Annotated in this window: 48 protein-coding genes and 1 rRNA gene (1 of these 49 running past the window's edge); 9 read left to right on the forward strand and 40 right to left on the reverse strand. The window is 60.2% G+C overall.

Translation table 11 applies throughout. From position 1 onward, the window contains the following. Positions 1–90 (forward strand): 5S ribosomal RNA (gene rrf, locus A7P95_RS12455); the annotation flags it as partial. A gap of 177 nt (positions 91–267) precedes the next feature. Beyond that, entirely contained in the window at positions 268–645 is a 378-nt protein-coding gene (locus tag A7P95_RS03365; RefSeq protein WP_067591174.1) for a ComEA family DNA-binding protein, read from the forward strand. Positions 646–849: 204 nt separating this feature from the next. Here A7P95_RS03365 and A7P95_RS03370 read toward each other — a convergent pair whose 3' ends face one another. The 7 genes from A7P95_RS03370 to A7P95_RS11485 all read right to left on the reverse strand — a co-directional run bounded on the left by A7P95_RS03370 (position 850) and on the right by A7P95_RS11485 (position 7179). Beyond that, positions 850–1434 (reverse strand): 5-formyltetrahydrofolate cyclo-ligase, encoded by a 585-nt coding sequence (locus A7P95_RS03370; protein WP_067591576.1) that lies wholly within the window; start codon positions 1432–1434, stop codon positions 850–852. Then, the gene (locus A7P95_RS03375) at positions 1421–3361 is read right to left on the reverse strand and encodes a monovalent cation:proton antiporter-2 (CPA2) family protein (protein WP_082890709.1); all 1941 of its coding nucleotides are present in this window, start codon (positions 3359–3361) and stop codon (positions 1421–1423) included. The genes A7P95_RS03370 and A7P95_RS03375 overlap by 14 nt, the downstream gene beginning before the upstream one ends. Before the next feature lie 103 nt (positions 3362–3464). Next, on the reverse strand, positions 3465–4154 hold the full coding sequence (locus tag A7P95_RS03380; RefSeq protein ID WP_067591177.1) for an SIR2 family NAD-dependent protein deacylase: 690 nt from the start codon (positions 4152–4154) through the stop codon (positions 3465–3467). Positions 4155–4263: 109 nt separating this feature from the next. Then, the gene (locus A7P95_RS03385; protein WP_067591180.1) at positions 4264–5070 is read right to left on the reverse strand and encodes a carbon-nitrogen hydrolase family protein; all 807 of its coding nucleotides are present in this window, start codon (positions 5068–5070) and stop codon (positions 4264–4266) included. A 94-nt stretch (positions 5071–5164) separates the two neighbouring features. Further along, positions 5165–6139, reverse strand: coding sequence for a class 1 fructose-bisphosphatase (locus tag A7P95_RS03390; protein ID WP_067591183.1), 975 nt, complete (start codon positions 6137–6139; stop codon positions 5165–5167). 203 nt (positions 6140–6342) lie between these two features. Further along, complete coding sequence (locus A7P95_RS03395) at positions 6343–6921, reverse strand: DUF2059 domain-containing protein (protein WP_067591186.1); 579 nt, start codon at positions 6919–6921, stop codon at positions 6343–6345. A gap of 99 nt (positions 6922–7020) precedes the next feature. Continuing rightward, the gene (locus A7P95_RS11485) at positions 7021–7179 is read right to left on the reverse strand and encodes a hypothetical protein (RefSeq protein WP_156503479.1); all 159 of its coding nucleotides are present in this window, start codon (positions 7177–7179) and stop codon (positions 7021–7023) included. A 330-nt stretch (positions 7180–7509) separates the two neighbouring features. Between A7P95_RS11485 and A7P95_RS03400 the strand changes: the two genes are divergently transcribed. Beyond that, positions 7510–9294 carry a 2-isopropylmalate synthase gene (locus tag A7P95_RS03400; RefSeq protein ID WP_067591189.1) on the forward strand — a complete coding sequence of 595 codons (1785 nt, stop codon included), beginning with the start codon at positions 7510–7512 and terminating at the stop codon, positions 9292–9294. Between the two features lie 164 nt (positions 9295–9458). Here A7P95_RS03400 and A7P95_RS03405 read toward each other — a convergent pair whose 3' ends face one another. Beyond that, a complete protein-coding gene (locus A7P95_RS03405) occupies positions 9459–11105 on the reverse strand; it encodes a SulP family inorganic anion transporter (protein WP_067591192.1) in 1647 nt (548 codons plus the stop codon). Between the two features lie 720 nt (positions 11106–11825). Further along, entirely contained in the window at positions 11826–13664 is a 1839-nt protein-coding gene (gene recQ / locus A7P95_RS03410) for a DNA helicase RecQ (RefSeq protein ID WP_067591195.1), read from the reverse strand. An 82-nt stretch (positions 13665–13746) separates the two neighbouring features. Here recQ and A7P95_RS03415 point away from each other — a divergent pair, with 82 nt between their 5' ends. Continuing rightward, positions 13747–14175, forward strand: coding sequence for a surface-adhesin E family protein (locus tag A7P95_RS03415; RefSeq protein WP_067591198.1), 429 nt, complete (start codon positions 13747–13749; stop codon positions 14173–14175). A 14-nt stretch (positions 14176–14189) separates the two neighbouring features. Continuing rightward, positions 14190–14525: a hypothetical protein gene (locus A7P95_RS03420; protein WP_225748381.1), complete on the forward strand. Its 336-nt coding sequence runs from the start codon at positions 14190–14192 to the stop codon at positions 14523–14525. A gap of 376 nt (positions 14526–14901) precedes the next feature. Here A7P95_RS03420 and A7P95_RS03425 read toward each other — a convergent pair whose 3' ends face one another. The 15 genes from A7P95_RS03425 to A7P95_RS03495 form a co-directional block, all read right to left on the reverse strand. Beyond that, positions 14902–15357: a hypothetical protein gene (locus A7P95_RS03425; protein ID WP_067591201.1), complete on the reverse strand. Its 456-nt coding sequence runs from the start codon at positions 15355–15357 to the stop codon at positions 14902–14904. Positions 15358–15541: 184 nt separating this feature from the next. Next, complete coding sequence (locus tag A7P95_RS11905) at positions 15542–16348, reverse strand: hypothetical protein (protein ID WP_067591204.1); 807 nt, start codon at positions 16346–16348, stop codon at positions 15542–15544. A 265-nt stretch (positions 16349–16613) separates the two neighbouring features. Further along, positions 16614–18641 carry an OPT family oligopeptide transporter gene (locus A7P95_RS03435; protein ID WP_067591207.1) on the reverse strand — a complete coding sequence of 676 codons (2028 nt, stop codon included), beginning with the start codon at positions 18639–18641 and terminating at the stop codon, positions 16614–16616. A 453-nt stretch (positions 18642–19094) separates the two neighbouring features. Next, positions 19095–21077, reverse strand: coding sequence for a transketolase (gene tkt, locus A7P95_RS03440; RefSeq protein ID WP_067591210.1), 1983 nt, complete (start codon positions 21075–21077; stop codon positions 19095–19097). A gap of 60 nt (positions 21078–21137) precedes the next feature. Then, positions 21138–21539, reverse strand: coding sequence for a hypothetical protein (locus tag A7P95_RS03445; protein WP_067591213.1), 402 nt, complete (start codon positions 21537–21539; stop codon positions 21138–21140). 92 nt (positions 21540–21631) lie between these two features. Then, positions 21632–22249, reverse strand: coding sequence for a dTMP kinase (tmk, locus tag A7P95_RS03450; RefSeq protein ID WP_067591216.1), 618 nt, complete (start codon positions 22247–22249; stop codon positions 21632–21634). 146 nt (positions 22250–22395) lie between these two features. Continuing rightward, complete coding sequence (locus A7P95_RS03455; RefSeq protein WP_067591219.1) at positions 22396–23286, reverse strand: DKNYY domain-containing protein; 891 nt, start codon at positions 23284–23286, stop codon at positions 22396–22398. A 142-nt stretch (positions 23287–23428) separates the two neighbouring features. Beyond that, positions 23429–24025: an inner membrane-spanning protein YciB gene (locus A7P95_RS03460; protein ID WP_067591222.1), complete on the reverse strand. Its 597-nt coding sequence runs from the start codon at positions 24023–24025 to the stop codon at positions 23429–23431. Between the two features lies 1 nt (position 24026). Continuing rightward, positions 24027–25022 carry an endolytic transglycosylase MltG gene (mltG, locus tag A7P95_RS03465; protein ID WP_067591225.1) on the reverse strand — a complete coding sequence of 332 codons (996 nt, stop codon included), beginning with the start codon at positions 25020–25022 and terminating at the stop codon, positions 24027–24029. A gap of 196 nt (positions 25023–25218) precedes the next feature. Further along, positions 25219–26184 carry a uracil-DNA glycosylase gene (locus A7P95_RS12320; RefSeq protein WP_281179401.1) on the reverse strand — a complete coding sequence of 322 codons (966 nt, stop codon included), beginning with the start codon at positions 26182–26184 and terminating at the stop codon, positions 25219–25221. Positions 26185–26228: 44 nt separating this feature from the next. After that, positions 26229–26672, reverse strand: a complete 444-nt coding sequence (rimI, locus tag A7P95_RS03475) for a ribosomal protein S18-alanine N-acetyltransferase (RefSeq protein ID WP_067591231.1) — start codon at positions 26670–26672, stop codon at positions 26229–26231. Next, complete coding sequence (gene tsaB, locus A7P95_RS03480) at positions 26669–27421, reverse strand: tRNA (adenosine(37)-N6)-threonylcarbamoyltransferase complex dimerization subunit type 1 TsaB (RefSeq protein WP_067591234.1); 753 nt, start codon at positions 27419–27421, stop codon at positions 26669–26671. The genes rimI and tsaB overlap by 4 nt, the downstream gene beginning before the upstream one ends. Further along, positions 27418–32238 (reverse strand): NAD-glutamate dehydrogenase, encoded by a 4821-nt coding sequence (locus A7P95_RS03485; protein WP_067591238.1) that lies wholly within the window; start codon positions 32236–32238, stop codon positions 27418–27420. Before A7P95_RS03485 ends, tsaB begins: the two co-directional genes overlap by 4 nt. A 346-nt stretch (positions 32239–32584) precedes the next feature. After that, positions 32585–33064 carry an FKBP-type peptidyl-prolyl cis-trans isomerase gene (locus A7P95_RS03490; protein WP_067591241.1) on the reverse strand — a complete coding sequence of 160 codons (480 nt, stop codon included), beginning with the start codon at positions 33062–33064 and terminating at the stop codon, positions 32585–32587. Positions 33065–33596: 532 nt separating this feature from the next. Then, complete coding sequence (locus tag A7P95_RS03495) at positions 33597–34820, reverse strand: aspartate kinase (protein WP_067591244.1); 1224 nt, start codon at positions 34818–34820, stop codon at positions 33597–33599. Between the two features lie 354 nt (positions 34821–35174). Between A7P95_RS03495 and A7P95_RS11490 the strand changes: the two genes are divergently transcribed. After that, a complete protein-coding gene (locus A7P95_RS11490; RefSeq protein WP_156503480.1) occupies positions 35175–35318 on the forward strand; it encodes a hypothetical protein in 144 nt (47 codons plus the stop codon). Positions 35319–35328: 10 nt separating this feature from the next. Next, complete coding sequence (locus tag A7P95_RS03500) at positions 35329–36231, forward strand: LysR family transcriptional regulator (protein ID WP_067591247.1); 903 nt, start codon at positions 35329–35331, stop codon at positions 36229–36231. 87 nt (positions 36232–36318) lie between these two features. Here the strand turns inward: A7P95_RS03500 and A7P95_RS03505 are convergent, their stop codons facing one another. The 14 genes from A7P95_RS03505 to def all read right to left on the reverse strand — a co-directional run bounded on the left by A7P95_RS03505 (position 36319) and on the right by def (position 51974). Next, entirely contained in the window at positions 36319–36762 is a 444-nt protein-coding gene (locus A7P95_RS03505; RefSeq protein ID WP_067591250.1) for a PNPOx family protein, read from the reverse strand. A gap of 440 nt (positions 36763–37202) precedes the next feature. Then, the gene (locus tag A7P95_RS03510; RefSeq protein ID WP_067591253.1) at positions 37203–37925 is read right to left on the reverse strand and encodes a DUF554 domain-containing protein; all 723 of its coding nucleotides are present in this window, start codon (positions 37923–37925) and stop codon (positions 37203–37205) included. Positions 37926–37948: 23 nt separating this feature from the next. Then, entirely contained in the window at positions 37949–38524 is a 576-nt protein-coding gene (locus tag A7P95_RS03515) for a UbiX family flavin prenyltransferase (RefSeq protein WP_067591256.1), read from the reverse strand. Between the two features lie 121 nt (positions 38525–38645). Beyond that, a complete protein-coding gene (locus A7P95_RS03520) occupies positions 38646–40133 on the reverse strand; it encodes a UbiD family decarboxylase (protein ID WP_067591259.1) in 1488 nt (495 codons plus the stop codon). A 232-nt stretch (positions 40134–40365) separates the two neighbouring features. After that, the gene (gene rlmB / locus A7P95_RS03525) at positions 40366–41112 is read right to left on the reverse strand and encodes a 23S rRNA (guanosine(2251)-2'-O)-methyltransferase RlmB (protein WP_067591582.1); all 747 of its coding nucleotides are present in this window, start codon (positions 41110–41112) and stop codon (positions 40366–40368) included. A 520-nt stretch (positions 41113–41632) separates the two neighbouring features. Beyond that, a complete protein-coding gene (gene thiE / locus A7P95_RS03530; RefSeq protein ID WP_067591262.1) occupies positions 41633–42253 on the reverse strand; it encodes a thiamine phosphate synthase in 621 nt (206 codons plus the stop codon). A gap of 424 nt (positions 42254–42677) precedes the next feature. Then, positions 42678–43979, reverse strand: coding sequence for a tRNA lysidine(34) synthetase TilS (tilS, locus tag A7P95_RS03535; protein WP_245636552.1), 1302 nt, complete (start codon positions 43977–43979; stop codon positions 42678–42680). 4 nt (positions 43980–43983) lie between these two features. After that, positions 43984–44943: an acetyl-CoA carboxylase carboxyltransferase subunit alpha gene (locus A7P95_RS03540; RefSeq protein ID WP_067591585.1), complete on the reverse strand. Its 960-nt coding sequence runs from the start codon at positions 44941–44943 to the stop codon at positions 43984–43986. Positions 44944–45309: 366 nt separating this feature from the next. Then, complete coding sequence (locus A7P95_RS03545) at positions 45310–46584, reverse strand: sigma-54-dependent transcriptional regulator (protein ID WP_067591269.1); 1275 nt, start codon at positions 46582–46584, stop codon at positions 45310–45312. After that, positions 46571–48685, reverse strand: coding sequence for a sensor histidine kinase (locus A7P95_RS03550; protein WP_067591271.1), 2115 nt, complete (start codon positions 48683–48685; stop codon positions 46571–46573). The genes A7P95_RS03545 and A7P95_RS03550 overlap by 14 nt, the downstream gene beginning before the upstream one ends. 11 nt (positions 48686–48696) lie before the next feature. After that, positions 48697–49290, reverse strand: a complete 594-nt coding sequence (locus A7P95_RS03555; protein ID WP_067591274.1) for a DUF4390 domain-containing protein — start codon at positions 49288–49290, stop codon at positions 48697–48699. Next, a complete protein-coding gene (gene rsmB / locus A7P95_RS03560) occupies positions 49253–50512 on the reverse strand; it encodes a 16S rRNA (cytosine(967)-C(5))-methyltransferase RsmB (protein ID WP_067591277.1) in 1260 nt (419 codons plus the stop codon). Before rsmB ends, A7P95_RS03555 begins: the two co-directional genes overlap by 38 nt. Next, on the reverse strand, positions 50509–51444 hold the full coding sequence (gene fmt, locus A7P95_RS03565; protein WP_067591280.1) for a methionyl-tRNA formyltransferase: 936 nt from the start codon (positions 51442–51444) through the stop codon (positions 50509–50511). Before fmt ends, rsmB begins: the two co-directional genes overlap by 4 nt. Positions 51445–51470: 26 nt before the next feature. Further along, positions 51471–51974, reverse strand: coding sequence for a peptide deformylase (gene def, locus A7P95_RS03570; RefSeq protein WP_067591283.1), 504 nt, complete (start codon positions 51972–51974; stop codon positions 51471–51473). 174 nt (positions 51975–52148) lie between these two features. Here def and A7P95_RS03575 point away from each other — a divergent pair, with 174 nt between their 5' ends. Then, positions 52149–53408: a LysM peptidoglycan-binding domain-containing protein gene (locus tag A7P95_RS03575; protein ID WP_067591286.1), complete on the forward strand. Its 1260-nt coding sequence runs from the start codon at positions 52149–52151 to the stop codon at positions 53406–53408. Positions 53409–53568: 160 nt separating this feature from the next. Next, positions 53569–53697, forward strand: coding sequence for a hypothetical protein (locus tag A7P95_RS12325; RefSeq protein WP_255593129.1), 129 nt, complete (start codon positions 53569–53571; stop codon positions 53695–53697). A 165-nt stretch (positions 53698–53862) separates the two neighbouring features. On the opposite strand, the gene A7P95_RS03580 is transcribed toward A7P95_RS12325, so the two are convergent. Next, a complete protein-coding gene (locus A7P95_RS03580) occupies positions 53863–56919 on the reverse strand; it encodes a DNA translocase FtsK (RefSeq protein WP_067591289.1) in 3057 nt (1018 codons plus the stop codon). Between the two features lie 97 nt (positions 56920–57016). Further along, positions 57017–57671: the 3' portion of a pantoate--beta-alanine ligase gene (panC, locus tag A7P95_RS03585; RefSeq protein ID WP_067591588.1), read on the reverse strand. Its footprint extends 179 nt past the window's final position; 655 of the gene's 834 nt are visible here — the last part of the coding sequence; the start codon falls outside the window, past its right edge — the gene reads right to left on this strand; its stop codon occupies positions 57017–57019.

Raw genomic sequence — 57671 nt, forward strand, 5'->3', positions numbered from 1 at the left:
CCCACGCCTTCCCATCCCGAACAGGACCGTGAAACGAACCAGCGCCGATGATAGTACGGATACCCGTGCGAAAGTAGGACACTGCCAAACACCTATTCCGACACCCCGGCTTAATCAGCCGGGGTGTCAGCCATTCCTAGAGAATGGAAAAATATGGAATTTTGTTGTTTGTAGGTAAAGAACTTGTACAGAAAAGAATGATAATGTATAGTGGCATCACCTGTTTTGATTAAACATCATCCCATTAATCCCCATAAGGAGTCAGGAATGAAAAAGTTTCTCTTTGTTGTTTTTACTTTGCTGAGTTTTTCTTGGGCATTGGCACAAGTTAATATTAATACGGCTACTGCACAAGAGTTGCAGACTTTGAACGGCATTGGCCCAGCTAAAGCTGCAGCAATTGTTGAATACCGTACGGCAAACGGTCCGTTTAAATCAACTGAAGATATCAAAAACGTTCGCGGTATCGGTAATGGGATTTATCAGAAGATTTCTGAAGAGATTACTGTGGGTAACGGCCAAGCTGCCCGTGCTCCTGCTGCAAACCGTCAGGCTGCTCCTCAGCAGCAACAGCCGGCTGCTGCCAAACCAGCTACTCCTGCCGCCAAACCGGCTGCCAACAAACCGTCTGCAGCTAAACCGTAATGTTTTAGCCATTTAAGACACAATCCGCAGAAAGAATAAAAAATCGCTGTATGCTTAATATTTAGGCATACAGCGATTTTTTATTGTGGCTAAGTAGTTTTCAGGTGGCCTGAATAGGTTTTAGGAATGCTTGATTTATTCAGTCAAGTTAGCTGTATCTTGGCTGGGCAGTTGCTTGGGCTACCTGAAAAATCATCACCCTATTCAGTGCTTGCCGAAATGCCGGATACCGGTTTCGCAAACCCAGATATCGAGCCGCATATCGTGGGATTCAGTGGGCAGGCTATCGGTTTGCTGGCAGGCGAAACCGGCGCCGATTTTGAGCGGGCAGAGGCGGTGGCGGGTGGCGGCGAGGGTAACGTCGTAGAAGCCGCCGCCTTGGCCCATGCGGTAGCCGCGGCTGTCGATGCCGATAAGGGGGATGATGATGCCGTGCAGGTTGTGGATGCGGATTTTTTGACCGGCGAACTGAGGGATACGCAGTTTGCCTTTGCGCAGGCGTTCGGGGCGGCCAGAGGCGGGGTAAGGGGTGAACCAGAGGCGTTGTTTGCCGGGCTGGATGTAGGGCAGGTAGAGCTGGGTGCCGCGGGCTCGGGCGGCGGCAACGAGGCCGTTTAACCGCAGCTCGCTGCCGATGGGCCAATACACGGCGAGGCGTTTGCCGCGTTTCAGGTAGCCTTTGAGCAGGCGGTTGATGCGTTGTTCGGCGCGTTGCCGCTTGATTGGTGGAATGGCTTGCCGGGCGCGGCGCAGGCGGCGGCGGACTTCGTGTTTTTCACTTGGCTGGATCATGGTTTTTCGGTTGGAGTTGGGCTGGGGGGATATGATGGCTGGCAGCCTTAAGCCAGCCCTTTTTCATGCGCGTCCAGCTCTCGGGGTCTTCCTGCCAATCCACGGTTTCGCCACGCAGCAGGGATTGCATCATTTTGCCGGTTTCGGCGTCGATTTCCTGGGCGGTTTTGAGCAGGGTGTCGTTGGCAAAGGGCGGGATGTCGGGGTTGTACACTTCGGCCATTTTGTCCATTTGGTAGCGGTCGCGGGCGGCGTAGAATTCGCTCAGTTCTTGCGCTTTGTCGGCATTGACGCCGAGTTTTTCCAGTGCGAGCTTGCCGCTGCGGATGGCGGAATCGGCAGTTTCGCGGATGATGTAGTCGGCGCCGGCATGGTGCAGGTGGTAGGCGTGGATACGGTCGTAGGCGCGGGCGATCACGGGCAGGTTGGGGTAGTGGCGGTGCACGAATTCAACGATGGCGGTGGCCTGCTCACGGTTGCTGATGCAGACGATGAGGAGCTTGGCGTGCGCCAGGCCGATGGAATTGAGCAACTCGGGTCGGGACGCGTCGCCGTAGTAGGTTTTGCTGCCGTATTTGGTGAGGCCTTCCACGGTGTCGGCATGGAAGTCGATAACCGTGGTGTGGAAGCCGCAGGCGGTAAGCATGCTGTTGATTTGCTGGCCGAACCGGCCGTGTCCGAGCAGGATGACCGGGTTTTCTTCTTCGATTATGTCTTGCGGGCGGTCTTGGTTTTCTTCGGCGATGCCGCGCGGCACCACGAGTTTATCGTACACGATAAACAGCAGCGGCGTGAGCAGCATAGAGAGCGCCACCACCAGCGAAATGCGGTCGGACATGGCGCGCGGCAGAACGTGGCTTTGGCGCGCGATGGAGAGCAGCACGAAGCCGAATTCACCGGCCTGCGCCAAGCTCAGCGCCAGCAGCTTGCTGCCCATGCGCGGCAGGCGGAACAGCAGGCCGAGGATGAACAAAATGCTGCCCTTCACCGCCAGCGTGGCCAATGTGATGGCGGCCACCACCCAAAATTCTTTAAACAACAGCGGGAAATTCATGCCCGCGCCCACGGTGATGAAAAACAGCCCCAAAAGCAGCCCTTTAAACGGTTCCAGATGGCTTTCCATTTCGTGCCGGTAGGAGCTGTTGGCCAGCGCCACGCCCGCCACGAAAGCGCCCAAGGCGGGCGAAAGGCCGATGAGCGACATCAGCGTGGCGATGCCCACCACCAGCGCCAGCGTGAACATGGTAAACATTTCGTTTAGCCGGATTTTGCTGATGAAGCGGAACAGGCGCGGCACCAGAAAGCGTACGCCCACCACAATCAGCAGGATGGCGGCAATGCTCACGGCAGCGTGCACCCAGCCCGGCTGGTCGGTGAGCAGGGTTTCGGCGTGCTGGCTGCGGTGGCGCGAGGAAGTGGCCAGCAGCGGCAGCAGCGCCAGCATCGGGATGGCAGCCACGTCTTGAAACAGCAGGATGGCAAAACCGGCCTGCCCGCCCGGTGTGTGCATCAGGTTTTTCTCATTGAAGGTTTGCAGCACGATGGCGGTGGAGGAGAGCGCCAAAATGCAGCCCACCGCCACGCCCATCTGCCAGCTTTTGCCGATGGCCACGGTGATGCCCGCAATCGCCGCCACCGACAAGCCCACCTGCAATCCGCCCAGCCCCAAGAGCTTGTGCCGCAGCTGCCACAGCTTCTGCGGCGCCAGCTCCAGCCCCACCAAAAACAGCATCATCACCACGCCGAATTCGGCAACGTGTTGGATGGATTCGGTTTCCTTGCCGGCCAGGCCCAACACCGGGCCGATGGCGATGCCGGCCATCAGGTAGCCCAGCACCGAGCCCAAGCCCAGTTTTTTGGAGATGAGCACCGCGGCCACGGCGAAGGCGAGGTAGATGAAAGTGTAGAGCAGGATTTGGGTCATGGCGGGAGGAGTGGGCGGTTAATCAAAGTTTTCAGGTAGCCTTTGGGTCGGAAGAGGCTACCTGAAAAATGGCGGAGGCAATATTTTCAGGTAGCCTAAGGGACTAAGCCTGCCGGGCTTCGGCAATGAGCTTGTCCACCAGCTGCGGCACGCCGTCTTTGGCTTTGGCGGCGGTAATGCTGATGTTGGCCAGGCCGGCGGGCGGGCGCGGATCGACCAGGTAGCACTCGGCTTCGTAGGGCGCGTATTGCAGCAGGCCGGCGGCGGGATACACCTGCATGGAGGTGCCGACCACCAGCACTTTGTCGGCCTGCGACACCCATTGTGCGGCGGTTTCGATCAGCGGCACGGCTTCGCCGAACCACACGATGTGCGGGCGCATGGGGTGGCCTTCCGGGTCTTTGTCGGCGAGGGATTGGTCGCCAGTCCAATCGATTACGTATTGCTCGTTTACGCTGCTGCGGGCTTTGTTTAATTCGCCGTGCAGGTGCAGCACGGTGCGGCTGCCGGCGCGCTCGTGCAGGTCGTCTACGTTTTGGGTGATAATTTGCACTTTGTAGTATTTTTCCAGCTCGGCGAGGGCGAGGTGAGCGGCGTTGGGTTGGGCGGCTTGCGCTTGGCGGCGGCGTTCGTTGTAGAAGTCGATCACGAGCTTGGGATTGCGGGCGAAGGCTTCGGGCGTGCACACTTCTTCCACTTTGTAGCCTTCCCACAGGCCGTCGGTGTCGCGGAAGGTGCGCAGGCCGCTGTCGGCACTGATGCCGGCGCCGGTGAGGACGACGATGGTTTGCATGATGGTTTGCTTTCTGGTGAACGGAACAGCTGCTGTTTGCAGCTAGCCTGGGTGATACGGAAGAGGCTACCTGAAAAATCGGCGTTTGCTTTTTCAGGTAGCCTCATGGTTAAAACCGGCGGTGTTGCAGGGCGGGGAGCTGGCTGCGCACGGTGTGCAGGCGCTGGGGGGAGAGCTCGGCCATGATGCGGCCTTCGCCTTCTGGCAGCTCGGCGAGGATTTCGCCCCAGGGGTCGATGATCATGCTGTGGCCGTAGGTGCGGCGGCCGCTGTCGTGCAGGCCGCCTTGGGCGGCGGCGATGACGTAGCATTGGTTTTCGATGGCGCGGGCTTGTAGGAGGGTTTGCCAGTGGGCTTTGCCGGTGGTGTAGGTGAAGGCGGCGGGCAGGAGCAGCACGTCGAAGGGCTGCTGGGCGCGGAAGATTTCGGGGAAGCGTAGGTCGTAGCATACGCCTTGGCCGTAGCGCCAGCCGTCGATTTCGGCGGAGGGGGGGATGCTGTTGCCGGCTTCGATGGTGTCGGCTTCGCGGTAGCTTTCGCCGATGCCGGTGTAGCTGAAGAGGTGGGTTTTGTCGTAGCGGCTGAGGCATTGGCCGTCGCGGCCGTATACGAGCAGGCTGTTGATGATTTTGCCGCTTTGGCTGGCGAGCAGGGGGATGCTGCCGCCGAATAAGACGATGCGGTGGCGGGCGGCGAGTTCGGCCATGAAGATTTGCAGGGGGCCGCGGCCGAATTGTTCGGCTAGGGCGAGCTTGTCGGTGTCGTGGCGGCCCATGAGCGGCCAGTATTCGGGCAGGAGCACCCAGTCGGCGCCGTCTTGGGCGGCGGCGGCAACTTGCTGCACGACGCTGCGGCGGTTTATGGCGGGGTCGGTGTGGGAAACGAGTTGGATGGCGGCAACGCGGATGGTTTGCATGGCGGGTGTGTCTTTATGCTAAAGGGTTGTAAAAGGGAGGGGCTACCTGAAAGCTTTGGCTTTTGCGAAGCGAAAATTTTCAGGTAGCCTTTGTTTATGCCTGGTGCAGGCGGGTAACGTATTCTACTTCTTCGCGGCTGCCCATGATTACGGCCACGCGCTGGTGCAGGCCTTCGGGCCGAATGTCGAGCATGGGCTCGCGGGCGTTGGTGCTGGCGCCGCCGGCTTGTTCGATGATGAGGCTCAACGGGTTGGCTTCATACATCAGGCGCAGTTTGCCGGGCTTGGCGGGGTCTCGGGCGTCTTTGGGATACATGAACACGCCGCCGCGCATGAGGATGCGGTGGATTTCGGCCACCATGCTGGCCACCCAGCGCATATTGTAGTTTTTGCCGCGAGGGCCGGTGTCGCCGGCGAGCAGTTCGGCAATATATTGCTGCATGGGCGGTTGCCAATGGCGCTGGTTGGACATATTGATGGCAAATTCGCGCGCAGCAGCCGGCACTTGCGGGTTGAGCTGGGTTTGGACAAATTGGCCGCCCGCATCCAGCGTGAATACGGCCACGCCATGGCGCAGGCAGAGCACGAGCTGGGTTTGCGGGCCGTAGAGGACATAACCGCTGGCGATTTGCTCGCGGCCGCTTTGCAGGAAGGATTGGGTGGAAAGCGCGCCTTCGGGCTTTTTCAGGATGGAGAAGATGGTGCCGACGGAGATGTTGATGTCGATATTGGACGAGCCGTCTAAGGGGTCGAACAGCACCAGGTAGCCGCCCTGCGGGTTGGCGGGCACGAACTGCTCTTCTTCTTCGCTGGCCAGGCCGGCCACGGCGGGGTTGGCGCGCAAGGCGTCGATGAGGATTTGGTTGGCGATAACGTCTAGTTTTTTCTGCGCTTCGTCTTGCACATTGCTGCTGCCGGCTTCGCCAAGCACGCCGGCGAGCGCGCCTTGGCGCACTTGGCCGCTGATGGTTTGGCAGGCTTGGGCAAGGGTGGAAACGACGCTGCCGAGCTCGGCGGACAGATGATGTTCGGCGAGGTGTTGCGGGAGGAATTTGGATAGGGTGGGCATGGGGAACTCGGTGGAAGGTTTCGATATAAAGGCTACCTGAAAATATAGGCTACCTGAAAAAATGCGCTTGAAGCCGGCGCTTTGTGTGCGATGGAAACCGTTTTTCAGGTAGCCCTACAGGGCTGGGCTGTATTTTACCCGCCCAAGGCGCGGCTGGGGATAGCTTTGTGGGAAAAATCTGCCATGCCGTGAGATTGCCCGGCTTAGCGGCGCTTGCCGGCGGCGCCGTTGCTGCCGCTGCCGGAGCCCATGATGCGCTCTACTTCGCGCTGGAATTGGGGCGTTAGGCGTTGGCCGGCTTGCTCGTAACGCTGGCTGAGCAGGCGTGCCATTGAAGGCAGCACTGTATTGAGCAAGGTGCTTTGTTTGCGCATTATGCTTTGCCCGAGAGGTGAACTGTTAAAGGCAATCATGGCATCCACTTCTTCCTGCGTATAGATTTGACGCATGGCATCGCGATTGATGCGGCGGATTTCGCTCAACACTTCTTCGGATTGGAGGACTTCGCGGTTCATGTCATTGACGTAGCGTTCGGTGGCATGCTCCAGTTCGGCACGTTGCTTGGAACTCAATCTAGTATGGTCGTTAATGTATCGGGCAACTCTCTGATAGGCAATATTGACTGTTGCTGGAAGGGTATTACGCATCTGGGTGGTGATATTCTGCAGCTCAATCAATCGGTTCAGCGATTCATCCGACGGCGTTTGCGCCGCAGCGGGCAGGGCGGCCAGCAGCAGGCCGAGTGCCGCCGCGCACAATAAGGGAAGGGCGGTTTTAGACATCGTGTTTCCTTAAGATAAGAATGGGCATGAGGCTACCTGAAAAATATCGGGCTGGCAGGGAGGAATCGGCAGCGCCGGAACGGGCTGCCGGAAAGGCGGTTATTGTTCGCCACGGTGGTATTCCCGGGTGAAGAAGCTGCAATCGTCGTGCCCGCGGGGTGCGGCGGGCTGGTGCCGGGCATGCTGCTGCCTGAGGCGCACGGCCAACCACAGCAGCACCACCAAAAGAAGAGAAAGAGGAAGAGATAATTCGAACATCGCTGTTCCCCCGCAAAAGTAGGTTCAGATTCGGTGTTGTTATCTTATTGTTTATTTGATGTTTTATATTTGGTAATGTTGTGGTTTCTTCTCTATTGTTTACGGATTTCCTGTATCTATTGCAAATTATAACTATCTCTTTACATTGAAGTCCAGCCGCTGCCGCGCTGGGCTGCTGGGGCAAAGCTTTTGTGCAACAAGTGAACGACTATGGACAATAAGTATAAATTTATAAAAAATGTATAGAAATACCCTTGCTTTTATGTCTATAAATGTCTATTATCTCGCCATCTGCCACTTTTTTAGATAAATTTAGACTGAAAGTCCATTATGAAACTGGATATCGACCGCTTAATTGCCTATTTCGGCGGGGTGAACGCGCTGGCCGAAGCTCTGCGCCGGCTCGACCCCGACAGCGCCGCCTCCACCGCCGCTATCTATAAATGGCGCACGCGCGGCTCGCTGCCGCTGCACCAGCTCCAGCGCCTGAGCGCCTTGGCCGAAGCTCAAGGCCGGCCGCTGGATTTGAACGCCTTTATGGAGCAGCATTCCGCCTTGCAGCGCATGCCTGCCCAGCCCGGCAGCAACCGTGTGGTGATTTTCGATACTACCCTGCGCGACGGCGAGCAGTCGCCCGGCGCCGCCATGACCAAGGAAGAAAAAGTGCGCGTGGCGCGCCAGCTGGAAAAGCTGGGCGTGGACGTGATCGAAGCTGGCTTTGCCGCTGCCAGCCCGGGCGATTTCGATGCGGTGCATGAAATTGCGCAAACCATCACTGAATCAACCGTTTGTTCTCTGGCGCGCGCGGTGGAAAATGATGTGCGCAAGGCCGGCGAGGCAATTGCCCCCGCGCCGAAAAAACGCATCCACACCTTCATCGCCACCAGCCCCATCCACATGGAGCACAAGCTGAAAATGAAGCCGCACCAAGTGGTGGCCGCGGCGGTGAAGGCGGTGAAGATTGCCAAAGAATATACCGACGACGTGGAGTTTTCCTGCGAAGACGCGCTGCGCTCCGAAATCGGCTTCCTGGCCGAAATCTGCGGCGCAGTGATCGAAGCGGGCGCCACCACCATCAATATCCCCGACACCGTGGGCTATTCCGTGCCGCACAAAACCGAAAATTTCTTCCGCGAGCTGATTGCCAAAACCCCCGGCAGCGACAAGGTGGTGTGGTCTACTCATTGCCACAACGACTTAGGCATGGCCGTGGCCAATTCGCTGGCCGCTGTGCAGGCCGGAGCGCGGCAGGTGGAATGCACCATCAACGGCCTGGGCGAGCGCGCCGGCAACGCCAGCCTGGAAGAAATCGTGATGGCGCTCAAAGTGCGGGACGATTTGTTCGGGCTGGAAACCGGCATCGACACCGCCCAAATCGTGCCCACGTCCAAGCTGGTGTCCACCATCACCGGCTATCCCGTGCAGCCGAACAAGGCAATTGTGGGCGCCAATGCCTTCGCGCACGAATCCGGCATCCACCAAGACGGCGTGCTCAAACACCGCGAAACCTATGAAATTATGTCGGCCGAATCCGTGGGCTGGGCGGCTAACCGCCTGAGTTTGGGCAAACTTTCCGGGCGCAACGCCTTCCGCAGCAAGCTGGCCGAGCTCGGCATCGAGCTGGGCAGCGAAGAAGCGCTCAATGCCGCCTTTGCCCGCTTCAAAGAGCTGGCCGACAAAAAACGCGAAATCTTTGATGAAGACCTGCACGCGCTGGTGTCAGACGAAATGTCTAATCTTGCGCCAGACCGTTACAAATTCGTGTCCCAACGCATCGTTACCGAAACCGGCGAATTGCCGCGCGCCGAAATCGTGTTCAGCGCCAACGGCGAAGAGCAATACGCTGAAGCCACCGGCTCCGGCCCGGTGGACGCGATTTTCAAAGCCATTGAAAGCGTGGTGAAAAGCGGCGCCCAGTTGCAGATTTATTCTGTGAACGCGGTGACTTTCGGCACGGAAAGCCAGGGTGAAACCGGCGTGCGCCTGGCCAAAGGCGGCCGCGTGGCCAACGGCCAAGGCGCCGACACAGACACGCTGGCTGCCGCCGCCAAAGCCTACCTTTCCGCGCTAAACAAGCTGGAAAGCGGCGAGCGGATTAAAGCGCAGGGGGTGTGAACCGGCTGTTTTAATTGAAGAAGAGGCTACCTGCAAACGGATTGGCAAGCACACATTGCCGCCAAATGTTTTCAGGTAGCCTTTTTGTTGTTTTGGGGCTACCTGAAAGCGAAACGAAATTTTCAGGTAGCCTTTATCGTATGCAGTGGGAAAACGTGCCGCCGTTACGGCGCGGGCGTATCGGCTTGTGCCGCTGCCTCGGCGCGCAGAGTTTGCGCCGCCGTTTCGAAGTCGTGCATAAAGTTGCCTTCGCCAAGCAGGGCCACGATGCCGCTGCGGATCAGGCTGCCGCGTACCTGCTCGTTGGCGCCGGACACCAGCACGCGGATGCCGCGCCCCTGCAAGCGTTGGATTACGCGCTCCAGCGTGAGGATGCCGGTCATGTCGATATACGGCACCCAGCGCATGCGCAGCACCACGGCGCGCGGCTGGGTGTGGATGTCGGCCAGGGTTTTCTCAAATTTTTCCATCGCGCCGAAGAAGAAGGGGCCGTTTACGATAAACATCTGCACGTCTTCCGGCAACGCTTCGGCATCGCCGCTGCTTTCGTCTTTGCGCACTTCCACCGCATTGGCCATCTGGCGCAGGAAATGCAGCGTGGCCAAAATCACGCCGATATTCACCGCCACCACCAAATCCACCAGCACGGTGAGGGAAAAGGTGATGAGGAACAATGCGGTATCGGCACGCGGCGCACGGCGCAGCATATTGATGCAGCGTTTGGGCTCGCTCATGTTCCAGGCTACCTGAAAAAGGATGGCGGCCAGTGCGGCCAGCGGAATATTGGCGGCCAAGGGTGCGGCCAGCAGCAAAATCAGCGCCAAAGTGAGAGAGTGAACCACGCCGGCGAGCGGGCTGTTGCCGCCCTGGCGGATGTTGGTGGCGGTGCGGGCGATGGCGCCGGTGGCCGCGAAGCCGCCGAAAAAGGGTGTGATAATGTTGGCCAAGCCCTGCCCAATCAGCTCTTGGTTGGAGCTGTGGCGCGTGCCGACCATGCCGTCGGCCACCACGGCGGAAAGCAGCGATTCAATCGCGCCGAGCATGGCGATGGTAAACGCAGGCAGGATGAGCAGGGAAACCTGTACCCAAGTGAAGGCGGGCAGGGAGAAGCCGGGCAGCTTTTGCGGGATGGCGCCATAGGCTGAGCCGATGGTGGCCACATCTTTGAAATGAAACAGGCGTTGCAGCAGGGTGGCGGCGATGAGCACCACCATCGGCGAGGGAATGCGCCGCAATTTGGGATGGCGCGGCACGCCGATGAGCAGAGCGAGGGATACCAGCCCCAGCGCGGTGGTGGCCGGGTGCAGCTGCGGCAGGCTGTGCAGCAGCGCGGCAAATTGCTCGTGAAAATGCTCGCCCGACGCCTTGGGCAGGCCGAAAAACGCCGCCCACTGCCCCACCCAAATCACCACGCCGATGCCCGCCGTGAAGCCGAGGATAACCGGCATCGGGATAAAGCGGATCATCGCGCCGAGGCGGAAAATGCCCATTAAAAGCAGAATGATGCCCGCCAGAATGGTGGCGATTTGCAGGCCGTCGAAGCCGAATTTGGCAGTGATGCCCGCCAAAATGGCGATGAAGGCGCCGGTGGGGCCGGCAATCTGCACGCGCGAGCCGCCGCACACCGCCACCACCAGCCCGGCCACAATCGCGGTGTAAATGCCCTGTTCCGGCTTCACGCCGGTGGCAATGGCGAAGGCCATTGAAAGCGGCAGCGCCACCACGCCCACAATCGCGCCCGCCGCCAGGTTGCGCAGCCAGTATTGCCGCGCCAAGAGCCCGACGCGGCCGGCTTCTATCCAAGCAATCATGTGTTTGCCATCTGTAAAAAGATATAAATTATACGCCGCTGAAGGAGCGCTGACCAGCGTGGAGGGGCGGATGGTCGGAATTTGGCGGTAGCGGGTTTGGTCGGTATTTTGCCGGCGCGGGGGCGGCCGGTTTCAGGTAGCCTGAAGCTGTATGTATCGGGCAGGCAATCATTCCGATTGTTGGTTGTGGCAGATGTGGGCTGCAAGCGGGTTCACGCGCGGAATGCGGCGTAAATATTTACTTTTGCCCGCGCCGTTTGCCAGCCGATGCCGGGCGGGATAGCATGCCAATAGATTAATGTTTGGTTTGTTGCAAACGAAGCATAGGGCTACCTGAAAAAGGCCGAGCAGATTTTTCAGGTAGCCTCTAAGCGGGACGGTGGTAAGGCAAGAGGCTACCTGAAAAATGCAAGCTTTAGGCAGCAAAAGCTGCAAGCCTGAATAAACAGCATACGCTTTCGGCAATCGTTTCCCGCATACTAGAATGCGTTGGATTTTTTGCTTTGCAGAAACTTGGCTTTTTGGGAAGCATTGTTTTAATTTTTCTGAAACTGCGCTTTCAGGTAAGCCAGTATAGAGTGCAAGTGTTTAGTACGCGGTTTTGGAATCTTTCTGACAACCCGTGTTAAACCAAACAGGAAAGGCTACCTGAAAACGAGCTTCGCAAGTTTCTGCGCAGCGAAAATTTTCAGGTAGCCTTTTGGCGTTTCGGGCAAAGGCTTATGAAGCGGCTTCGGGCGGCGGGCCTGCCTCTGCGTTATCCTGCACAAACTGTGCGCACACTTGGAGGATGTCGCTGCCGAATTTTTGGATTTTGGCTTCGCCCAGGCCGTAGATAGAGGGGAGGTCGGCGGGGGTGGCGGGGCGCTGCTGCACGATGTCTTGCAGGGTGCGGTCGCCGCAGATGATGTAGGCGGGCACGTTGTCGGTGCGGGCGCGTTCGGTGCGCCATTGGCGCAGGGCTTGCCACAGGCGTTCTTCGCGTTCGGTGCGCAGCCATTGTTCACGAGGGGTGCGGGTGGCGGATTTGGCGCGTTTGAGCGGGCGCAGCATGATGTTTTGCTTGCCTTGCAATACGGGGCGGGCGGCTTCGGTGAGCAGCAGGGCGTGGTAGTTTTGCGGGTCGGTGGCGAGGAGGCCTTGGCCGATGCATTGGCGGATTACGCCGCGCCATTCTTTGTCGGAGAGGGCGGTGCCGATGCCGTAGGTGGAGAGCTGATCGTGGCGGTTTTGGCGTATCCAGTCGTCGGCTTTGCCGCGCAATACGTTGATGACATAGCCGGCGGCGAAACGCTGGCCGACGCGGTAGATGCAGCTCAACAGTTTTTGCACGTTTTCGGTGGCGTCGAAGCGCACGGGGGGGTGCAGGCAGTTGTCGCAGTGGCCGCAGGGGGGGCTGTCTTCGCCGAAGTGGCGCAGCAGGGCGGCGCGGCGGCAGCCGGAGGTTTCGCACACGGCAAACATGGCTTCGAGCTTTTGCTGCTCGATTTGTTTTTGGAAGTCGCTGCTGTTGCCGGTTTGGATGCGTTCGCGCAAGAGGGCGTAGTCGTTGAGGCCGTAGCACAGCCAGCTGGCGGCGGGCTGGCCGTCGCGCCCGGCGCGCCCGCTTTCTTGGTAGAAATGTTCGATGCTCTGGGGCATGTCGAGGTGGGCGACGAAGCGCACGTCGGGCTTGTCGATACCCATGCCGAAGGCCACGGTGGCCACGATGATGAGGCCTTCTTCGCGGGTGAAGCGGTGTTGGTGTTCGTTGCGCTCTTCCATGCTGAGGCCGGCGTGGTAGGGCAGGGCGCGGTAGCCGTGTTCGCACAAAAAGGCAGCGGTATCTTCCACTTTTTTGCGGCTCAGGCAATAGACGATGCCGCTTTCGCCGCTAGGGCGGTGGCTGAGGAAGTCGAGCAGCTGCTTTTTGCCGTTGTTTTTTTCGATAATTTGGTAGTAGATGTTGGGGCGGTCGAAGCTGGCGACGAATTCGGGGGCGTTTTCCAGATGGAGGTAGTGTTTGATGTCGGCGCGGGTTTCGGCGTCGGCGGTGGCGGTGAGGGCGATGCGGGGGATGGCGGGGTAGCGCTCGGCGAGGAGGCCGAGCTGTCGGTATTCGGGGCGGAAGTCGTGCCCCCACTGGCTCACGCAGTGGGCTTCGTCGATGGCGAAGAGGCTGATTTCGGTGTGGTCGAGAAAGCGCAGGAAGCGTTCGCTCACCAGGCGCTCGGGGGACACATAAAGCAGTTTCAGGTAGCCTGCTTCGATTTCGTCGGCGGTTTGGCGGATTTGGCTGCTGCCGATGCCGCTGTGCACGCTGGCGGCAGCCACGCCTGCGGCTTGCAGGGCGGCCACTTGGTCGTCCATCAGGGCAATCAGCGGGGACACCACAACGGTCAGCCCGCGCCGCATCAGGGCGGGGATTTGATAACACAATGATTTGCCGCCGCCGGTGGGCATGAGCACGAGCAGGCTTTCGCCGCCGGCCAGCATATTGACGATTTCTTCCTGCCGGCCGCGGAAGGCGTGGTAGCCGAAAACGTCGCGCAGAATGCTGAGGGCGGCTGGCTGGGGCATGGGTGGGTTTTCCGTTGGCGGGGTTTGTTGGATATAATGGCGCGGATTTTATAGCGTTTGAAGGCTACCTGAAAGGATTTTTATGCGATTGAGCAGATTTGTGCCGCTGTGTGCGGCGCTGGCGTTGGCGGGCTGTCCGAGCATGGGCGGGCCGAGCCTCGGCGGCAGTTGGAAGGAAAACGGCGTGAGCCCGAACGGCAATGTGCGCCACGAAATCGACACCGCCAGCATTCAGAAAACCGGCAGCCGCGTAAGCTTCCGCGAGCGGATTACCGTGGCCAACCCGAAAACCGAGCATTATGCAAACACGCCGCATTTTAAAACGGCGGTAAACCAATGGCAGGTGGATTGCAGCGCGCGCACGCGCCGGCTGGTGTCGGTGGAGATGTGGGACGCTTCGGGCAACAAGCTGGCCTCGCACCAATACGGTATGAGCAGGCAGGCGGTGCCGGTGGTGAAAGGTTCGGCCGGCGGCAGGCAGTTTGAAGCGGCTTGCGGCCGTTCGTTGTAAACAACCAGGAGGGAATGATGATGAAGATTCGTATGATTGCGGCCTTGAGCCTGCTGGCTGCCGCCGCGCCGGCACTGGCGGAAGATGCGGCGCAAACCGAGCTCTTGAGCGCGCAGATGGCCTATCAGGAAGCGCTCAAGGCGCGAACCGACAACGGCAGTCGTGTGGCCACGCTGCGCAGCCGCTTGGAATCGGCGCAGGCCACCGTGCAGCAGAAACAGGCGGAAATCGTGCAGCTGCAAACGCAACTGAACGAGGCCGACGTGGCGGCGCAGCAGTCGAACAGCACGCTGGAAGAAGCCGGCCGCCGGCTGGATGCGGCTTGGATGGCGGTGCGCGGGCAGCGTTAGTTTTTGCCCGAACGGTGTGAGCTTTGCAGGAACTTGCCTTCCTGCGGAAAGCTCGTTTTCACTGCGTTGAAGCCGATATTTTCAGGTAGCCTCTATGTGAGATGGGAGGCTACCTGAAAAATATAGTGGATTAAATTTAAACCAGTACAGTGTTGCCTCGCCTTGCCGTACTATCTGTACTGTCTGCGACTTCGTCGCCTTGTCCTGATTTTTGTTAATCCACTATAATTTTGCCCGGCCTACCGCAGGCAAGCACAACAAAGGCTACCTGAAAACCGGAAGTGGTTTAACTGCGTTGAAGCGCACGCTTTCAGGTAGCCATAAGCAAACAGGCAGACCGCAAAGTCTGCCTGTTTGCTTGTATCGGCCGTAAGGCTTAGTTGCCGAATACGGAGCGGTTGCCGGAGAATACTTGGCTGGTGTAGTCGCAACCGGCGCTGCTGTTTTTGCAGCCGGGGATGGTTACGGTGAGGGTGTAGCGGCCGCTGCGGTTGGCGCGCCAGCCGAACATGGGGCTGTCGTCGTCTTCGGTGTTGGCCTGGATGGTTTGGCCGTTGGCGGCTTTCAGGGTGAGGTCGATGTTGTCGCACTCGCGGTCGCAGTCGGCGAAGAAGCTGTAGTATTTGCCGGCGGTGAGCTGCACGTGGTGGGTTTTCTGCTCGCCTACTTTGGCGCGGCCGCTGAACAGGTTGGTTTGGCGGGCACCGCGGTCTTTGCTGCGTACGGCGGTGGTGTTGAATTGTTTGGCTTCGGCCAGCCAGCCGTCTTGATCAACAGCTAGGGCGGGGGCGGCAATCAGGGCGGCCAGGGCCAATACGGTGAATTTCTGCATGTTGTTTCCTTTGGTTTAAGTGAAAAGGTGGTGGCATTATAATGTAAACTAGAGAAATACTCTATTTTTTTGTGTTTTTAAAATCATTGCATTAGATTGTTTGTAAAATAATGGTCGGTGTGTGTAAGGCGGGGAAAAAGGCTACCTGAAATTTCAGGTAGCCTTTTGGCTTTAAGCGTGAGGTTTATTCAAATACGGCTTTGTTGCCCACGAATACTTGGCTGCTGTATTCGCATTGGGCGGAATCGCATTTGGGGACGGTAACGATGAGGGTGTAGCGGCCGCTGCGGTTGGTGCGCCAGCCGAACATGGGGGAGTCGTCGTCGTTGGTGTCTTCTTTGATCACGCGGCCGTCGGCGGCTTTGAGGCTGAGGTCGATGTCGGTGCAGTCGTAGCCGCAGTCGGCGAAGAAGCTGTAGTATTTGCCGGCGCTGAGCTGCACGGTGTGGCTTTGGGATTGCTCTTTAGCCAGGCTGCCGTTGAAGATTTGGGCTTGGCGGGCTTGGCGGTCTTTGCGGTGTACGATGTCGCGGTTCATTTTTTGGGCGCGGGGCAGCCAGGGGCTTTGCTCGAAGGCTTGGGCGCTGTAGTCGCAGCCGGCGCTGTCTTGGCAGGCGGGCATGCTGACGGTGAGTTTGTATTCGCCGCTCTGGGCTACGTTCCAGCTGATGATGGGGTTGTCATCGGTGTCGGTGTCTTGTTTGAGGGTTTGGCCGCTGCTGTCGGCCAGGGCGAGGTCGAGGTTGGAGCATTGGCGGTCGCAGTCGGCGAAGAAGGAGTATTGTTTGCCGGCTTCGAGGCGGATGGTGTGGCTTTCGCTGCGGCCTTGGCGCAGTTTGCCGGTGAAGAGCTGGATTTGGCGGGCGGCATCGTCGCGTTCGCGTACGATGTTGCGGTTGATTTGCTGGGCTTCGGCCAGCCAGCCGTCGTCGGCGGCGAAGGCGGGGGCGGCCAGCAGGGCGGCGATGGCGGTGAGTGTGAGGTGTTTCATTTTGGTTTGTCCTTTTGTTTGGTTAAAGGGGGGGAAAGGGTACAGCGGCGGGGATTATAAGCAAAATGTTTGTGGTTTGCTAAGGATTTTTAAGGCGGGAAGTGCTGTGGATAGGCAGGAGGCTACCTGAAAAATGGGGCGGTATATTTTTCAGGTAGCCTTTGTGTGGCTGGAAGGGGCTACCTGAAAACGCTGCGGCAAAAAAGCCGCCCGAGATGAATCGGGCGGCTGTTTCTCTAGCTGTTTTCAGTTGTTTTATCGGGGCTTATTTGCCGGATTTCAAAATGCGGCGGATGAAGATGAGCATGCCGCTGATGAAGAAAGCCAGGCCGAGGAATTCGCCTGCGGTGCCCCAGTTTTCGAGGTTCAGCGCCAAGGGGGCGTCGGAGCCGCCGTTGGTAACGGAGAGGGCGATAATCAGCGCCATCACCACGCCGATCAGGCTTTCGCCCACAATCAAGCCGGCGGCAAACAATGTGCCCACGCGGTCGGCGTTTTTCACTTTTTCTTCATCGTGGCGGATGCGGTGCTTGATGATGGCGGCCATGATGGCGCCAATGGCAATCGGCATATTGATGGCGGGCGGCAGGTAGATACCCATGCCCACGGCCAGGGTGGGCAGCATCAGCTTGGAGCCGCTGCGTTTGAGCACTTCGTTTAGGATGATGAGCACCACGCCGATGCCGATGCCGGTGAGGATGTAGCCCCATTGCAGCGAGTGGGAGAAAATGGCTTTGGCGATGGTGGTCATCAATGTGGCCTGCGGGGCCGCCAGGGCTTGGCTCGGGTCCATATCCGGGCGGGGCATGGCGCCGGTGAAGCCGTAGGCGGCGTAGAGCAGCTCGAGCACGGAAGACACCACGAATGCGCCCACCACGCAGCCGATAATCAGCGCCACTTCTTGACGCCACGGGGTGGCTTTAATCAGGTAGCCGGTTTTCAGGTCTTGCAGGTTGTCGTTGGAGATGGAAGCCACGGCCACCACGGCGGAGCCGCAGAACAGGGTGAGTGCCACCAGGAAGTTGCGGTTGCCTTCGTCGGCAAACAGGTTGGTGGCGCTGCCGATGCCCAGCAATACCAGCGAAATGGCCACCACAGAAATGATGCCGATGCCGGAAATCGGGCTGGAGGAAGAGCCAACCAAGCCAGCCATATAGCCGCAGGCGGCGGCTACCAGGAAGCCGATTACGAAAGCCAGCAGTGTACAGGCAAACACCAGCAGCCAAGCCGTGCCGGTGGGCAGGTTGGCGGCTTCAACGAAGTGGTAGAAAGAGAAGCCCAACAGCAGCAGCATGCCCAGCGCGTAGGCAATCATGGCTTTGGGCGACAAGTCTTGCTCCACGCGTTCGAGGGAGGCCTGTTCGCCACCTTTGATGGCGCGGAACGACATTTTCATGCCTTCGAGGGTGGGTTTGAGCAGGGTAATCAGTGTCCAGATGGCGGCAATACCGATGGTGCCCGCGCCGATGAAGCGCACTTTTTCTTTCCACAGCTGCATGGCGAAGCCCACCATTTCCATATCGGCCGGCTGCGGATTGGTGGCGGAGAAATAGGGAATGGCGATGCCCCAGGCAATCACAATGCCCACCAGCATGGCAATACCGCTGGCCAGACCCACCAAATAGCCCGCGCCCAAAAGCGCCAGCGAGAAGCCCATCGGGATTTGGAAGATGGAGGCGCCGGCTTTAAACCAATAGCTCGCGCTGTCGGCCATCACGCGCAGGCCGTTGCTGGCAAAGCTGAAAATGCCGGAAATCACGCCGCCGGTAACGATTTCGCCGATGCCGCTGTCGCCTTTTTGGCCGGATTCGGCATTTTCTTCGCCCACCACGCCGTCGCCGCTGCCCACTTTCAAAATTTCAGCCGCAGCCACGCCTTCGGGATAAGGCAGATCGCTTTTCACCACCATGGCATAACGCAGCGGGATGGTGAAAATCACGCCGAGGATGCCGCCGGCCATACACAGAAGCGTGGTTTGCCAGAACGGGAAGCCGCTCCAGTAGCCGCTCATCAAGAGACCGGGCAGGATGAAGATTACGGAAGACAAGGTGCCGGCGGCGGAAGCCTGCGTTTGCACCATATTGTTTTCCAAAATATTGCTACCTTTGGCGAATTTCAAAATCGCCATGGAAATCACGGCAGCAGGGATAGATGAAGCAAAAGTGAGGCCGACCTTCAGCCCCAAATAAATATTGGAAGCGGTGAACACCACGGTGATCAACGCGCCCAATATCATGCCGCGCAGGGTGAGCTCCCTGTAGTTGGCATACGGGTCGTGAGCGGATAGAGACATTTTCTTTACCTTTGGTTGAAACGAGGTTGCATTTTTTTTCGATATTCCGATTGTGTCAATAGGAAATTAGCAAATGTAAATTATTCTTTACAATTTACCGAAAAGAAGCAGAAAAGTAATAATGCATGATTATCCGGTCTGTTTTGTGTTTGAATTTTATTTATTAAAAATATCAGAAAAATATTGCAGATAAGGAGATCGTTAATCAGGAAATGCTTGTCTTGGCTGATTTCAAAATTAACATAAACTTACTTTTTGATAGGGGAATGTATGGAACGGAAAGGGGAAGGCAAACGGAAAATCCTGAGCAGAAAAGGCGGCAAATCTTGGCAAATCATGCCACACGCCGCTGCTTGGTATTGCAGTGAATGGAACCCGCGATAAAAGGCTACCTGAAAAATACCGGCTTCCGAGCGGAAGGGTTTTTCAGGTAGCCTATTTGGCGTTTGGTGCTTACAACACCGATTTCACCGTATCGACCACATTCTCCACGGTGAAGCCGAATTCTTTAAACAACAGCTCGGCCGGGGCGGATTCGCCGAAGCGGTTGATGCCGACCACCGCGCCGTTCAGACCGACGTATTTATACCAGCCGTCGGCGTGCCCGGCTTCCACGGCCACTCGCGGCAGGCCTTCGGGCAGGACTGCGGCTCGGTAGGCGGCGTCTTGGCGGTCGAACACGTTGGTGCACGGCATGGAAACCACACGCACGGCGATGCCTTGTTCCGCCAAAGCGGATTGCGCATTCAGTGCCAATTCCACTTCCGAGCCGGTGGCGATGATGACCGCTTTTGCTTCGCCTTCAGCTTCGCGCAGCACATAGCCGCCGCGTTGGATATCGGCAAGCTGTTGTTCGCTGCGCGCTTGGAATTTCAGGTTTTGGCGGCTGAAAATCAGGCATGAGGGATGATCTTTGGCTTGGATGGCTTCCGACCACGCCACCAGCGATTCGGCGGTGTCGCAGGGGCGCCATACGTCCATGTTCGGAATCAGGCGCAGGGTGGCGGTTTGCTCGACGGGCTGGTGGGTCGGACCGTCTTCGCCGAGGCCGATGGAATCGTGGGTGAACACGAATACGGGGTTGATTTTCATCAGCGCGGCCATGCGCAGGGCGTTGCGTTCGTATTCGCTGAACATGAGGAAGGTGGCGCCGAAGGGCTTCACGCCGCCATGCAGCGCCATGCCGTTCATGATGGCGCCCATGCCGAATTCGCGCACGCCATAGTGGATGTAGTTGCCGCCATGCTCGCGCGTTACGGATACGCTGCCCGGCCAGTCGGTGAGGTTGGACGGGGTGAGGTCGGCGGAGCCGCCCACCAGCTCGGGCAGCGCTTTGGCCAGGATGGCGATGCTGTTTTGGCTGGCTTTGCGCGTGGCGACGGTTTCGGCTTTGGCGCACACTTCCTGCAAGGCTGCTTGAATATAGGCGCTGAAGTTTTCAGGTAGCCTGCCTTCCATGCGGCGCACGAATTCTGCGGCTTCGGCAGGATATTGGGCTTGGTATCGGGCGAAGAGTTCGTTCCATTCGGCTTCGAGTTTGGCGCCTTTGGCTTTGGCGTCCCAGACGGCGTAGATTCCCTGCGGGATTTCAAACGCGGGGTGCGCCCAGCCCAAGTGTTTGCGCGTGGCTTCGATTTCGTCCGCACCCAGGGGCGCGCCGTGGGTTTTGTGGCTGCCTTCTTTGTTGGCGCTGCCTTTGCCGATAAGGGTTTTGCAGCAGATGAGGGAAGGTTTGCCGGTTTCGGCGCGGGCGGCTTCGATGGCTGCCTGGATGGCGGCGGTATCGTGGCCGTTTACATTGGGGATAACGTGCCAGCCGTAGCTTTCAAAGCGTTGCGGGATGTTTTCGGTAAACCAGCCGTCCACTTTGCCGTCGATGGAGATGTTGTTGTCGTCGTATAACACAATTAGCTTGCCCAAGCCCAAGGTGCCGGCGAGCGAGCAGGCTTCGTGCGACACGCCTTCCATCATGCAGCCGTCGCCCATGAAGACGTAGGTGTGGTGATCGACGATGTTCAGGCCGTCTTTGTTGAACTCGGCGGCGAGGATTTTTTCCGCCAATGCCATACCCACGGCGTTGGCGATGCCTTGGCCGAGCGGGCCGGTGGTGGTTTCCACGCCGTCGGTGTAGCCGTATTCGGGGTGGCCGGGGGTTTTGCTGTGGAGCTGGCGGAAGTGTTTCAGGTCGTCGATGGAAACATTGTAGCCGGTGAGGTGCAGCAGGCTGTAAAGAATCATCGAGGCGTGGCCGTTGGAGAGGACGAAGCGGTCGCGGTTGTGGAATTGGGGATTGGCGGGGTTGTGGCGCAGGAATTTGGTCCACAATACTTCGGCCATTTCCGCCATGCCCATCGGGGCGCCGGGGTGGCCGGAATTGGCTTTTTGGATGGCATCAACGGAGAGGAAGCGGATGGCGTTGGCAAGCGGGGAAGGCATGGTGTGGTTCCTAAGTGGTTGGTTTGGAAAAGAGTGAGGCTACCTGAAAAATATGGCGGGCTACTCGCCGCCCAGCAGACGGTAGTTTTCGTAAACGGATTCAATCAGCGGGGCGAAATCATCGGCGGCAAAGTGGGAGTGGCCGATGCCGATAAGCTGGCTTAAAGGATCATCCATATCCACGGCTTCGGCATCTTCGACGGTAACGAAATCCTGCCGCGCCCGCGCTATCATGCCCTGCACATATTTCGCGCCTGCGCCGAGGCCGGTGAATTTGCCCGCCACATAGGCGTCGATGTCGTCGGCATCCATAAAGCACACCAGGCGGCCGAAGCCGAAGCAGTAGCCGTAGAAGGTGAAGCCCATCACTTGAAACAGCAGTTCGTTTTGCACATTCCAGCGCGGGTCGGCGGTGAGGGTGGAGAAAAGGCGGTTTGCTTTATCGTAGAAGGCTGCCTGCATGGTGTTTCCGAGGGTGTTGGTTGGCGAATGCCGCAAAACGGCGCAAATTATCGCACTTTTGGGCGGCGGTGTTCAAATCATCGGGCAAGCCGCTAGGCGAACAATTTTTCCAGCGCGGCTTCGATGTCGCGGCGCACGAGGGCTTTGTCGCGGTTGCTGTTGATGAGGGCGTAGCGTTCGGGCGCGGCAGCGGCGCGGGCGAGGTAGCTTTGGCGCACGCGGGTGAAGAAGTCGGCTTCTTCCTGCTCGAAGCGGTCTTTGTTGCGGCTGCGCTCGATGCGTTCGAGGGAAACTTCGAGCGGCACGTCGAGCAGGATGGTGAGCTGGGGGCGCAGGCTGCCCTGCACCCATTGTTCGAGTGCGGCAATATCGGCTTCGGGCAGGCCGCGGCCGCCGCCTTGGTAGGCGAAGGTGGCGTCGGTGAAGCGGTCGGACACAACGGATACGCCGCGCTCCAGTGCGGGCAGGATGACGCTTTCGATGTGTTGGGCGCGGGCGGCAAACATGAGCAGGGTTTCGGCGCGCAGGCCGGCTTGGGTGTGGGGGTTGAGCAGCAGGCGGCGCAGGGCTTCGCCCAAGGGCGTGCCGCCTGGCTCGCGGGTGAACAAGACGGGGCGGCCTTGCGCGGCAAACCATTCGCGGATGACGGCGAGCTGGGTGGTTTTGCCGGCGCCGTCGATGCCGTCGAGGGTGATGAAGTGGGCGGTCATTTTTAACTCCGTTGAAGCGTTGCTTTTAGGTGGCCTGTTGCGGGGGGATGGGCTACCTGAAAAATGTGTGGGTGGGGTTTCAGGTAGCCTTTTGGCGGTTTGGGTGGTTTGTGTTGTTTTCAGGTGGCCTTGGTGCAGGGAGGAGGCTACCTGAAAACGTTTGGGGCGAGAATGGAGGCGAATGTATCCGCGCTTTCCCATGCTTCGGCTTCGGTCATGGCTTCGCCGTTGCAATAATATTGGTTTTTGTCTTTGCCGTAAGCCCAATCGTAACCTTGCGGGCGGGTAAGTTGCACTACTTGGAAGGTGTCGTGGTCGGCTGCTTTGAGGGGCTTGTTCTGGTAGTAAATGCGTTTGTCGTCTTTGGAGTAGTCGTGCGTGAGTTTTTGCCAGGTGGCGGGATTGGCTCCGGGCAGGATGCGTGCTTCGTGGAAAACGTGGCGCTCGTCTTTGGCAAAAATGCCGTCGTTCATGGATACGAAAGTGGCGGGGTCAGCTTTGGGTAGGATCTTTATCCTGCCGTCGAAGTTGTAGTATACCTGCCGGCTGTCTTTGGCATAGCCTGCGGGAACGGGCGTGAGCACGATTCTTTTGATGCCGTCGGTAAACTCCCTATGCCAGTCCCAGTTGTGGCTGAAATCGAACTTGGCGAGGCCTTGGTCGCACACTTCAAAGGTTTGGCCGTCGGCAAGCTCGAGGCGGCGGTTGGTTGCCCAAATGGCTTGGTAGTCGGTGGCGTAGCATTCGTTGAGCACGTGGAAGTGGTCGGGTTTGGCGCCTTTGAGTTTGCGCCACATGATGTAGCAGTGTTTGTCGTCTTGGGCGAAAAGGGAATTGAAATAGATGAAGGTTTCGGGGTTGGCTTTTTTGATGGGGCGGTAGCGGTAGAAGACTTGTTTGCCGTTGGTCCAGTAGCCGGCGATTTCTTGGGTGTCTGCGAGATAGAAGCGCGGGTCGGTGCCGATATCCCAATCCAAATCGTGGGGATTGATGTTGTGGCCGATAAAGGGCGGTTTTTGGGCGGCGGGTTTGGGCATGAGCTTCTCTTGCGCGGAGGATGCTGCTTTGTTTGGTTTCGGCTAGGGCTACCTGAAAAATGTGTGGGTAGGTTTTCAGGTAGCCTTTGGCTGGATAGAGGCTACCTGAAAAATATGCGGGGTTTCAGGTAGCCTTTCGGTTTTAGGGTTTGCTTGGCTGCTCGGGGGGCTCGCTTTCGGTGGGAGCTTGGGCTTCGGTTTTCAGGTGTTTGCGCAAGACGATGCCTTGGGCGATGAGGAAGAACACCATGAGGATGAGCTGGCCGTAGCTTTTAAAGTGGATGAAGAGGTTTTTGGCTTGCTCGGAGGCGTCGTAGTGGTAGAGGCCAAACCAGTAGTGCAGGGCGGCGAGCAGGAGGAAGAAGGCGGCCCAGGCGAGGGTGAGGCGCTGCCAGCCGCGCGGGCTGAAATGGAAAATATCTTTGGCCACGGGCTGCATCAGGGGTTTGCCGATGAGGGCGCTCACGGCGAGGGCGAGGGCGAAGCTGAGGTTGATGATGGGGGTTTTCCAACGCAGGTAGAGGTCGTCGCGCAGGAGGATGGTGGCGCCGCAGAAGAGGATGGTGAGCAGGAGCACCACCCATTGCTGTTTGGTGAGCCGCCATTGCTGGCGGGCGAGGTGGATGCCGTACACGATGAGGGTGCTGGCCAATACGGCGGCGGCGCCGGCCAAGAGGCCGAATTTCTTGGAGGCGATGAAGAAGGCGATGAGGGGGATGAGGTCGAGCAGGGCGGTCATGTTACGGCCTTTTTAAGATGTAGCGGCGGACGTTGGCGTTGTGTTCGTCGAGGGTGTGGCTGAATTCGCTTTTGCCGGTGTCGTCCATGCGGGAAACGAAATAGAGGTAGGTGGCGTTGCTGGGGTGGGCGGCGGCTTGGAGGGCGGCTTCGCCGGGCAGGGCGATGGGGGTGGGGGGGAGGCCGTCGCGGGTGTAGGTGTTGTAGGGGGTGTCGCGCTGGAGGTCGGCGCGGCGGATACGGCCGCGGTAGGCGCTGCCCATGCCGTAGATGACGGTGGGGTCGGTTTGCAGGCGCATGCCTTGGTTGAGGCGGTTGACGAATACGGCGGCCACGTTGGCGCGGTCTTCTTCGTGGGCGGTTTCTTTTTCGATGATGCTGGCCATGGTGAGCAGCTCGTAGGGGTTTTGATAGGGCAGGTTGGGGGCGCGGTCTGCCCAGGCGCTTTCGAGCTGGTTTTGCATGCGCTGGTAGGCGAGGCGGTAGATTTGCAAATCGCTGCTGTCGTAGTCGATTTCGTAGCTGTCGGGGAAGAAGCGGCCTTCGGGGTGCCGGCCTTGGGCGTCGGAGGCGACGGCGGCGAGGAGTTGTTGGTCGCTCCAGTTGGCGGTGTCGTGGCGGATGTCGGCGGTTTGGTTGATGCGGCGGCGCATTTGGGCAAAGCTCATGCCTTCGATGATGCGCACGGTAACGGTGTCGGGGCGGCCGTTTTTGAGGTGGCGCAGGATTTGCCAGGAGGAGGCGCGGGGCTGGAGGCGGTAGTTGCCGGGCAGGAGCTGGTTGTGGGTGCCGGTGAGGTAGGCGGCGGCCACGAACACCCAGCGGCTGTAGATGGCGTCGTTGGCGGCGAGGGTGCGGCTCACGCTGGCGATGCCGCTGCCGCGCTCCACGCGCAGGCGTTGGCTGCCGGTGTCTTTGGGGGCGAAGAGCAGGCCGGCAAACAGGGCGATGGCGGCAAAAAGCAGGATGAGGGTGGAATAGAGGATTTTTTTCAACATGGTTCGGTGGTGGCCGATTAAAGGGCGGCAGTATAGCCCAGGGTGGGGCGGATGCGAAGCGGCGGGGCGGGTTTTGCTTGGGTTTGCGGTTTGGGGATTATCGTTTCCGCGTGGCAGCAGCCCGGCCTTGGCTGTGCCAGGGCATGGTTTTCAGGTAGCCTGCTGCGGGAAAGGGGCTACCTGAAAAATAGGGGCTTCAGCTTTTGGCCAGATGCTGCTGCAACTGTTTGAGCGTGGCCCAGGTTTGGGCTTTGAGCTCGGGCTGCCGCAGCAGGATGGCGGGGTGGGGAACGATGAAGGCGGGGATGCCGGGGGCGATTTGGGCGGTGAGCCATTGCTGCACGGGGTCGTAGAAGCTGTTGCCGAGCAGCAACAGGGCCCGGGGCTGAATCCAGGCGGCTTCTTGGCGGATAAAGGCGGCGCAGCGCACTTGCTCTTCGGGGGTGGGTTGGAGCGAGATGCGGGGGGTGCAGCGCTGCCAGGCGGTGCGGAAAACTTGCTCGGGCGCAAGGCGGATGGCGGCGAGCATGTTGTCGAGCAGCTGGCCGTGGCGGCCGCCGAGCAGCTGGCCGGCTTCGTCGTCGCTGGGGGCGGGGTTGCGGCTGATGACCATGAGTTGGGCGGGCACGGCGCCGCGGCCGCTTAGGGCTTGTTTGCGCTCGTTGTGCAGTCGGCAGGCGGTGCAGGCGGCGGCGTGCTGCTGCAAGCTGTTGGTGTCGGCGAAGGCGGGGAAGGGCTGCTCGGCCCATAGTTTTTGCACGAGGGCAAGGGGGCTGGCAGCGGGGGCGGCTTGGCTGCGGGTTTCGTTTTGATACGGCTGCGGGGTGGCCACGGCGGCGAGCACGTCGGCGCGGTGGCCTTGGGGCGCGGGCTGGGCAGCGCGGGCTGCCGGGCTCGGGCGGCTGGGTTTTTCAGGTAGCCTGTGGCTGGTGTGGGGAGCTGGCGGCTCGGCGGCGGTGCTTGGGCGGTGCGGGTGTTCGCTGGGCTCGTTTTTGCCGTGCGAAAACTCATGGCTTTCGTTTTTGCTGCGCGAAAACTCGGTATTGCCGTTTTTGTTGTGCAGGAACTCGCTTTGCTCGTTTTGGCGAAACTCGCTTTGCTTGTTTTCAGGTAGCCTTTGGGGCTGGGCGGCGGTGGGGTATGCGCCGCGTTTGAGCCACATCGGGCCGAGGTCGAGGGCTTGGTGCAGGTGCAGATAGCGGCTGCTCAGCATAGTTTCTCCATCAGCAGGGCGTCTTCGCGGCTGCCGTCGGGGCGGGGGTAGTAGCCGGGGCGGCGGCCGCTGGGGATGAAGCCGTGTTGTTGATACAGGGCGAAGGCGGCGCGGTTGCTGCTGCGCACTTCGAGGAAGATGCGGCGGATGTGTTTGGCGGCGGCTTGTTTGAAGAGCTGGCCGAGCAGCAGGGTGGCGATGCCTTGCCGGCGGTGGGCGGGGGCGGTGTCGATGAGGTGCAGCTCGGCTTCGTCAAGCACGGTTTGCCACACGATGAGCCCGGCCAGCTCTTTGCCTTGTTCGGCCAGCAGCACAGTTTCGTTGGCGTGGCCGATGCAGGCGGCGAATTGTTTTTCCGACCAGGGGGAGGGGTTGCATTGGGCATCGAGCTGGGCCAGTGCGGGGCTGTCGCTCGGGCGGGCGAGGCGGACGATCATGCTGCGCCTTTTCTGGCGGCCTGCTCGGCGGCGGTGAGGGCGACTTTGTCGCGCACGTAGAGCAGCTCGGCTTCGGCGGCGCTCACGGCGGGATAGCGGCCGGAGGCGGCGAGTGCGAGGTAGTGTTCGGCGGTGGGCATGCCGGGGCGGCCGGGGAAGGGCGGGGGCTCGGGCAGGGCGAAGGCATTGCCGATGCCGCAGATGCCGGCGTGCTTGGGGCTACCTGAAAACGGATTGCCTGAGTTTTGGCCGGGCATATTTTTTTCAGGTAGCCTGATGTTTTCAGGTAGCCTGATGCTGGCGGCTTTGCCCACGTGATAGGGGCTTAAGCGTTGCCATATTTGGGTGTCGAACCAGGCGTAGAACACTTCGCCCATGCGCGCGTCGGTGGCGGCCAGCACGGCGGCTTGGCCGGGGCAGAGCGAGGCGACGGCGTCGAGGCAGGGAACGGGGATGAGCGGGATGCCGAACGGGGCGGCCAAACCCTGCGCCACGCCGGCGCCGATGCGCAGGCCGGTGAAGGCGCCGGGGCCTTGGGCATAGGCGATGGCGCCCAAATCGGCCACGGCCAGCCCGGCTTCTGCCAGCAGCGCGGCAATCTGCGGCAGGATGAGCTCGGATTGGCGGTTGCCGGTTTCCTCATGGAACAGATGGGTTTGCCCGCCGTGCCGCAGCGCCAGCGACAGCCACTGGGTGGAGGTGTCGATGGCGAGCAGCGGGCGGCTGCCGGGGAGGGAGGGCTGACTCATGCGCGTTTTGCATCCTCGGCCGGATTGGCGATTTTCGAGAGATTGCGCACCAGCGCGGCGAGCATCGACAAATCGGCGGGCTCGTATTGCTGCATGTCGGCAATCTGGCTGCGGGCAGCGGCGATTTTGGCGGCGGCGTGGCCGTTGCTGCCGGCCTGCAGGAAGTCGCGGGTGAGATCGAGGTGGATTTGGGTGGCGTCTTCGTAGATTGCCAGGCAGGCTTGGCCTTGCCATTGGTTGCCGCGCGGCAGTTTGGCGATGGCGCGGTAAATCCAGCTCATGTTCAGCCGTTCGGACAGCATGAAATAGGCTTTGGCCACGGTTTCCACGGGCTTGCCTAAATCGGCGGCCAAATCCACCACGGCCAGCACGTTGGCGGCAAAGGGCAGGCGTGCGAGCTCGGCGGTTTCCTGCGCGCTGAGCACGCTGTAGCCGCTTAAGCGGGCTTCGCGCTCGGCGATGCTGGGGTGCTCTTCGGCTTGGATGCGGGCGGGCAGCTGCTGCATAAATTCAACGGTTTGCGCACGATATTGCGTGATGAGGCTGCCGAGGTTGCCGAAGGGGCGGCGGTTGCGCAGCAGCTGACCGGCCACGTGGCTGATGAGCTCGGCTACGTCGGCAATCAGACGCATTTGCGCTTCGGCGGGTAGGCGGTTGTCGAAGGCTTGGATGGCTTGGAAGCGGGCTTCGCCGTCGAGCAGGATGTCGGCCAGCCAGTAGGCGCGCACCACGTTGGCCACGGAGGCTTGGTTTTCTTCGCTGCAACGCTGGATGAAGTGCGGCCCCATGCGGTTGATGATGCGGTTGGCCAGCTGGCTGGCGATGATTTCGCGTTTCAGGTAGTGATGCTGCATTTCGGTGCCGTACTGCTGTTGCAGCGGGGCGGGGAAATAGCGGATCAGGGCGGGCAGGAAGTTGGGGTCGTCGGGGATGTCGCTGCCGAGGATGGCGTCTTGGCAGTGCATTTTGCTGTAGGAGAGCAATACGGCCACTTCGGGGTTGCTCAAGCCTTGGCCTGCGGCGGCGCGGCGCTGGATTTCGGCTGCATCGGGCAGGAATTCCACGGCGCGGTCTAAAGCGGCGTGCTCTTCGAGATAGCCGATGAGGTTGGCGGCGGTTTTCAGGTAGCCTGAAGGATTGAGCTGGGCCACGGAAAGGGCTTGGGTTTGTAAATAGTTGTCTTGCAGCACGAGTTGTGCCACTTCGGCGGTCATCTGTTTGAGCAGCTCGTCGCGCTCTTCTTGCGGCAGGCGGCCGGCGCGCACGGCTTCGCCGAGCAGGATTTTGATGTTTACTTCGTGGTCGGAGCAATCTACGCCGGCGGAGTTGTCGATGGCGTCGGTGCAGCAGCGGCCGCCGTTTTGCCAGTATTCGATGCGGCCGAGCTGGGTGGCGCCGAGGTTGCCGCCTTCGCCCAACACTTTGGCGCGCAGCTCGCTGCCGTTCACGCGCACTTCATCGTTGGCTTTGTCGCGGGCGTCGGCGTGGCTTTCGGCTTCGGCTTTGATGTAGGTGCCGATGCCGCCGTTGTAGAGCAGTTCCACGTCGGCTTTGAGCAGCTCGCGGATGAGCTCGTTGGGGGTGAGGCTTTCGGCTTCGATGCCGAGCCAGGCTTTCACTTCGGGCGTGATGGCGATGGATTTGGCGCTGCGCTCATACACGCCGCCGCCTTGGGAAATCTGCGAGCGGCTGTATTTTTCCCAACCGCCGCCGCTTTGGAACAGGCGTTTGCGCTCGTCGAAGCTCTTGGCGGCGTTCGGGTTGGGGTCGATGAAGATGTGGCGGTGGTTGAAGGCGGCTTGGAGGCGGATGTGTTCGCTCAGGAGCATGCCGTTGCCGAACACGTCGCCGCCCATGTCGCCGATGCCCACCACGGTGAAGTCTTCATTTTGGATGTCTTTGCCCAGATGGCGGAAGTGGCGTTTCACGGATTCCCAGGCGCCGCGGGCGGTGATGCCCATGCCTTTGTGGTCGTAGCCGGCGCTGCCGCCGGAGGCGAAGGCGTCGTCGAGCCAGAAGCCGTGTTCGGCGGCCAGGGCGTTGGCGGTGTCGGAGAAGGAGGCGGTACCTTTGTCGGCGGCCACTACCAGGTAGGGGTCGTCGCCGTCTCGGCGGTGCAGCTGCGGCGGGGGCTCGATGCCTTCGGCTGTGCGGTTGTCGGTGAGGTCGAGCAGGGCGTTGATGAAGATGCGGTAGCAGGCCACGCCTTCTTTCAGGTAGCCTTCGCGGTCGGCTGCGGCATCGGGCAGCTGTTTGCACACGAAGCCGCCTTTGGAGCCGCTGGGCACGATGACGGCGTTTTTCACCATCTGCGCTTTCACCAGGCCGAGCACTTCGGTGCGGAAGTCGTCGAAACGGTCGGACCAGCGCAGGCCGCCGCGCGCCACTTTGCTGCCGCGCAGGTGGATGCCTTCCACGCGCGGGCTGTACACCCAAATTTCATACATGGGGTGCGGTTTGGGCAGGAAGGGGATGTCTTTGGATTTGATTTTCAAGCTGATTTCGGGTTTCAGGTAGCCTGCTTTATCGGTTTGCCAGAAGTTGGTGCGGCACACGGCGAGGATGACGGCGCGGAAGGCGTTGATGATGCGTTCGTCGTCGAGCGAGGGCACGTCGGCCAAGAGGCCGGTGAGTTCGCTGTTGATCATCAGGGCGCGGTTGTCGTCGGCTTCTTCGGGGTGCAGGCGGGCGGCAAACAAATCAGCCAATTTGGCGGCGATGGCGCCGTGGCGGATGAGGGTTTGCTCGATGCGCTCCTGGCTGAAAGGCAGGGTGGCCTGTTTCAGGTATTTGGCAATGGCGCGCAGCAGCACGCTGTTGCGCCAGGAAATGCCGGCGGCGAGCACCAAGGCGTTGAAGCGGTCGTTTTCCACGCGGCCGGCCCAGAGTTCGGCAAACAGCTCGGGCAGCTCGGCAGCGGCGGCCGGCCCGCCTTCGGCAGCTTGCTGCACCGGCACGCTGGCGGCGGCGGAGAAGTGGGTGAGGCCGACGGCGGCGTCTTCGGTGTAGAGCGTGTAGGGCACGGCGGTGTGCACGCTCAAGCCCATGTTTTCAATCAGCGGCAGGGTTTGCGACAGGCTGGGGCTGATTTGCGGGGTGTAGAGGCGGAAGGCATAGGGCGCCACGGGGTTATCTTGCGCGCCGAAGGTGGCCACCACGGGCTGCTCGTCGGAGAGCTGGGCGGCGTGTTTCAAATCGGCAATGGCCTGCTCGGGGCCGAAGGCTTCGCGGTAGGCGGCGGAGAAGGCGCCGTCTGCTTCGGCGTGGGCGACGGGTTTGTCGGCCTTGGGCGCGGGGGCGGCTGCGGGGGCAGCTTGTTGCGGCTCGGCAGGCGCTTCGGCGGCGGGCTCGGGTTGCGGCGCGGCTGCGGCAGCGTTGTCGGCCTCGGCGTTTTCCACCAGTCGGGCAACGTGTTGCTCCAGCTTGGCGGAATGGAAGGCGGGCAGGCGTGCGGCGTTGGTGTGGCACAGGAATGGCACGCAGGCCAGCGCGCTGTCGTCGGCCAGCTGCACGGCGAATTCGCAGCTCTCGGCGGCGAGCGCGGTTTTCAGGTAGCCTGCTATGCGCTGGCACAGGCGGCTGTCGAACTGCTCTTTGGGCAGATAGCACAGCACGGACACATAGCGTTTGAACAGGTCGGCGCGGGCAAACAGGCGGGTGCGCGGGCGGCGGCTGAGGGCGAGCAGGCCGCCCAGGGTTTCAACAAGCTCGCCCTCGCCGGTTTCAAACAGCTCGTCGCGCGGGTAGGTTTGCAGCAGGTGGCGCAGCTGGCGTTCGTTGTGGCTGCCGTCTTCGAAGGCGAAGTGTTTGAGGGCGTGTTCGGCTTTGCGGCGCAGCACGGGGATGTCCCAAATGCTGCCGGTGTAGGCGGGGGCGGTGTAGAGGCCGATGAAGCACCATTGGCCGATCACTTGGCCGCTGGCGTTGAGCTTTTGGATGCCGATGAGGTTGTAGTAGGCGGGGCGGTGGATGCGGCTGCGGTGGGAGGAGCGGTCGAGCAGCAGGCGGTCGCTGTGCAGCCACTGTTTTTTGTCGGCGTCGGAAAGGGCGGCGAAGTTGTCGGCGAGGAAGCGGCTGTTGTTTTGGGTGAGGATGCCTTGCGCGGTGTCGGCTTTGGGCTGGAGGCGCGGGCTGCCGGACTGGCTCACCAAATCGTATTCGCAGAAGCCCATCAGCAGGAAGTTACGGTCGGCCAGCCAGCTGAGGAAGGAGACGATTTCGGCGTCGTGGCTGCGGCCTTCGTTTAAAATCATTTGGTTGACCAGCAGGAGCTGGCCGCGCAGTTTGTGCTCGCTGGCGGCCAGCATGCCCAGCTCGGCCAGCAGCAGGCGGATTTTCTCGGCCAGCTCTTGATCTTGCGCGGCTTCGGCGCCCTCCAGATAGAAGGCGGCCAGGGTTTCTTTGGCGCTGCCTTCGTGCGCTTCGGCCTGGATGGCGGCGGCTTGGCCGTTGTCGCTGCGTTTGACGTGCCACACGCTGTGCAGCACGGCCAGCGGGGGGCGCTGCTCGCGGTTGAGCAGCATCAGCAGGGAGTCGAGCAGAAAAGGGGTGTCGTCGGCCACGATTTCCACCAGGGTGTGCTGCACGGCGTCGCCGGTGGGCGATACGCGCACCACGGCTTTGCCGGCGGCGCGGGGCTCTTGCGCGAGCTTGCGGTGGGAGTCGGCGGCGGCCACGAGGGCGTCGTCGCTATAGCGGGCGAGGTCGGCGAAGTCGGCCTGCCGGTAGTAGCCGGCGAGGAAGGGGGGGAAGTCTTCCGTAAAATTCTGTTGGCGGGCGCAATCTTGCAGGCGTAAAACCGGGGCGGGCAGGCTCATGAAACGGCTCCTCTGAATTATTGGAATTTGGAATATATAGTGGATTCAATTTAAATCGGGACAAGGCGGCGAGCCGCAGACAGTACAAGCAGTACGGCAAGGCGAGCCAACGCCGTACCGGTTTAAATTTAATTCACTATAGTGTGGAGTGGAAAGGGTTTGGTTTAATCCGCCATATGATACGCGAGTTGGCATTTTTCAGGTAGCCTGCGGGGGTTTTCAGGTAGCCTTTGAGGTGGAAATGTATCGTTTGTTTTACGGGAGGCTGGGAAAGGGCGGATGCGGCAAAACAAATCCGCCCGCGGCGGCGGTTTGCCGGGCGGGCGGATGGAGGGATGGGCGGCGCTTAGTGGTGGTGGCCGTGTTCGCCGTGGGCATGGCCGTGGGCGATTTCTTCGGGTGTGGCGGCGCGGATGTCGCTCACTTTGGCTTTGAAGCGCAGTTTCATGCCGGCTAAGGGGTGGTTGCCGTCTACCACGGCTTTGCCGTCGGCGATGTCGGTAACGCGGTAAACGATGGCGTCGCCGGTAACGGGGTCGTCGGCTTCAAACATCATGCCCACTTCCACTTCCACGGGGAAAACATCGAGCGGCTCGAGGCGCACGAGCTCGGGGTCTTGCTCGCCGAAGGCGTCGTCGGGCTGGAGGGTGATGTCGATTTCGTCGCCCACGGCTTTGCCGTGTAGCGCTTCTTCCACCAGCGGGAAAATGCCGTCGTAGCCGCCGTGCAGGTAGGCGATGGGCTCTTCGGTTTGGTCGATGAGCTGGTTGTTGGCGTCAAACATTTCGTAATGCAGGGTTACTACGCTGTTCTTTTCGATATTCATGGCACTTTCCTGCCGAGTGGTTGGGAAGGCTGTATTTTACCGTATTGGGATGTTTAGGCAATGCTGCGGCGCTTTGGTGGGCTTGGATTGGGCAGGCGGGCGGGCTGAGAACGGGCTGCGGCTTGGCTTGCTGCCGCGGGGTTGCCGTGGCGGGCGGCGGCTTGGTAGGAGCAAGAGAAGGTATTTGGCTTGGGTGTGGTTTTGGATTGATTTGTTTGGTGTTTTCTGGGATTTGGGAAGATGATGGCTTGGGCGGGGTAATGATGATGGGTGTGGCTGGCCTGTTTGGAGGATGAGCGGCTCGGGCGGAGGCGCGGCGGGGGTTGGTTTACAAAAACAGGGTTTTTTTAGGCAGGATTTTACGGTTGCCGGAAAATTTTCAGGTAGCCTTTGCGGGAGTTTGAGGCTACCTGAAAATTTTAGAAGCATGGCAAAGGAGGTGCGGCTATTGTGTTTTCAGGTAGCCTTTATGGTGTGTAAAGGCTACCTGAAAAATAAAATGCCCGAGCCGGGTGGCGCGGGCATGGGCGGTTTATTCGCGGTCGAGGCCGAAGGCTTTGTGCAACACGCGGGTGGCGAGCTCGAGGTATTTTTCGTCGATGAGCACGGACACTTTGATTTCGGAGGTGGAAATCAGCTGGATGTTGATGTTTTCTTCGGCCAGTGTGCGGAACATGGTGGCGGCCACGTCGCTGTGTGAGCGCATGCCGATGCCGACGATGGATACTTTGCATACGGTGTCATCGCCGTCGATGCCGGCCGCGCCGATGTTGTCTTCCACGGCTTTCAAGAGCTCGAGCGTGTGGCGGTAGTCGCCGCGCGATACGGTGAAGGAGAAATCGGTGGTGCCTTCTTCGCCGGCGTTTTGGATGATCATGTCCACTTCGATGTTGGCGGCGGATACGGCACCGAGAATCTGATAGGCGATGCCGGGCTTGTCGGGCACGCCGCGCACGTTGATGCGGGCTTGGTTGCGGTCGAATGCGATGCCGGATACGATGGCTTGTTCCATATTGGGGTCTTCCTCATAAGTAATCAGGGTGCCTTCGCCGTCTTCGGTGAGGCTGCTCAACACGCGCAGGCGGACTTTATATTTGCCGGCAAATTCCACCGAGCGGATTTGCAGCACTTTGCTGCCCAGGCTGGCGAGCTCGAGCATTTCTTCAAACGACACGGTATGCATGCGCCGTGCTTCGGGCACCACGCGCGGGTCGGTGGTGTAAACGCCGTCCACATCGGTGTAGATTTGGCATTCGTCGGCTTTGAGCGCGGCGGCCAGCGCCACGGCGGAGGTATCGGAGCCGCCGCGGCCGAGGGTGGTGATGTTGCCTTCGGCATCCACGCCTTGGAAGCCGGCCACAATCACCACTTTGCCCTGCTCCAGGTCGGCGCGCATTTTGCTGTCGTCGATATATTCGATGCGGGCTTTGGTGTGGGCGTTGTCGGTTTGCACCAACACCTGCCAGCCAGTGTAGCTCTTGGCGGGCACGCCGATGTCTTGCAGCGCCATGGCCAAAAGGCCGATGGTTACCTGCTCGCCAGTGGCGAGGACAACGTCCATTTCGCGCGGGTCGGGGAATTCTTGGATTTCGTGCGCCAGCGCCACGAGGCGGTTGGTTTCGCCGCTCATGGCGGACATTACCACCACCACGTCGTGCCCTTCGGCGCGGGTGCGGGCGATGCGTTTGGCGACGTTTTTGATGCGCTCGGAACTGCCCACCGATGTTCCGCCGTATTTCTGTACCAATAAAGCCATTCTTGGATACTCTCTTTAACTTTTGAAGCCAACCCGCCTGCGGCGGCGGATTGGCTGTGATGAGGTTGGAAGCGGTTGCCACAGAGGCAGGCGGCATTATTGCCAGTTTGGCATAAAAACACAAGCCTGTTGTGGGCGGAAGCGGCTGCCGGGGCGAAAAAGGCGGCGCGGCGGCGGAAAATTCCGACGGCATCGGGCAGGGCGTGCGGCGGGTTTGCTACAATCTTTGCAGCCCGGATTTATCGGCGCTGGCATTTTTCAGGTAGCCTCTTGCCGCCGGCCGCTGCTTAGAAAGGGCTTCAGGCTACCTGAAAACAGGTTTCCGTAGAAACCGGGTTTCTGCAAAACGAAAACATGCATGGCAACGAAGTGAAAAATAACAGCCTGCCAAACAGCTTGCCATTTTCAGGTAGCCCCTGCGGCGGGAGTCTACCTGAAAGAAAACAGAGGATTGCGGCGCGGCCCGAAACCGCCAGCGCCGCGTTAAGCACCCAATAGGAGAAACGCGATGGACATCAAACGACTGAAATATTTCTGCACCGTGGTGGAATGCGGCAGCTTCACCAAGGCTGCGGAAACGCTGCATATTTCCCAGCCACCCTTAAGCAAGCGCGTGCAGGAGCTGGAGCAGGAAATCGGCACGCCGCTGCTGTTTCGCGACGGTGGGCGCATCCGTCCCACGCCCACCGGTTTCTTCCTTTATGAGCGCGCGCTGGAAATCTTGGTGGGCATCGGCAATATCGAACGCGACACGCTGGTTTTCGCCCAACAGCAGCAGCACGTGTTGCGCATCGGGCTCACCCATCTCTATCAAAAATATTTCACCCCGCTGATTATGGCCATCCGCCGGCAGTATGCCGACACGGAAATCAATGTGTTGGTGTCCGATTCCAGCCACCTGGAAACGCTGCTGAACAATCAGCTGATAGACATCGCGCTGATTCAGCAGCCGAAACGGCTGGAGCGCTACCGCTATCTGGCGCTGCCGGCGGTGTGGCTGGTGGCCGTGGTGCACCGCAGCCTGCTGCCAGAAGGCGCGCCCGAAACGATGACGCTGAAACAGCTGGGCGCGCTGCCGCTGATTTTGCTGCGCCGCAGCAGCGGGGTGGGCACGTTTGAACAATTGATGGATCAGATGCACAAGAGCGGCATTGTGCCGAAGGTGGTAATGGGAGTATCACAGCCGAGCGTGATTGTGGATTGGATTGAGTCGGGCATCGAGGTGGCAGCGCTGTTACCGGAATCGGAAGTATGTCCATCGCAGTTGCACCACAGCGTATTGGTACAAGTGTTGCCCAGCTTACAGGTGTTTTTCCCGGCGCTGGTAAAGCTGACCACTACGCCGGAAATCCGCGGGCTGGAGGAGGTGATGGCAAACGGTTATCCGTTTGTGGCGCCGCGTTGCCGGTGAGGGCGGGCGGGGTTTTCAGGTAGCCTTTTCAGTATTCATATCGAATGCGGGAAGGCTACCTGAAAATATTTGGCCGGCCGGGATGGGTTAGCTGTTTTCTTCGTTGCGCCGCCAATGGGTTTTGTGGGCGAAGATGGGGCGGTTGCTGGTGTGTTTGATGTAGTCGAGGCTGAGCTGCCAGATGTCGCTGGGGAAGACTTTGGCCACGGGGTGGGCTTGGGCGTAGAGCTCGAGTGCGGCGCGGCGTGCGGCGGGCTCGGTGAGGCATTCAGCGCGGGCGGCAAATTGGATGCCGCAGATGTCGCGGATGCGTGCGGGCTGGCCGGCGATGGTGCCGGCAATGCGGTGGTTGAGCAGCATGAGGCGGCCGTGGTGGGTGGTTTTGCTGGTGAGCACGATGAGGCGGGCAGCGGCTTCGTCGAATACGTAGAAGCAGCTGGCGCTCCACAGTTCGCCGTTGTGGCTGGCGGCGAGGCTGACGACGTGGTGTCCGGCAAGGAAGGTGCGGATGTGGGTGGGCAGGGGCGGCATGGTGTGTGGGCGAGTGTGGGTGGTGGGAAGGCTGCCTGAAAATATAGTGGATTAAAATCAGAATGCTACTGCGTTGACTCGCCTTGCTACTGCTTGTACTGTCTGCGGCTCGCCGCCTTGTCCCATTCTGATTTTAATCCACTATAGGTGCTGCAAAAATGGTGCAAACGGCTTTGCGTGGCGAATGGTAGTAGCTGGGCGGGAAACGGTATAGCGGGCTACCTGAAAATGGGTGAAGCGGATTTCGCTAAAACGAGGGTTTGGCAGGACTTCGGCAAAGTGGAAAATATGGGGCGAAAGGAAACGGCGCGGCAGGTTTCAGGTAGCCTGCCGTGCCGTTTGGTTTCGCCGGGAGTTTGACGTTTGATAGTGAAAACGAGGCTGCCAATAAGAAGGCGAGTTTCTGTGCAGCCCACACAGGTTTTCAGGTGGCCTGGAGGCTAATGCCCGGCGACGTAGGTTGCCCACAAATATGAAATGGGCATTGCCAGTATCAAGGCAGGCAGCATATTGGCTACAGGGAAGGATTTGATACCGGTAATCCGGAGACCGGTAGCCACCATAATCAGCCCGCCAGCAGCGGCAAAGTCGGCACGCATTTCGGGGGTGGTGAGCGGCACAATCAGCCCAGCCAACGTAGCCAGTGTGAGCTGAATGGCCAGTTGCGGAACGGCGATGGCGGATACGGCGTAGCCTAGCGTGATGGCGAAGATGCCGGCGGTAAAGAAGTCCAAAATGGCTTTGATGTAGAGGATGGAGGGATCGCCAGTCATGCCTTCGTGCATAGAGCCGAATACGCCAGTACCGCTGGCGCAAAATAATACCAAGATGGCAACAAATTTATCCAAAAATTCTTCATGCGACAAAGTGCCATTGGAAGGCAGGAATTTGTCAATCAGAGTACGGGTAGAGGCAGCCAGCTTGTTGATGTTTTTTTCGATGTAACACAACTCGCCGATAGTTAAGCCGATAACCGAAGCCAACACTACTGCAGCATAGTATTTTACGCCCGGGATAGCCATGATACCCAAACCAATGGAACATAAACCAAACAAAGGGTTGAGGCCGACGCGTACGCGTTCAGGCAGCTTGTTGCCGGCAAAAGCACCAAGGAGTCCGCCGATCACGACGGCGCTACCATTTACAAAAGGGCCAATAAGCATGATATTCTCCTAAATTAAATGAGTTATTCTGCTCCGCCGCTCCAGCGCGGCAGGTGCCGCACGGAAATGCCGAACAAATCCAGCGCGCGGCCGACGCTGTGGGTGAGGATGTCGTCCAGCGTTTGCGGGCGGTGGTAGAGCGCGGGCACGGGCGGGAAGATGATGCCGCCCATTTCGGTAACGCGGCGCATGTTGTCGATATGGGCGAGGTTGAGCGGCGTTTCGCGCGCCATCAGCACCAGCTTCCTGCGTTCTTTGAGCACCACGTCGGCGGCGCGGGTGAGCAGGTTGTCGCTCAGGCCGTGGGCGATGGCGGCCAGGGAACGCATGGAGCAGGGCGCCACCAGCATGCCGAGGGTTTGGAACGAGCCGCTGGAAATAGATGCGCCCAAATCCTGAATCGGGTGGACTACATCGGCCATGGCCAGCACTTCTTCGCGGCTGTAGGGCGTTTCCAGCGAGCGGGTCATTTCCGCGCCTTTGGAGATAACGAGGTGCACTTCCAGATCGGGCACGGCCTGCAAGAGCTGCAAGGCTTTGTGGCCGTATTGGAAGCCGCTGGCACCGCTGATGCCGAGGATGATGCGTTGTTTGCCCATGATTGCTCCTTGGGTGGATGGGTGGTGGCGCTGGGTGCGCCGCTGTTTTTGGTTTTTCAGGTAGCTTCAACGCGGTTTGGCCGCAGGGGCTTGAGGCTACCTGAAAATCAGCCGGTGCCATTTAAAAGTCCGGTAGGAAGCGTTTTACGTCCACTTCCATAAATTTGCAGCGCTGGAAGTGTTCTTTCAGGTGCAGCGGCACGGTGCAGTCGAAAATGGTTTTGCACGATGTGCCTTCCTGAATCAGGCGGTTGCTGAACGCGGGCGACTGCGAGGGGTCGAGCGGGTGGCAGCGCACGCCGGGGATGAAGATGGTGTCGTTGTCGCCCTGGTAGCGCGTTTGCATGGCCCACAAGACGTCGTCGGTGTCGAAAATGTCCACGTCTTCGTCCACCAGAATCACGTGTTTCAGCTCGGGGAAGGCGGAGAAGGCGAGTAGGGCGGCCTGGCGCTGGCGGCCTTCGTCGGCGGGGGTGGTTTTCTTAAACTGCATCACGGCCAAGAGTTTGCCGCCGCCGGAAGAATGCGCAAACACGTTTTGCAGGCGGCCGGGCATGGCGCGTTCCACCATATCGAGGATGCTGGCTTCGGTGGGGATGCCGGCCATGTTCACATGCTCTTCGCCCGGGCCCATGGTGGTGCGCAGAATCGGGTTTTTGCGGTGGGTAACCGCTTTCACTTTGATCACGGGTAGGGCGGGCTTGGCGTCGCCGGTGTAGCCGGGGAATTCGGGCATGGCTTTGCCGGTGTTGCTGTTTTGGTCTTCGCGCACGCGCACATCGGGCAGCAGCTCGCCTTCAATCACCACTTCGGCATGGGCGATGGCGCGCTCGTTGATGGTGAGGCACTTGGCCATTTCCACGCCGTGACCGCGCAGGGCGCCGGCAATGCTCAATTCGTCGAAGCCCAGCGGGGTGGTGGGCGGCTCGAAGCAGGCGGCCATTTCGATGGCGGGATCCACGCCGATGCTGATGGAAATCGGCAGCGGCTTGCCAGCGGCTTCGGCTTTCTGGCGGAAGGCGTCGATGTGGCGGCCGGGGGTGAGCCACATGGAAAGCTCGTCTTTGCCCTGCACGCACAGGCGGTGGATGGTGATGTCGGATTTGCCGGTGTCGGGGTCGGAAGCATAGCACAGACCCATGGTGAAATAGGGGCCGGCGTCTTCCACGGTGTTGGTGGGGGCGGGCAGCAGGGTGCGCAGGTCGAAACTGGGGTCGCTGGCCAAGTGCACCACTTCCTGGCATTGCGGTTTCTGCTCGGCGCCAAGCAGCACTGGCGGAATCGGGTTTTGCACGGAATCTTTGAGCAGGAAGCCCAGCCGTTCGGGCGGGCAGTTAAGGAATTGGCCGACACGTTTGCGCGAGCCCACCAAGCCGATGGCCACCTGAATGCCGGGATAGCCTTTCACCTTGTTAAACACCATGGCGGGGCCGTTTTTGCGGGTGGGGCGCTGGCAGGTGCCGCCGGCGCCCACGTAGCGGTACACACCCGAGAGCTCGGCAATCGGATCGACTTCCACATCGGTGGACACCAATTCGCCGGGCAGGGTTTTTAAAAGCTCGAGTGCGGAGCGCAGGTCGTGCACGGGGGATTTTTGCGGGTTCGGCATTTTCTACACCTCTCTGTTGCGTTGGGGAAAGTTCGGAATGCTGTTGCAGTATAGGCGCGCGGGAGATAGCGGGGAAATACCGTTTTGTTTGCAGGGGAATACCGAAACGGTATGGCGGGAAGGCGGACGGTTGGCTGTGTGGGTTTGATATTTTTGGCTTTGTTGCAGACCGATATTTTTCAGGTAGCCTGCATACGTGCGAATGAGGCTACCTGAAAATTTGCGGCTGCGTTTAGCCTGCCTTGAGCGCGCGCTGGCGGCGGGTTTCGGCCAAGACCATGCCGGTGCTCACCGACACGTTGAGGCTTTCCACCGTGCCGAGCATGGGGATGGATACCAGCGCGTCGCAGTGTTCGCGGGTGAGGCGGCGCATGCCTTCGCCTTCGTTGCCCATCACCCAGGCCACGGCGGCGGGGATATCGTAGTGGAACAGGTCGGCCTCGCCGCCCATGTCGGTACCCACGATCCAGATGTCGCGCTCTTTGAGCTCGCGCAGGGTGCGGGCGAGGTTGGTTACGGCGATGTAGGGCACGGTTTCGGCGGCGCCGCAGGCCACTTTGCTCACGGTGGCGTTGAGGCCGACGCTGCGGTTTTTCGGGGCAATCACGGCGTGCACGCCCATGGCGTCGGCCACGCGCAGGCAGGCGCCGAGGTTGTGGGGGTCGGTGATGCCGTCGAGGATGAGCAGCAGGGGCGGCTCGCTGAGGTTGTCGAGCACGTCGTCGAGGTGGACGTGGTTGTGCGAGGCGTCGATGAAGCCGGCGATGCCTTGGTGGCGGGCGTGGCGGCAGAGGTTGTCGAGGCGGGCGGCTTCCACGAAGTGAACGGGGATATTGGCTTTGGCGGCTTTTTCCAGCGCTTGGCGCATGCGTTCGTCGTGGCGGCCGGCGAGGGCGTAGAGTTCGGTGAGGCTTTTGGGGTTTTGCCACAGGCGGGCATTGACGGCGTGGAAGCCGTAGATGAGGCGGCGGTTGGACATGGGTTGGGCTTTCGGGGTGTTGTTCGGTAATGTGGTTTGCGAGATGGGTTTCAGGTGAATTTCAAGTTTCAGGTAGCCTTTTGCTATTCGCGTTTTATCCACCCTTGCGCCTTATGTCGGCGCGGGCACCTACTTTTCTTTGCTTCGTCAAAGAAAAGTAGGCAAAAGAAAGACGACTGCGGGCACAGGTTTGCTGCGCAAACTTCCCTCACTCTGCACGGTTTTTTGGGCGGGCTCGCAACTTGCGGCTGCGCCGCTTCGAACATGCAAGCCTTTGTTTCCCGAAAAGCCGTGCTCCGTTCGGCTGCGCCAGCAGGGGTAGCGCAGCATTGCACGTTTGTGGGGAATTGTTTGTTTTGGAATTTGTATATCGTTAAAGGCTACCTGAAAAATTGGGTTTGCTTGAAGCTTAATCCTTCTTGGGAGAGGACGGCAAAGCGCTGAGTTTGCATCAAGCAGACGATATTTCTATCTATCCGGCGGCGGCAGAGGTTTCAGGTAGCCTCATGCGGCAGCGGGTTTATTCCGGCCACAGTTTTTGGAAGGCGCGCACGGCGGCGGCGGGGTCGGGCGCTTGGGTAACGGCGCTGACCACGGCCAGCGAAGACACGCCGGTGGCGAGCACGGCTGGGGCGTTTTCCAGCGTGATGCCGCCGATGGCCACGGTGGGCGTGCTGCCGGCCAGTTGCACGTAGCGGCGCAGTTTTTCCAGCCCCTGCGGCTCGGTGGGCATGGCTTTGGTGGCAGTGGCGAACACGGCGCCGCAGGCCACGTAGCTGGGGCGCACGGCCAGGGCGCGTGCCATTTCGGCTTCGTCGTGGGTGCTCAGGCCGAGGCGGATGCCGGCGGCGGCGAGGGAGGGGAAGTCGGCGCTATCCATGTCTTCCTGGCCGAGGTGCACGCCGTAGGCGCCTTCTTCCAGTGCGAGCCGCCAGTGGTCGTTGATGAAGAGCTGGCTGTTTGAGCCGCGGGCGGCGGCCACGGCGCGGCGCACTTCTTGTCGCAGGGCTTCGCCGCTGAGGGTTTTGCTGCGCAACTGCACGGTGTCGGCGCCGGCGGCCACCATGCGCGCCACCCAATTGGCATCGGGCACCACGGCGTAGAATTTGAGCGGGCGGGCAATCGGGGGGAAGGGGAGCATGGCGGGCGGCCTGTGGGTGGTGGACGGGCGGGTATTATAGCGCAGCGGGAAAGGCTGCGGCGGGTTTGTGAGGGGGAAGGCTACCTGAAAATGTGGGGCTTGGCTTGGTAGGAACGCGGCCGGGCGAAGGCAAGATGTTTTTCAGGTAGCCTGTTTGGGAGTTGTATGGTTGGTTTTAAATGCAGTCATCCGAAGGTGGCTGACAATCGAGCCGTACTGTGCCACCAACTTACGGTAATTTCAACACACAGCCGCCCGAAGGCGGCTGATATAAGGACTACCGCGACATCGACGAGCTGCTGGTTTCAACACACAGCCAATTGAAATCAGCTGAAACAGCCAACAGAACTATACCCCATCACCCGCATCCCATACAGGCTACCTGAAAAAATCCAGCCTCCGTTCCGCCGAAATCCGAACTTTTTCAGGTAGCCTCTTCCCCTTCACTCCCGTGTGCGGAACCCGCCAAAATAAAGGGCTCCAGCTCTTCCGCCCGCGCCTGCCAGCCGTTTGGCACGGAGAGTTTGCAATGCGTTTGCAGGTTGGCGGCGGCGAGGCAGCCGTGCTGTTCGTTTGCCCACAGCGGCCACAGCGCGCGCATAAAGGGCGGCACTTTTTTCTCTTGCAGCAGGCGGCTGATTTTCTTGCGGCCGTGCGGCAGCGGCAGGATGTCGCCCGGCTCGGGGGTGCGCCAGATACCGCTCTCGGGGCGGATCAGGTTTTCAGGTAGCCCGTGCGGGGCGGGCTGCCAGGCGGGTTGGGCAAAGGGTTGGCCGTTTGCCTGCGCATTGGGCACGGCAAACAGGCGGCCGGCATAGAGGACGGCGCGGCCGCGCGGCAGCGGCCATTCGGCCTGCAAGACGGCGGGGTTGGCCAGCGTGTCGGCAAACTGCCGCACGCCGGCGGCGGAGGGGCTGCCGAGATGGTGGCGGCGGGCGAAAACATGCAGTTGGTGCGCCTGCCGCAAGGGGCTGAGCTGCCGCCAAGAGGCTACCTGAAAACGGCCGGCGGCATCGTATAGGCTGCGGTGTTCGCTTTCGGTGTAGTCGTCGAGCAGCGCCAAATCGCGTTGCAGCTGGCTCACGCTGGAGAGCAGCTGGCTTTGGAGCTTGGGCATACGCTCCTGCCAGGGCGGCAGGCCATGCCGGCGCAACCAGTTGCGCAGCAGGGTGGTGTCGGCATTGCTGTCGTCTTCCACCCAGGGCAGGCGGTGCGCGCGGGCATATTCCACCAATTCGGCGCGGGAAACGGCCAGCAGCGGGCGCCACAGGCTGACACGTTCGTTCAGCGCGCGCAGGGCGGGCATGGCGGCGAGCGCGCGCAGGCCGCCGCCGCGCAGGGCGGCCAGCAGCAGGGTTTCGGCCTGGTCGTCGGCGTGATGCGCCAGGGCGACGGCGTCGGTGCGGCTGCGGGCGAAGCAGCGGTAGCGTTCGGCGCGGGCGGCGGCTTCCAGCCCGAGCCCGCCAAATTCCACCCGCACGCGTTCCACCCGCAGCGGCACTTGCCACTGTCCGCACAGTTCGCGGCAAAATGCCGCCCATTCATCGGCGGCGGCATCGAGGCCGTGGTGCACGTGCACTGCGCTCAATTCCAGCGGCAATTCGTTGCGCAGGCTGCACAAAATATGCAGCAGCACCACGGAATCCACCCCGCCGGAAAAGCCGGCTTCCACGGCAAAACGGCCGGCTTTCTCGGCCGGCCATTGCTGGGCAACGAGTTGCCGCAAGGGGTTATTTTTCGGTGTATTTGCCATAGGCCATGATGCGGTCGAAACGCTTGGCGAGCAGTTGGTCGATGGGCTGGTGTTCTAAATCGTCCAGCTGCTGGCGGATGGTTTTGCGCACGTTGTTCATCACTGCTTCGTAGTCGCGGTGGGCGCCGCCCAGGGGCTCGGGGATGACTTGGTCGATCAGCTCCAAGGTTTTCAGGCGCTTGGCGGTGATGCCGAGGGCTTGTGCGGCATCGGGGGCTTTTTCGGCGGTTTTCCACAGGATGGAGGCGCAGCCTTCGGGGGAAATCACGGAATAGGTGGAATATTGCAGCATGTTTACGGCATCGCCCACGGCAATGGCCAGCGCGCCGCCGGAGCCGCCTTCGCCGATTACGGTGCAGATTACGGGCACACGCAGGCGGGTGAGCTCGTAGAGGTTGCGGCCGATGGCTTCGGATTGGCCGCGCTCTTCGGCGCCGATGCCGGGGTAGGCGCCGGGGGTGTCGATGAAGGTGAGCACGGGCAGGCCGAATTTTTCCGCCGTTTGCATCAGGCGCAGGGCTTTGCGGTAGCCTTCGGGGCGGGGCATGCCGAAGTTGCGGCGGATTTTGGCTTTGGTGTCGCGGCCTTTTTGGTGGCCGACCACTACTACGCTCTGGCCTTCGAATTTGGCCAGGCCGCCCACGATGGCGTGGTCGTCGGCATAGTGGCGGTCGCCGTGCAGCTCTTCGAAATCGGTGCACAGGGCTTCGATGTAGTCGAGTGTGTAGGGGCGCTGGGGATGGCGGGAAACCTGCATGATTTGCGCGGGGGTGAGCTTGGCGAAGATGCTTTTGGTGAGCTCGTTGCTTTTCTTTTGCAGGCGTTCGATTTCTTCGGAAATGTCGAGAACGGAGTCGTTTTGCACGAAGCGCAGTTCGTCGATTTTTTGCACCAGTTCGGCAATGGGCTGTTCGAAATCGAGAAAAATCTGTTTCATGGGTTTGTTTCCTTGTTTGCGGCAGCCGGCTGTGTGGGCGCGGCGGCGAAACATGCTCCGGCGGCGGGGCGCGGCGGGAGGCGTTTCTTAACATGATTTAGCCGTATAAACCGCCGCAATGATACGCTAAGATGCGCGGTTTGTGCAGCTATTGCTGCTGATTTTTCGATATATGGGGTGGTTTCAGGCGGCCTCTTGCGGGGCTAACTATTTTGTTGTGCTTGGGCTTTTGCTAAATTTTGTTATGCGGTGGCATCAAGAGCGGCGGCTCGAAATTTTTCAGGTAGCCTGTGTGGTGCGGCAGGGGATGTAAACAATACGACAGGCTACCTGAAAAAGTTTTCAGGTAGCCTGTGTGGGTTTGGGCTATTTGCTGTCGCTGCTGCCGCGACGTGAAAACTGGATGCCGAGCTGTTTGAGCTTGCGGTAGAGGTGGGTGCGCTCGAGCCCGACTTTCTGCGCCACTTTGCTCATGTTGTGGCCTTCTTGGGCAATATGGTATTCGAAATAGCGCCGCTCCAGGTCTTCGCGCAGCTCGCGCAGGGGCAGGTCGAAGTTGAAGCCGCCCACGAGCTCGGAGGGTTGGCTGGGGGCAAACTGGCTGAGCACGGCCTGCACGTTTTCCAGGCCGATTTCTTTGCTCTCGGCGGTGAGCATGATGCTTTTCACCACGCTGCGCAGCTGCTCGAAATTGCCGGGCCAGTCGTATTGGCGCAGGGCGTTGAGTGCGGCGGTATTGAATTTGACGGCGGTTTTGCGGCTCTCGGAAAATTCCTGAATCAGCTGTTCCACCAGAAAGACGATGTCTTCCGGCTGGCTGCGCAGCGGGGGGATGCTGACCATGATGGTGGAGAGGCTGTTGAGCAGGCGGCTGTCGTAATCCGGGCTGGTGAGCAGGTCTTGCACGGGCTGGCTGCAGGCGCAGATGATGCGCACGTTGTAGCGGTCGGCCTTGCCGAGCAGGAAGAGGATACCTTGCTGGATGCTTTTGCCGTATTGGGCGATGTCGCCTAAGTAGAGCACGCCGTTGCTGGCTTTTTGCAGCAACTCGATGGGGCTGCTGCTGATCTGCTCGATTTTGCTGGGCTCCACCCAGGGGGCGTTGCCGGTTTGGAAGTAGTGCGCCACCATTTCGAAGGGGGAGCCGGGCTCGCCGGCCAAGAGCACGGGGGCTTGGGTGCGGGCGGCGCGTTCGAGCTGCTGGTTGAGCTGTTTGACGGCCTCGCTGGTGCCGAGTTTGTCCAGCGACATGGTGGAGGCGGCCTGCATGGCGCTGTGCTTGAAGGCGCGTTCTACGGCGGCCAAGAGCTTTTGCAGGGCGATGGGCTTTTCCAAGAAATCCAGCGCGCCGATTTTGGTGGCTTCCACGGCGGTGTCAATGCTGGCGTGGCCGCTCATCATCACCACGGGCATGTTGAGCTGGCCGGATTTGGCCCACTCCTTCAGAAGTGTAATGCCGTCGCAATCGGGCATCCAGATATCCAGCAGCACCATGGTGGGGCGGGTCTGGTTTCGCAGTTGGCGGGCTTCTTCGGCGTTTTCGGCCAAGGTAACCGAATAGCCTTCGTCTTGCAGGATTTCCGACAGCAAATCGCGGATGCCCACTTCGTCATCGACAATCAAAATATCACTGCTGCGCATCGTTTTCCATCAGTAGGGGTAAAGTAATTTTCACACAGGCGCCGCCTTCGGGGCGGTTGGCCAGCGATATGCGGCCGTTGTGTTCGTCTATGATTTTTTTCACCACGGGCAAACCGAGGCCGGTGCCGCCGGGTTTGTCGGTGATATAGGGTTCGAAGGCTTGGCGGAGCATGTCTTCGCTAAAACTTTTTCCGTTATTGCAGATGGTTAGGACGATTTTCCCGTCTTCTACTTCGGTGGCGACGCCAACTTTCGGCTGCTCGTCGGCAGCGGCGGCTTCGGCGGCGTTTTTCAGGATGTTGTGCAAAACCTGCCGCATAGCGCCAGCATCTGCTTCGATTACGGCTTCTATATTACTGAAATCGGCGCTAAATGTACAATTTGAGCCTTCATACAGCACCAGAATTTCTTCGATTAGGCGGTGCAAATCGATTTTTTCCAGCTTGAGTTTGGGGGCTTTGGCGTAGTTGCGGAAGGCTTCGACCATGTCTTTCATGGCGGCCACTTGGTTGATGATGGTGTCGGTGGCGCGCGCGAGCATAGCGGCGTCTTTGCTGCCGAGCTTGCCGCCGAGTTTCCAGGCCAGTCGTTCGGCGGAGAGCTGGATGGGGGTGAGCGGGTTGCGGATTTCGTGCGCCAGGCGTTGTGCCACTTCGCCCCAGGCGGCTTCTTTCTGCGCCTGCACTAGTGCGGTGACGTCGTCGAACACGAGCACGGTGCCGGCGCCGTTGTCTTCGGGCAGGGGGGTGGCTTTGCCCAGTAGGATGCGCGATTCGTCGGGGGCGGCGTAGGTGAGCTGCACGGGTTTGCTGCTCTTGGCGGTGTCGAGGATGGCGAGCAGGGCTTGTGCGGCCAGCGCGGGGGCGACGCCCAGATGCTGCCATTCGTGGAGGTTGCGCTCGCGGCAGGGCTCCAGGTTGAGCATGAGGATGTGTTCGGCGCTGCTGTTGTAGGTTTTCAGGTAGCCTTTTTCGTCGAGGGTGAGCACGCCGCTGGTGAGGCTGGAGAGTACGCATTCAAGATAATGGCGGGCAGCTTCTTGTCGACTGTATGAGGTGTTGAGCTCGGCGGTCATGTGGTTGAACAGGGTGGTGAGGCGGCCGAGCTCGTCGTTGCGGTATACGGCGAGCTGCTGGGAATAGTCGCCCTGCGCCACGGAGCGGGCGCCGGCGGCTAGGGAGAGGATCGGCGCGGTGAAGCGTTGGGCGAAATAGAGGGCGATCACGAGCGCGAGCAGGATGGCCAGCAGGGTGGCCATCAGCAGGGTGAAGAGGAAGAAGGTTTGCAGGCCTTGTTTGGCATAGCTGATTTCGGCATAGCGGGCGCGGGCGGCTTCAATCAGGGTGGCGTCGTCGGCCACCTGTTTTTGCACGGGCTGGCGGAAGAAGAGGATGTAGTGTTGGCCGTGCAGCTCGGGCAGGGCGAGCCAGCCTTGGGCATAGAGCGTGTTGCTTACGCTGGCCAGGCTGCGGGCGGTGCCGGTGCTTTGCACTTCTTTGAGGATGTCTTGGGTGAGTTCGGGCTGGGGCAGGGTGTCGGCGCCGGACTGGCGGTATTCGGCGGCAGGGGACATGTTTTGCGTGTCGAACAGCGCCAGCTGGGCGAAACCGCTGTTTTCGGCCAGCTGGCCCAATGCTTGGCGCGCGTCTTGTTGCAGCGACATTTCGCCGATTAAGGCTACCTGAATTCCGGCGGCCTTGCGCACGGAAGTATCCAGCGCCAAATCCAGCGCCGATTTGCTCAGACTCAGGCTGCGCTCCAGCGCTTCTTCGGTTTCGTTGCCAAACCAGGAATTGATGCTGTGCGAAATAAACTGCGCTGACACGCCGAATAAGAACAGGCCGGGCAAAATCGCCACCAGCATAAACATCAGCGCCAGGCGGGTGGCAATTTGCGAGCCGAACACCCGTTGGCGCCGGCTGTGCCACAGTTTCCACAGCTGGGAAATCAGGATGGTGAGCAGAATGCCCAAAAGGGCGGCGCTGAAGGTGAGAATCCACCAGAAATACTGCGCCAGCTTGCTGGCGTGGCCGGTGGCGAGCGCCAACACATACAGAGCCAGTATGCCCAGAACCGCAATGAAAATCAGCAGACGGCGCATCGTTTCCCCTTCTACTGGCTGATGAGCAACTTGCGCCAGCCGGAATCAATCTGCCAGCTCTTGGAAGTTTCACCGTTGATTTGGAACGGGCGGGGCAAATCGCTGATGCTCAGGCTCAGGCGCACATCGGCGGCCACCTCGGCAGGCGCGGTGCCGGAGAGCACACCTTTATCGAGCACCTGCCAGTTGGCTACTGCGCCAACGGCCCTCAGGGCGGTGGGCAGGGTACCGTATTCGGTGGAAAAGGTGCCCACGCTCACGCGGTAGCGGTTGGTGAGCGGGTGGTAGGCCAGCTTATAGTTGATGGTTTGCGGGGAACCGACCAGCTGGCCGAGCCGCCAGCGGTAGGCGGCCAGCGTGGGCGATTGCAGGCGGTAGCTCAGTTGGAAGTTGAGCGGCACGCCTTGCTTGAGGGCTACCTGAAGCTGCTCGGGCAGCTCGGTTTGAAAGCGGCTGTTCACCGACAGGCGGCCATCTGCCGTGAGTGTGGCGGTGGAGCGGGTGGCGCTGATGCCGTCTGCCTGTGCGCCCACGGTTGCGAGAGCCAGCAGGCAGCAGGCCAGCAGGCTAAGCAGTTTTGTCGATAAGCGCGTAATAGAAGCCATCTTGATGCGGATTGGGTAATAGGGTTTCGCTGCGCCGGCAGGAGGCGTCGGCGTGGCGTTGCAAAAAGGCTTGCAGCTGGCTGCCGTTTTCTTCGTGAAACAGCGAGCAGGTGGAAAACAGCATGCGGCCGCCGGGCTTGAGCGTTTGCCACAGGGCGTCGAGCAGGCCGGCCTGCTGGGCGGCGGTGTTGGCGGCATCCTGCTCCCGGCGCAGCCATTTGATGTCGGGGTGGCGGCGCACCACGCCGGAGGCGGTGCAGGGCACGTCGGCCAAAACGGCGTTGAACGGCGAACCATCATAACACGAAGCCCATTGCCGTGCGTCGGCGGCGTGGGTTTCGGCGTGCAAGCCGAGCCGCTTGAGGTTGTCGCGCACTTGTTGCAGGCGTTCGGGGGCGATGTCGAGGGCGGTGAGCTGGCAGTCTGCCCATTCGAGCAGGTGGCCGCTTTTGCCGCCGGGTGCGGCGCAGGCATCGAGCACGCGTTCGCCGGGCTGCACGTTGAGCCAGGCGGCGGCCTGTTGCGCGCCCCAATCTTGCATGGATATGGCGCCTTCGGCAAACAGGGGCAGGGCGGATACGGGCACGGGCACGGCAAGCATGACGGCATGGCTGCCGAGGATTTCGCCTTGCATGTCTTGCGCGGCCAGGATTTTCAGGTAGCCTTCCGCGGTGGTGTAGCGGCGGTTTATGCGCAGGGTCATGGGTGGGCGGCTGTTGAAGGCTTCGGTGATTTGCTGCCAGTGGCCGGGGTAGTCTTGCTGCAGGCGGGCGAGCCACCAGCCGGGCAGGTTGTGGCGGCCTTCGGGGCTTTGCCGGGCTTGCTGCATGAGGCTGTCGCGCTCGCGCAGGAAGCGGCGCAGCAGGGCGTTGGTGAGGGCTTTGTATTGGCCTTTGCCGATTTTGCCGGCGGCGCGCACGGCTTCGTTGACCACGGCGTGGGCGGCGTTGCGGCTGTAGGCGAGCTGGTAGAGCGCCACCAGTATCAGGCTACGGATGTCGGCGCGGGGCAGGGGTTTGTTGAGCATGAGGCCGAGCAGGGCGCGTAGGCTACCTGAAAAACGCTGGCAGCCGTAGGCGATGTCTTGCAGGGCGCCGCGTTCTTGCGGGGTGAGTTGCGGGTGGGCGTGCCAGATTTCGGCCAGCACGTCGGAGAGGTTGCGGCCGGCTTCGACGGCGGCCACGCTGTGGGCGGCGAGGGTTTGGACGTTGGCTAGGCTCATGCGTTTTCCGCTCCGAAGCGGCTGCCGGCGGCAACGGGGTGGCCGGCCAGGAAGGCGGCGGCTTCCATACGGGCGCTGCCGGCGGGTTGCAGGGTTTGGATGAGTAGGGAACTGCTGCCGCAGGCTACCTGAATGCCGTTTTTATCGGCTTGCAATATGCTGCCGGATTGGCCGCCGGCTGCGCAGATTTGCGCCGACCAGATTTTCATCGGTTTGCCGCGGTAGTTGCACCAGGCGCCGGGCACAGGGTTGAAGGCACGGATGCGGCGTTCGATGGCTTCAGCGGGCTGGCTCCAATCGATTTCGGCATCGGCTTTGCTTAATTTGTGGGCATAGGTGATGCCGTGTTCGGATTGGGGCTGGGCAGTGCGTTGTGAAAAGTGTTGCAAATCGGCAACAATAGCGCGGGCGCCGATGGCGGCCAGTTTGTCGTGCAGGGTTTGCGCGTTGTCGGCGGGGAGGATGGGGCAGGGGTGGCGGCTGACTACGGCGCCGGTGTCGAGCCCGGCGTCCATCTGCATGATGCAGATGCCGGTTTCGCTGTCGCCGGCTTCGATGGAGCGTTGGATGGGGGCAGCGCCGCGCCAACGGGGCAGCAGGGAGGCGTGGATGTTGAGGCAGCCGTGGCGCGGAATATCCAGCACGGCTTGCGGCAGCAGCAGGCCATAGGCGGCCACGACCATCACGTCGGCTTCGAGCGAACGCAGCATTTCCTGCGTGGCTTCAACTTTCAGGCTTTCGGGTTGGGCTACCTGAAAACCGAGTTCGAGCGCGGCTGTTTTCACCGGCGAGGCTTGCAGTTTCATGCCGCGGCCTTTGGGGCGGTCGGGCTGGGTGAGCACCAGCGGAATGTCGAACCCGGCTTCGGCGATGGCGCGCAGGGCGGTGGCGGCGAAATCGGGTGTGCCGGCAAAAATTACTTTTCGAATCATGATTTTCAGGTAGCCTCTTGCTGTGTTTACAGCGTGTGTTTGTCGAGTTTTTTCATTTTGGTTTTGATGCGTTCCTGCTTCAGGCGCGACAGGTATTGCACGAAAACTTTGCCGTCGAGGTGGTCGATTTCGTGCTGGATGCAGATGGCCTGCAGGCCGTCTGCATGGATGGTGTAGGGCTGGCCGTCAAGATCCAGCGCTTCGGCTACGATGGTTTCGGCGCGGGTGACTTTGTCGTACACGCCGGGCACCGACAGGCAGCCTTCTTCATACACGGTTTCGCCGTTGCGCTCGAGAATCACCGGATTGATAAGCACTTGCAGCTGGTCGCGGCTCTCAGACAAATCCATCACCACCACGCGCTCGTGTACGTCCACCTGGGTGGCGGCCAGGCCGATGCCTTTGGCCTCATACATGGTTTCGGCCATGTCGGCCACCAGTTGTTTGATGCGTTCGTCTACCTTCTCCACCGGCTTAGCCACCAGGTTCAAACGGGGGTCGGGATAGCGCAGAATGTTCAGTAAAGCCATTTGATCTCTCTCTTCAGTGTGTAAGATAGTTACGTTCTTGTTACGGTTGTAACGGTTTTTTCGCCTGAATACTGGCGCAAGATACCTAAAATGTTCTATGATTCCGTTAATTTCATCAACAACAACGTAAATAAAGCGTTATCAGGTTCGTTAATCCTAAAGGGAAGCTCTCTCATGAGAAAACATATTATAACCTTGCTTTGCGCCATTGGCTTGACTGTTTCCGCACTGTCCGCCGAGGCCGCGCCCAATCTGCGCGTGCGCCCCAACGCTCCCGCACGCTACACCGTGCGCAGCGGCGACACGCTGTGGGGTATTTCTGGCAAATACCTCTACCGTCCGTGGCAATGGCCGCGGCTGTGGGGCGCCAACCGCCGCACCATCCGCAACCCGCACCTGATTTACCCGGGGCAGGTCTTGGTGTTGCATTATGTCAACGGCCAGCCGCGCCTGCGCGTTGAAGGTGGCAGCATCCCCACCATAAAATTACAGCCGCGCGTACGTGAAACTTCTGCTGGCTACGGCATCTCCACCATCAACATCAACTATTACCGCATGTTTATGAAACATCCGCAGGTAATTGCCCGACGCACTACCCAAGACGCACCGCGTATCATCGCCGGCCCCGAAGGCAAAACCATGTACTCCTTGGGCGACCGCGTGTATGCCTACGGCATTACCCAGCCCGGCGAATATCTGGTTTACCGCCCGATTAAAGACATCCGCGATCCGGAAACCGGCAAATTCATCGGCCAGCAGGTTGTGTTCAGCGGCAAACTGGCCACCCTGCCGGTAACCAGCAGCGCCTTGGCCAACCGCTCTGAGCGCGACAGCCGAGAACTGCCGGATAACCAGTATTACACCCGCCTGCATCCGCTGGTGAAAGTGCCCACCGAAACCGCACAAGCCTTGCAGATTCGCGAGCAGGTGGCTGAAATCCGCGAAGGCGACTACCTGATGTATTACAACGGCGAGGAAAACGCCTTCAACATGATGCCGCATGCGCCGGATAACCAGGTGAAAGCCGTTATCGTCGACGTATTGGACGGTATCAGCGAAGCCGGCCAGTTCAGCACCATTACCCTGAACAAAGGCTTGGCTGATGGTTTGGACAAAGGCACGGTGTTGAGCCTGTATCGTCAGAGCCGCCAAGTGCGCACCGATGTGACCAACCGCCCGACCATCAAATACGTGAACATCCCGTCCGAAGAAATCGGGTTGGCTATGGTTTACTCAGTGGGCGAACATGTTTCTTCCGCCATCATTCTGGAATCTACCGCCAACGTATCTATTGGTAATTTGGCCACCGAGCCAGGTCATGATTTGGACGACATGGGTACCGAACATCGTCATGCGCCCAACACGCCGCAAGGCCCGTATGAATACGAGCACCACCAGTATGATCTCCGCAGCAATATCGATCCGACCCGCTAAGTGTTGATCTGTTCGGTCATGAGGCTACCTGAAATTTTCAGGTAGCCTTTTATTGGGAGAAAGGGCATATTCAAGTTAATTCAAAGGGTTTGGTTGGGCAATTCAAACTTGTTTCAGCATTGCTGTGTTTCGTCCGTCTGCGGCTTAAATGAAGGCAGTGATGGGGCAGACAGAGCGCATCAGAGTGGTCGCCGCTGTATTATTTTTGGGCGCGTCGATGTTTTCCCTGCGCCCAATTAAATCAACTGTGTTTTCAGGTAGCCTGCTTCATGCGGAAGAGGCTACCTGAAAACTGTCTGTAAGTTGGTGTGCAGCATTTCAAACGCTGTGGCTGGGTGCGGCATTTTGCCAAGGTGCAACGTTACTTCAATACCCTGTTCTTCACCCAAACCAAACAGGCTACCTGAAAGCCGGATAAACCGTTTTCAGGTAGCCTGTGTCTGCGGGCAAACGCTTAATCGTCGAGCTGATCAGCCCGCGCCAGGATGGTGCGTTTGCCGTTGGTGTCGGCAGGAGAGACGATACCTTCGGCCTCCATCTGATCCACCAGCGTGGCGGCTTTGTTGTAGCCGATGCGCAGGTGGCGCTGGATGGAGGAGATGGTGGCTTTCTGCGTGCGTAGCACGATGGCCACGGCTTCGTCGAACAGCGGGTCTTTGGCGCTGCTGCCGATGCCGCTGTTGGCGTTGCTGAACAAATCGTCGCTGCCCACGCCGGAGGTGAGGATGTCGTCCACATAGTCGGGCGCGCCGAAGCCTTTGAGGTATTCGGCCACGCGCTGTACTTCGCTGTCGGCCACGAAGGCGCTGTGCACGCGCTGCGGATAGCCGGTGCCGGGCGGCAGGAACAGCATATCGCCTTGGCCGAGCAGGTTTTCCGCGCCCATTTGGTCGAGGATAGTGCGGCTGTCCACTTTGGAGGCTACCTGAAAAGCGATGCGGGTGGGGATATTGGCTTTGATCAGGCCGGTGATCACGTCCACGCTGGGGCGCTGGGTGGCGAGGATCAGGTGGATGCCGGCGGCGCGGGCTTTCTGCGCCAGGCGGGCAATTAGCTCTTCGATTTTCTTGCCGGAAGTCATCATCAGGTCGGCAAATTCGTCCACCACCACCACGATGTGCGGCAACCTGGTGAGGAGCTCGGGGTTGTCGGGGGTGAGGCTGAAGGGGTTGGTCAGGCGTTCGCCGCGTTCGGCGGCTTCTTTGATTTTCTGGTTGTAGCCGGCCAGGTTGCGCACGCCCACGTGGCTCATCAGGCGGTAGCGTTTTTCCATTTCGTTCACGCACCAGGTGAGCGCGTTGGCGGCCAGCTTCATATCGGTTACCACGGGCGCGAGCAAATGCGGAATGCCTTCGTAAACAGATAGTTCCAGCATTTTCGGGTCAATCATAATTAGGCGCACTTCATCGGGCGTGGCCTTGAACAGCAGCGATAAAATCATTGCGTTCACGCCCACGGATTTGCCCGAGCCAGTGGTGCCGGCCACCAAGAGGTGCGGCGCCTTGGCCAAATCGGTTACCACCGGCTGGCCGGTGATGTCTTGCCCCAGTGCCAGCGTGAGCTTGGATTTGCTCTCGGTAAACACCGGCGAATTGAACACCTCGCTCAGGCGGATCATCTGCCGCTTGGGGTTGGGCAGCTCCAAGCCCATGCAGGTTTTGCCCGGGATGGTTTCCACCACGCGGATGGCAGCCACGCCGAGCGAGCGGGCCAAATCTTTTTCTAAGTTAATCACAGAGTTGCCGCGCACGCCCACATCCGGCTCGATTTCGTAGCGGGTAATCACCGGCCCGGCATAGGCGTCCACCACGTTCACTTTCACGCGGAATTCGGCCAATTTTTCTTCGATTTTGATGCTGTTGTCCAGCAGCTGCTCCTCGCTCAGGATGGCGTTGCTGTCGTGTTGCGAGGGCAGCAGCAGCTCGTTCATCGGCACATGGTATTCGCCGTAATCGGTAAACGATACGGCGGGCACGGCGGAAACGGGCGTGGCTTCCGGCGGCAAATCGGGCAACGGCGGAATGCTTGGCGCGGCTGCCTGATTCTGCCACGCGGCATCGGCCGCGCCTTGCTCTAAGGCCTGCTGCCATTCGTTGCCGTCGTCGAATTCGATGCTGTTGTCGGCAGCGGGCGCTTGCTCGGCCAGCGAATAGTCGGGGCGGAAATGGTAGCCGCTTTCGACAGCGGGCTCGGCGGGGCTGCCTATCGGCTCGGGAGCGGCAAGGGCAGGCTCGGGCTGGTTTTCGCCAATCAGCCAGGGCGGATTAGCGTTGTCGGGAGCGGGTTGGGCGAAGAAGCTTGGTTGTTCGGCAGACAGCGCCGACTCCTCCTCGGCTGGCGGAGCGGGCTGCCCATCCGGCACGGTAGCCGGCTCGAACGGGGTAAAGCGGGTGGAAATCGGCGCCATGCTGCTTTGCGTCGGTACCACCGGCATTTTTGCGCCCTGGCTGTGGCTCACGCGCGCCGCGGCAGGAATCACGCTTTCGCGCACGGTTTGGCGCTTGAAGCGGCTGCGCTGGCGGTTGGCCGGGGCGTCGGTTTTGGCCAGGTTGGCCAAGATTTCGTCTTCCCCGATCACGGCCAAATCCAACTGCTGCTGCGGCACGGCTGCCGGTTCGGCACTCGGGCGGGGCTGCTGGCGAGCGCGCAGGCGCTGGCGCAACAGGTTGTTGCGGATGTCGTCGTGGCTGATGGTGTGCAGCGGTTCGGCCGGCAGGTGGGCTTGGATTTTTTCGCGCACATATTGCAGCGCAGGGTCGGCCGGGGTGATTTCTTCGCGCGGGGTTTCGGGTTGCGCCGGAGATTTGATCGGCCAGTTCAGCACCACGGTTTCCAGCGGTTTGGCTTCGGCGCTTTCCTGCTTGTGCAGCATGCGCGTGGCTTCGGAAAGGGAAATCACGGCCGGTTCTTCGTCGGGCTGCTCGGAATTTTCAGGTAGCCTGTGGCGGGTGGCCTCGGCTTCGGTGATCACCGGTAAATCGGGTGCCGGCTCGGAGAGATGGAAGGGTTCGGCCGCTTCATTTTCGTTTTCTTCGGCGGTCGGCGGCTGGTCGGCCGGCAGGGCGTGGGCTTCGGCGGCAGGTTCGGCGGTTTCGTTTTGGTTTTGAACGGTTTGCTCCGGCGTGGTAATGGCGGTTTCGTCTTCCACTTCGGCAGCCAGATTGGCTTCTTCCGGGCTGAAAATCGGCAGTTCTTCTTGATTTTCGCTCACGTTGCGGCGGCGGGCTTTTTTACGGCTGCCCACGGTGAGCTGTTCGATTTTCTGGCGCAGTTCGTCTTGCACTTTTTGGTAGTGCAGCTTCACTTGGGTTTGCGCACGCTGCGGCAGCACATTGGGGCGGGCGGGCTGTTGCGGCGGGGTTTCTTCTGTTGTTTCAAGCTGTTCCTCGTTGCCCTGATGGCGGTTTAGATAGGTCAGCTCCAGCAGCCATTCGCGCTCTTCCCGTGCGCGCCACCACAAGAGTGCGGCAATGCCGGCCAACAGCAGAATCAGCAGAAAAACTAAAAACATAAGCAGCGGCTCCCAAGTTTCGCGCAAAGGCTGGCATTTTAACGTGTTTGCGGCCGAAATTAAACCGCCCGCAAGAGGCGGGCGGCAGACAGGGTGTTTACAGCCGGATTTCGATGTTGTCGATTAGGCGCGTGCTGCCCAAACGGGCGGCGGCCAGCACCACCAGTTCGCTATCTCCCACATGGGCTACCTGAAGGCTGCCAGCGTGGCGGATTTCCACGTAGTCCACCTGCCAGCCAGCCTGCGACAGATTGGCAACGGCTTGTTTTTCCAAGCCGGCGTAATCGCGGCTGCCGGCTTCGACGGCGCGGGCAATAGTTTGTAATTCGCGGTAGAGCTGCGGCGCTTGTGCGCGTTCGGCTGTGTTCAGATATTGGTTGCGGCTGGAGAGTGCGAGGCCGTCGGCGGCGCGGCCGATGTCTACCGGCACGATTTGCAAGTTGAAGTTTAAGTCAGCCACCATGCCTTGGATGATGGCGAGCTGCTGGTAGTCTTTTTTGCCGAAGCAGGCAAAATCGGGCTGCACGATGTTGAACAGCTTGGCCACCACGGTGGCCACGCCGCGGAAATGCCCGGGGCGGAAGGCGCCGCACAATTCGTTTTGCAGGTTGGGCGGCTCGACGTTGTATTGTTGGGCCACGTGCGGATAGAGCTCGCGCTCGTCGGGCGCGAATATCACGGCCACGCCTTCGTTGGCCAGCTTGGCGGCATCCTGCTCCAGCGTGCGCGGATAGCGGTCGAAATCCTCACCT

It is taken from the genome of Eikenella longinqua (assembly GCF_001648355.1).
Classification (GTDB): Bacteria; Pseudomonadota; Gammaproteobacteria; order Burkholderiales; family Neisseriaceae; genus Eikenella; species Eikenella longinqua.

Coding starts and splice junctions, on each gene's coding strand:
- A7P95_RS03365 (WP_067591174.1), top strand. CDS start 268: ATGAAAAAGTTTCTCTTTGTTGTTTTTACTTTGCTGAGTTTTTCTTGG.
- A7P95_RS03375 (WP_082890709.1), bottom strand. CDS start 3,361: ATGACCCAAATCCTGCTCTACACTTTCATCTACCTCGCCTTCGCCGTG.
- A7P95_RS03380 (WP_067591177.1), bottom strand. CDS start 4,154: ATGCAAACCATCGTCGTCCTCACCGGCGCCGGCATCAGTGCCGACAGC.
- A7P95_RS03385 (WP_067591180.1), bottom strand. CDS start 5,070: ATGCAAACCATCCGCGTTGCCGCCATCCAACTCGTTTCCCACACCGAC.
- A7P95_RS03390 (WP_067591183.1), bottom strand. CDS start 6,139: ATGCCCACCCTATCCAAATTCCTCCCGCAACACCTCGCCGAACATCAT.
- A7P95_RS03395 (WP_067591186.1), bottom strand. CDS start 6,921: ATGTCTAAAACCGCCCTTCCCTTATTGTGCGCGGCGGCACTCGGCCTG.
- A7P95_RS11485 (WP_156503479.1), bottom strand. CDS start 7,179: ATGTTCGAATTATCTCTTCCTCTTTCTCTTCTTTTGGTGGTGCTGCTG.
- A7P95_RS03400 (WP_067591189.1), top strand. CDS start 7,510: ATGAAACTGGATATCGACCGCTTAATTGCCTATTTCGGCGGGGTGAAC.
- A7P95_RS03405 (WP_067591192.1), bottom strand. CDS start 11,105: ATGATTGCTTGGATAGAAGCCGGCCGCGTCGGGCTCTTGGCGCGGCAA.
- recQ (WP_067591195.1), bottom strand. CDS start 13,664: ATGCCCCAGCCAGCCGCCCTCAGCATTCTGCGCGACGTTTTCGGCTAC.
- A7P95_RS03415 (WP_067591198.1), top strand. CDS start 13,747: ATGCGATTGAGCAGATTTGTGCCGCTGTGTGCGGCGCTGGCGTTGGCG.
- A7P95_RS03420 (WP_225748381.1), top strand. CDS start 14,190: ATGATGATGAAGATTCGTATGATTGCGGCCTTGAGCCTGCTGGCTGCC.
- A7P95_RS03425 (WP_067591201.1), bottom strand. CDS start 15,357: ATGCAGAAATTCACCGTATTGGCCCTGGCCGCCCTGATTGCCGCCCCC.
- A7P95_RS11905 (WP_067591204.1), bottom strand. CDS start 16,348: ATGAAACACCTCACACTCACCGCCATCGCCGCCCTGCTGGCCGCCCCC.
- A7P95_RS03435 (WP_067591207.1), bottom strand. CDS start 18,641: ATGTCTCTATCCGCTCACGACCCGTATGCCAACTACAGGGAGCTCACC.
- tkt (WP_067591210.1), bottom strand. CDS start 21,077: ATGCCTTCCCCGCTTGCCAACGCCATCCGCTTCCTCTCCGTTGATGCC.
- A7P95_RS03445 (WP_067591213.1), bottom strand. CDS start 21,539: ATGCAGGCAGCCTTCTACGATAAAGCAAACCGCCTTTTCTCCACCCTC.
- tmk (WP_067591216.1), bottom strand. CDS start 22,249: ATGACCGCCCACTTCATCACCCTCGACGGCATCGACGGCGCCGGCAAA.
- A7P95_RS03455 (WP_067591219.1), bottom strand. CDS start 23,286: ATGCCCAAACCCGCCGCCCAAAAACCGCCCTTTATCGGCCACAACATC.
- A7P95_RS03460 (WP_067591222.1), bottom strand. CDS start 24,025: ATGACCGCCCTGCTCGACCTCATCCCCCTCATCGCCTTCTTCATCGCC.
- mltG (WP_067591225.1), bottom strand. CDS start 25,022: ATGTTGAAAAAAATCCTCTATTCCACCCTCATCCTGCTTTTTGCCGCC.
- A7P95_RS12320 (WP_281179401.1), bottom strand. CDS start 26,184: ATGTGGCTCAAACGCGGCGCATACCCCACCGCCGCCCAGCCCCAAAGG.
- rimI (WP_067591231.1), bottom strand. CDS start 26,672: ATGATCGTCCGCCTCGCCCGCCCGAGCGACAGCCCCGCACTGGCCCAG.
- tsaB (WP_067591234.1), bottom strand. CDS start 27,421: ATGAGTCAGCCCTCCCTCCCCGGCAGCCGCCCGCTGCTCGCCATCGAC.
- A7P95_RS03485 (WP_067591238.1), bottom strand. CDS start 32,238: ATGAGCCTGCCCGCCCCGGTTTTACGCCTGCAAGATTGCGCCCGCCAA.
- A7P95_RS03490 (WP_067591241.1), bottom strand. CDS start 33,064: ATGAATATCGAAAAGAACAGCGTAGTAACCCTGCATTACGAAATGTTT.
- A7P95_RS03495 (WP_067591244.1), bottom strand. CDS start 34,820: ATGGCTTTATTGGTACAGAAATACGGCGGAACATCGGTGGGCAGTTCC.
- A7P95_RS11490 (WP_156503480.1), top strand. CDS start 35,175: ATGCATGGCAACGAAGTGAAAAATAACAGCCTGCCAAACAGCTTGCCA.
- A7P95_RS03500 (WP_067591247.1), top strand. CDS start 35,329: ATGGACATCAAACGACTGAAATATTTCTGCACCGTGGTGGAATGCGGC.
- A7P95_RS03505 (WP_067591250.1), bottom strand. CDS start 36,762: ATGCCGCCCCTGCCCACCCACATCCGCACCTTCCTTGCCGGACACCAC.
- A7P95_RS03510 (WP_067591253.1), bottom strand. CDS start 37,925: ATGCTTATTGGCCCTTTTGTAAATGGTAGCGCCGTCGTGATCGGCGGA.
- A7P95_RS03515 (WP_067591256.1), bottom strand. CDS start 38,524: ATGGGCAAACAACGCATCATCCTCGGCATCAGCGGTGCCAGCGGCTTC.
- A7P95_RS03520 (WP_067591259.1), bottom strand. CDS start 40,133: ATGCCGAACCCGCAAAAATCCCCCGTGCACGACCTGCGCTCCGCACTC.
- rlmB (WP_067591582.1), bottom strand. CDS start 41,112: ATGTCCAACCGCCGCCTCATCTACGGCTTCCACGCCGTCAATGCCCGC.
- thiE (WP_067591262.1), bottom strand. CDS start 42,253: ATGCTCCCCTTCCCCCCGATTGCCCGCCCGCTCAAATTCTACGCCGTG.
- A7P95_RS03540 (WP_067591585.1), bottom strand. CDS start 44,943: ATGAAACAGATTTTTCTCGATTTCGAACAGCCCATTGCCGAACTGGTG.
- A7P95_RS03545 (WP_067591269.1), bottom strand. CDS start 46,584: ATGCGCAGCAGTGATATTTTGATTGTCGATGACGAAGTGGGCATCCGC.
- A7P95_RS03550 (WP_067591271.1), bottom strand. CDS start 48,685: ATGCGCCGTCTGCTGATTTTCATTGCGGTTCTGGGCATACTGGCTCTG.
- A7P95_RS03555 (WP_067591274.1), bottom strand. CDS start 49,290: ATGGCTTCTATTACGCGCTTATCGACAAAACTGCTTAGCCTGCTGGCC.
- rsmB (WP_067591277.1), bottom strand. CDS start 50,512: ATGAGCCTAGCCAACGTCCAAACCCTCGCCGCCCACAGCGTGGCCGCC.
- fmt (WP_067591280.1), bottom strand. CDS start 51,444: ATGATTCGAAAAGTAATTTTTGCCGGCACACCCGATTTCGCCGCCACC.
- def (WP_067591283.1), bottom strand. CDS start 51,974: ATGGCTTTACTGAACATTCTGCGCTATCCCGACCCCCGTTTGAACCTG.
- A7P95_RS03575 (WP_067591286.1), top strand. CDS start 52,149: ATGAGAAAACATATTATAACCTTGCTTTGCGCCATTGGCTTGACTGTT.
- A7P95_RS12325 (WP_255593129.1), top strand. CDS start 53,569: ATGGGGCAGACAGAGCGCATCAGAGTGGTCGCCGCTGTATTATTTTTG.
- A7P95_RS03580 (WP_067591289.1), bottom strand. CDS start 56,919: ATGTTTTTAGTTTTTCTGCTGATTCTGCTGTTGGCCGGCATTGCCGCA.